Origin of the sequence: Streptomyces toxytricini (assembly GCF_014649915.1) — a bacterium.
In the GTDB taxonomy this organism is placed as follows: Bacteria; Actinomycetota; Actinomycetes; order Streptomycetales; family Streptomycetaceae; genus Streptomyces; species Streptomyces toxytricini.
The window spans coordinates 100,679-157,180 of record NZ_BMTY01000018.1 but is presented as its reverse complement, the minus strand read 5'-3'; the positions used below and the strand labels follow the sequence as shown (position 1 = coordinate 157,180).

Genomic DNA, 56,502 nt, shown 5'->3' with positions numbered 1-56,502 from the left:
ACGCGGTCGCCGCGATCGAGCGGGTCTTCGTCAGCCGGACGGACCAGATCCAGGCGTCCACCCGGGCCGTCCCCGTTTCGGTTGCTCCCTCTGCCATGGCACGACTCTAGCGAGGGAACGGCCCGACGACGGAACGAGTTTCGGCGGATGCCACAACCCCCATCGCATCTGCCATGCACTTCATCTGAAGATGATTGCATGTGCGGTGCCTGGGCGCCTACCGTGTCGCACATGCGGGCTCCCGCATCGGCACGCCGCGCGTCCGCCGGGATCCGGCCCGGGCCGCGACCCGCATCCGAACCGCCCGCACCCGACCCGAGCCAGGAGCACCGCATGTCGTCCCCCGCCCGCCGGCGCCGCACCGCCCCGGCCCTCATGGCCGCCGTCCTCCTGCCAGTCCTGGCCGCCTGCGGCGGCGGGAGCGCCGGCGCCGGGGCCGGCGGCCCGAGCGGCTCCGACCCCGCGGCGGCCGACCTGACCGTCCTGGCCGCCTCCTCCCTCACCGACGTCTTCAAGACCGCCGGCGCCGCCTACGAGAAGGCGCATCCGGGCACCCGGATCACCTTCTCCTTCGCCGGCTCCCAGGAGCTCGCCGCCCAGGTCAGGCAGGGCGCTCCCGGGGACGTGCTCGTCACCGCCGACACCAGGACGATGGACGGCCTGGCCGCCGAGACCGGCAGCCCCTCCGTCATCGCAAGGAACCGCCTGGTCATCGCCACGGGCAAGGGCAACCCGTTCAAGATCGGAGGGCTGGAGGACCTCGCCGACAGCAAGGTGAAGGTGGTGCTCGCGTCGCCGGAGGTCCCCGTCGGCCGCTACAGCCGGCAGATCCTCGACGCGCAGAGCGTCCGGGTCGTGCCCGTCTCCGAGGAGCCCAACGTCCGCGCGGTGCTCGGCAAGGTGGAACTCGGCGAGGCCGACGCCGGCATCGTGTACGCGACGGACGCCGCCAAGTCCGCCGGCAAGGTCGCGGCGGTGGAGATCCCGGACGGGCAGAACGCCGTCGCCTCCTACCCGGCCGCCGCGCTCAAGCAGTCGAAGAACGCCGGGGCCGCCGCCGCGTTCACCGCCTGGCTGAGCAGCCCGGAGGCTCAGAAGATCCTCCGGGACGCCGGCTTCCAGAAGCCGTAGCCGCGCCGTGGACAGACGCCGCACCTCCCGCACCCGGACGCCCGTGACGCTGGCGCTGCCGGCGCTGCTCGCCGTCGCGTTCCTGCTGCTGCCCCTCGTCGGGGTCCTCGCCCGCACGCCCTGGTCCGAGCTCGGAAGCCACCTCGGCAGCCCCGGCGTCCTCGAAGCGCTGCGGCTCTCGCTCGTCGTGTCGTTCTGGGCGCTGGGCCTGTCGCTGCTGCTGGGGGTGCCGCTGGCGTGGCTGCTGGCGCGGGTCGACTTCCGGGGCAAGGCGTTCGTGCGGTCGCTGGTGCTGCTGCCGATGGTGCTGCCGCCGACCGTGGGCGGTGTGGCGCTGCTGCTCGGCTTCGGGCGGCGCGGGCTGCTCGGGCCGTGGCTGGAGGAGTCCTTCGGCATCGTCCTGCCGTTCCACACGTCCGGGGCGGTCCTGGCGGCCGCGTTCGTGGCGATGCCTTTCCTGGTGATCAGCCTCGAAGGCGCGCTCGGCGGGCTGCGGCCGGGCTACGAGGAGACCGCCGCCTCGCTGGGAGCTTCACCGGTTCGCGTGTTCTTCACGGTCACCCTGCCCATGGTCGCTCCGGGCCTCGTCGCCGGCGCGGCGCTGACGTGGGCCCGTGCACTGGGCGAGTTCGGCGCGACCATCACCTTCGCGGGCAACCTGCCCGGCACCACCCAGACCCTTCCCCTCCAGGTCTACCTGCTGCTCCAGGACCGGCCGGAGGCGGCGACGTCCGTATCGCTGCTGCTGCTGGCGATCGCCATGGCCGTGCTGGTCGCGCTGCGCGGGCGCTGGTCCGGCGCCCCGCTCCCCCGCCGCCGGCCCGCGCCGGAGCAGCCTCCGGAGGACGCCGCACCGCAGGCGCCGTACGAGGCCGGAGAGGCGCCCGCGGTCCCGTCCGGCGGCGGACGCTGGCCCCTGCACGCCGCGGTCAGCGGGTACACCGAGCTCACCCTGGACGCCGAGCCCGGCACCACCATCGCCGTGGTCGGCGAGAACGGCGCCGGCAAGACCACCCTGCTGCGCGCCCTCCTCGGGCTGACCCCGCGCGCCGAGGCCGAACTGCGGCTCGGCGACACCGACGTCACCGCCCTGCCCCCGCACCGGCGGCGGGTCGCCTGGGTCCCGCAGGACGGGGCGCTGTTCCCGCACCTGAGCGCCCTGGCCAACACCGCGTACGGGCTGCGGGCGCGCGGTGTGCCGCGGGCGGAGGCGCGCCGGGAGGCCCGGCAGTGGCTGGAACGGCTCGGCGTCGCCGGCCTCGCCGACCGCAGGCCCGCCCAGCTGTCCGGCGGGCAGGCCCAGCGGGTGGCGCTCGCACGGGCGCTCGCCGCCCGGCCGCGGCTGCTCCTGCTCGACGAGCCGCTGGCCGCGCTGGACCAGGCGACCCGGGCCCGCGTACGGCACACGCTGCGGGCGCACCTGGCCGGGTTCGGCGGGGTGTGCCTGCTGGTGACGCACGATCCCGTCGAGGCGGTGTCGCTGGCGGACCGGGTGCTCGTCCTGGCCGGCGGGCGGACCCTGCAGGACGCGCCGCCCGCCGAGGTGGCCCGGCATCCGCGGTCGCCGTGGGTGGCGCGGATGCTGGGCCGGAACGCCTGGCCGGGGACCGCGTCCGCCGAGGGGCTCGCGCTGCCCGGCGGGGGCCGGCTGGTGGTGGCCGAGACGCTGCCCGCGGGGGCTCCGGCGCTCGCGGTCATCGGGCCGGAGGCGGTGTCGGTGCACCGCGAGCGGCCGGCCGGCAGCCCGCGCAACGTGTGGCCGGGCACGGTACGGGAGATCACCTCGGTCGGCAGCCGGCTCCGCGTGCTCGTCGCCTCGCCCGGAGTGCCCGACCTGGTCGCGGAGATCACCCCGGACGCGGCCGCCGATCTGGGGCTGGCCGACGGGGCGCGGGTGTGGACGAGCGTCAAGGCCACGGAGGTGGTGCTCGTCGGCCTGTGACGCCGTCGGCGGCCGTCAGGCGGTGATGCGGGCGGTGAGGGAGTCCAGGTTGGCCATGGCGCGCTCGACGCGCTCCTCCAGGGTGAGCGTCTCCTCGTAGGTGCGGGTCCGCAGCTTGGGCAGCCGCTTGCCGCGCAGGTACAGGGAGCAGGCGAGGTCGGCGCAGAAGTACGAGCCGACGGTGTTGCCCTCGCGGCCGCGGGCGCCCGCGAGCGGGGCGACGAGCAGGGACACGCCGGAGGAGGCGTGCGCGGTCAGGCAGATCTGGCAGACGCTCGACTTGACGGCGCTGGTGCGGTTGGCGACCGGGACGCGCAGGCCTATGCCGAGGGCGGTTCCGTCGGCTCCGGGGCGCACCAGGTAGGCGCGCAGCGGGGCCGCGGGGTCGACCCAGCCGAGGAAGTCGAGGTCCTCCCAGGGGAGTTCGCCGAAGTTCGGCGGGAGCTTCAGCCGCGAGGCCTCGCCCTTGGTGCAGTTGACGAAGGACGCGCGGATCTGCTTCTCGGTCAGTGGTTCCATGGGAGGCCACGGTACGTGGCCATGGCAATGATCTTCATCCGGATTTTCCGGACCGCGCCCGCGGGGCCTGCGGGGGCGCGGCTCACGGGCCGGCCGGGTGCTCCGGTACGGCGAACTCGCACCACACGCACTTGCCGCCGCCCCGGGGTTCCACGCCCCAGTCCTGCGCCAGCTCCTCCACCAGCAGCAGCCCGCGTCCGGAGACGGACCAGTCGCCTGCCTGGCGGCGGTGCGGCAGGGCGCTGCTGGAGTCCTCGACCTCGATCCGGATGCGGCCCTCCGCGGTCATGCGGAGGCCGACGTGCCCGCCGCCGTCGGTGTGGACGAGGGCGTTGGTCATCAGCTCGTCCGCCGCCAGCTCGATCTCGTCCGTGAGCTCGCGGGCTCCCCAGGCCGCCGCGGCCGCCCGGATCAGGTGGCGGGCCGTCGAGGGGCCGTGCGGGTCGCCGGGGGCGAGGCGCAGCCGCAGGGGGCCGCCGCCGCGCGGCGCGGGGGTGCCGCGGCGGCGCAGCAGGAGCAGGGCCATGTCGTCACGCCCGCCCGCGTCGCCGATCAGGTCGCACAGGACGTCGGCCAGCTCCTCCACGTCGGTGGGGCCCGTGCTGACGGCCCGTACGAGGTCGCGCATGCCGGCGGCCCGGTCGGCGCCGTTCCGCTCCAGGAGGCCGTCGGTGCACAGCACCAGGGTGTCGCCGGGATGCAGTTCGACGCTGGTGACGGGGTAGCCGGTGCCGGCCCCGGGCTGCTCGTGCGGCGGCGTGCCGAGCGGCGGGCCCCCGGCCACGGGGACGGTGTGGCAGCTGCCGTCGCCGCGCCGGACCAGCGGGTCGTGGTGCGCGGCCCGGACCATGCGCAGCATGCCGGTCGCGAGGTCCATCTCCGCGTAGGTGCAGGCGGCGACGCGGTCGGTGGCCAGGTCGTGCAGGAAGGCGGAGGCCCGCGCCATGGCCGTGTCGGGGGTGTGGCCCTCGGCGGCGTACGCGCGCAGGACGATCCGCAGCTGGCCCATGACGGCGGCCGCGTCGGTGTCGTGCCCCTCGACGTCGCCGATCATCACGCCGACGCGGCCCTCGCCGAGCGGGACCACGTCGTACCAGTCGCCGCCGATCTTCCGCCCCATCCGCGCGGCCCGGTAGCGGACGGCGATCCGGGTGCCGGGGACATCGGGGATCCGCCGGGGCAGCATGGCCCGCTGCAGGCCCTCCGCGAGGTCGTGCTCCTGCTCGAACAGGATGGCGCGCTGGAGGCTCTGGGCGATGCCGCTGCCGAGGGCGACGAGCAGGTTGCGCTCCTCGGCGGTGAAGTCGCCCTCCCGCCGGTAGAGCAGGCCGAGCGCGCCGATGGCCCGGCCCTGCGCGATCAGCGGCAGGTAGACGCCGCTGTGGACGGCCAGCGGCTCGATGTACGGCCACAGGTCGGGGAAGCGGAGCCGGAACTCGTCGCGGGAGGCGATGAAGACCGGCTGCAGGCTGCGGACGGCCTCGCTCATCGGGAAGCGGGCATCGACGCGTGTGTACTCGATCTCCGGGACGTAGGTGCCGAGCTGGCCCTCGGCGACGAGGTGGATGCGGCCCCCGTCGACGATGCCGAGCATCACACTGACGGCGCCGAGGTGGCCGAGGGCCTCCGGGTCCTTCAGCACGTCCGTGACGTCGTTGACGGTGCGGGCGTGGGCGAGGATCGCCGTGGTCCGCTCGACGACGCCGGTCATCCGGCGGCGGCCCTCGTCGCGGTCACCGCCGGCCCCGGACTCGCGGGGGTCGTGGGCGGCGTCGCGGATGATCCCGATGATCCGGTAGGGGCGGCCGCCGGGCTCGCGCAGGATGTGCCCCTGGATGTGGGTCCATGCGGCGGTGCCGTTGCGGCGGCGGCGCCGCACGTACGCCCCGTAATGGCTGCGCCCGTCCTTGAGCGCCTGCGCCACGCGGGCGTCGAGGCGGGCCTCCTCGGGGGGCGCGAGGCGGACGCGCAACCCGGCCGGGGTCCCGTTGAACTCGTCCGCACGCAGGCCCAGGACCTCGAGGGCGGTTTCGTCCAGGTGCATCCGCCCGCTGTCGAGGTCCCAGTCGAAGGTGCCCATGTGGTTGAGCGCGAGGCTGGTGTCCGGCCGCGCCGGCCACTGGACCTCGGGGCTCGGTCGCCTTTCGGCCATGCTGCCAGGGTCTCACCGATCGGCGCCGCGCGCGGGGATCCGCGCGGCGCGACAATCCGGGTATGGAAGAACCCCGGGTGGTCGTGGAGCGTGAGGTGGCCGCTCCGGCGGAGCGCGTGTGGCGGGCGCTGACGGACCTGGAGGCGATGCCGCGGGTGCTGTCGGGCGTGGAGGCGGTGGAGGTGCTCACCCCCGGTCCGTTCGGGGTGGACACCCGGTGGCGGGAGACACGGCGCATGTTCGGCTCGCGGGCCACGGAGGAGATGAGGGTCAGCGTGTGCGAGGCGCCGCGGCGCTACGTCGCCGAGGCCTACAACTCGGGGATGCGCTACGCGTCGGAGTTCCGGGTGGACGAGCGGGCGCCGGGGCGGTGCGTCGTCCGGATGGCGTTCTCGGCGTCGCCCGCGCCGGGCGGGAAGCCGCCCGGCGTGTTCATGCGGCTGTTGAACCGGCTGGGGACGCGGGCGGTCGCCGAGGACCTGGCGGATGTTGCCGCGTCCGTCGAGGCACCACGGGACGGGGGCCTGTCCTAGGGAGCCGGGGAGGGTGACGTCGGCGGGGAGACCGGGGCAGGACCTGTCGGGGTGAGCGTCGGCTCGTACGGCTTGGTCGGCCCCTCGGAGGGGACGGGGGTCAGGCGGACCGGGGCCGTCGGGGTGGCCCGGCCTGTCGCGGTGGCGTCGCGGGTCGGGGTGGCAGGGCCGGGCTCCGTCCCCGAGGGGGTGACGGCGCGGGACGGGGTCCCGGTCTCGGTGGCGTTGCCGTACCGCTCGCGGTCGGCGCCCGTCTCTCCGGCCGTCGGGGCGGGGGTGGCCGTCCCGGTCGGGGCGGCGGTCGGCGTCGCCGTGGCCGTGGCTGTGGCCGTGGCCGTCGGAGTGGTCGGGGCCGTCCGGGTCGCCGTGGCGGTCGGGGTGGCCGATGCCGGCGGGGTCGTCGGCGGGGTCCGCCCGCCCGTCGGGGTCGCCGTGGCCGCCGGGCTGCGGGTCGGGTCCAGTCCGGGCGGCACGGGCGGCGGGCTGACGGGCCGGTCCGCGTCCTTGGCGCCGCCGGCCGGCCGCTGGTACCAGCGGCCGTCCCGGGCGTCGTAGAACGTGATCTTGTTGATGACGACGACCGTCGGCCTGATCACGACCGTGTCCTGCGGCCGGTACGCCGCCCAGGGCTGCCCGAAGCGCCGCGAGTCCGGCTTCAGCGCGACCGGCTGGTCCAGCGGGTTGCCGCACGCGCAGCGCACTCGCGGCACGCCGTGGTCGTCGACCAGGACCGCCGTACCGGCCTGGAGCACCGCCTGGTACGGCGTGGGGCGGCCGTCCTGGTAGCCGTGGTTGGTGACCCGGGTGTCGGCGCGCAGGGTGACGGCGGTCAGCGAGCGCAGGAAGCCGGGGACCTCCGCGGGCCGGATGCCGAGGGCCTCGGCGAACGCGGCGTTCCTGGCCTGGTCCGCGGACAGGAGGCGCACCTGCTCCTCGACGTCGCAGCTGGCCGTGTCGCGACTGCCGCCGTACAGGCCCGGGGAGGCACCCGTCAGGGAGCGGGTGGTGACGGTGCCGGTGGCGGTGGCAGGCGGCCGGTCCGGGACGTCCCCGGACGGCACGGGGCTTTCGGCGGCGCCCGCCGGGACCGTCGCCGTGGACTCGGTGAAGGGCGCCCGGCCCTGCGCCGAGGCCGGTTCGAGGAACAGCTCGCCGCCCGTCGCGGACGGTCCGCCGCCGGGCCGGGTCAGCACCACCGCGAGCACCACGGCCGCGGCGAGCGCCGCGACGGCCGCGACCACCGCCGGCAGGCGCTTGCGGCGCCGCCCGGGTCCGCCGGGCGGGCCCGGGGTGCTCGGCGGCTCGCCTCCGCCCGGACCGCCCGCTCCCCCGCCCCCGCCGCCCGGCGGGGGTCCACCGGCGGCCGGGCCTGCGGGGACGGGCCCGCCGGGCACCGTCGGGGGGCCGGAGGACGGGCCGCCGGAGAGTGGTCCGGCCGGCGGGCCGGCGGGCTGCCCGGACGGAGGGCCGCCGGGGCGGTCCGAGGGCGGTATGCCAGGAGGCTGCGTGGTCACGGGCGCTCCAGTGCCGGGCGCCCCCGACCCGGCCCCCGGGACGGCCGGCCGTCGGGGCCGGCGGGGCGGGGGCGAGTCGGGGGGCGGGTCGGGTCCGAGGCGGATGGGGATCGGTACGGGCCGCCGGTGTCGGGGCGCGGTCGCCGGGACGGGCCGATCGCGGGGTGCGGCCACTCCTGCGGACCATTGTGTGCGGCCTTCCGGTGGTGGCCGCAAGCCGGGGCTGCCTACGGTGGCGCTGTGAGCCGTACGTCCGCGGACTCCCGGGGAGCCCTGCCCGCCTGGCGTGACGCCCTCGTCGCCGTCGTGGCGGGCTTCGCGGTGATGACCGCGGTCGCCGCCGCGGGGCTGGCCTGCGCGGGCGCCGCGCGCTTGCCGGGCGCCGCCTTTCCGCGCGTCGTGGCCGCCGTGGTCGTGCTCGCCGCAGGAGGCTCCGTCGAGGTGGCGGGCGGCGAGGGACTCCTCCGGGCGGAGGGGAGCCTTGCGGTGCTCCCGCTCTCCGTGAGCCTCGTCGGCGCCCTCACCGCCGCCATGCTGTTCCTGCGCCCCCTGCGCCACAGGGCCGTCGCCGGCGGACGCGAACTCCTCACCCGCGCGGGCCCGCTCGTGCTGCTGTGGCTGGCCGCCCTCACCGCCACCGCGCTGCCCGCCCGCCAGGACTTCGCCGTCAGCCCCGGCGACCCGGCGCTGGAGGACGCCTCCGAGCTCCTCGGGCCGGCGCCGACGGTCGGCTTCCGCGCGGACCTGCCGGCCACCCTCCTGTTCGGACTGCTGTGGATAGCGGGCCTGCTGCTGGTGGCGCTGCTCGTCTCGCGCCGGGCGCCGCTGCCGGCGCGGCTGGTCCGCTTCCACGCGGCGGTCCGGCCCGCCGCGTCCGCGACCGTCGTGCTGCTCCTCGCGTACGTGGCCCTCGGGTTCGGCATCGGCCTGTTCGCAGCGGCCACGCGGGGACAGCCGGACCGGGTGTTCGCCGTGGTCCTGCTCGCCCTGCCCAACCTGGCCTGGCTCGCACTCACCCTCGGCTTCGGCGGGGCGTGGGACGGCCGGGCGGAGGGGCCGTTCGGGCTGCCGATGCCGCAGGTGCTGGACCGGGTCGTGCGCGACGCCGACCGGTCCGCGGTGGACGTCGCCGACCTCGCCCGCCAGGACGGGCGCATGTGGTGGCTGGTGGCCGTCACGGCGCTCGCCCTGCTCGGCACGGGCCTGCTGGCCGCCCTCCGCTCCCCCGCACGCGTACGGGCCCGGCAGCATGCCCTGCACCTGGCGGTGGCCCTCGGGGCGGCCGCCCTGGCGGTGTCCCTGCTGGCCTCCGTCGAAGCGCACTTCGGGCTGGCACTGATGGGCATCGGCGACACCGGCGGGCTCGGCACCACGGTCGAGCTGCTGCCCGTCCTGTGGCGGAACGTGGGGCTCGCCGTGGTGTGGGGTGCGGCCGCCGGCTTCCTCGGCGCCCTGCTGGCCCGGCCGGTGCACCGGCGTTCCGCCGCCCGCGAGCGGTCAGCGGCGCCCGGGCGGTGACCCCGGGCGGGCTCAGCGGCCGCCCGTCTCCGGCGGGGTGACGACCCGGGTCGGCTCGTGGCCGTCGCTCCGGGCCGCCGGAGCCGGACGCTCCACCGCGGGGCCGCCCTCTCCCACGGCGGTCGGCGTCGGCTCCGCCCGCGGGGCCGGCTCGGCGCCGGGCGCGGGGGCGGCGTAGGTGGCGAGGCGGGTCCCATCGCCGTACATCCACTGGCCGGAGGCCTCGTCGTACAGCCATACGGATTCGCCGTCGACGACGGCCCCGGACCGCAGACCGCGCGTACGGCTGCGGAACCCCTCCTGGTCCAGCCGGCCCGCGGCGTGCTCCTCCGCGGCCTGCCGGTAGCGGTCGAGGGCGTCGGCGGCGCGGGCGAGCAGCGGGAGGGGGTCCTCGGCCCGGCCGACGGGCCGGCCGCCGGTCGGCGGCGGCTGCGGTACGGCGACGAGGAGGCGGCCGTCCACCCACGCGGACCATCCGTTGGCGCAGACGATCTGCCCCCACTCCCCGCGCCGGTCGAGCAGCTGGACGGGCAGGAAGGGGTCGAGGGGGACGGTCGGCCGGGAGACGTCGGGCTCCTCCCAGGCCGGCATCCCGCTCTGGGGGACGACGTGCGTGGGGCGGAACTCGGTGCCGCCGTGCGCCGCGGGTACGCCCATGGCGCTACTTCCGCATGATGGCCGGCTCGTGGCGGCGCAGCAGCCGCGCGACCAGCACGCCGAAGAGCACGGACAGGGCGGCGAGCATCCCCAGGTCGAGCAGCCAGACCCGGGGGTCGTGCGCGAACAGCGGGTCGGCGGTGAGGGCGCCGGGGACGATCGCGCCGAGGTCGACGGTGCCGGCCATGGCTCCGAGGGCCCAGCGGGAGGGCACGAGCCAGGCGAGCTGGCCGATGACCGGTGCGCCGTCGAGCCGGAGCAGCGCCCCGCAGAAGACGACCTGCACGATGGCGAGCAGCACCAGCAGCGGCATGGTGACCTCCTCCTTGCGGACGAGGGCGGAGACCAGCAGGCCGAGCATCATCGCGGTGAAGGACAGCAGGGCGGTGGCGAGGATGATCTCGGCGAGCGGCGGCAGCAGCACGCCTCGGCCGCCGGGGGCGTTGGTGTCGACGCCGTACAGGCCGACCAGGGTGAGGACGGCCGCCTGGGCGGTGGTGACGGCGCCGAGGACAGCCACCTTGGACATCAGGTAGGCGGATCTGGACAGGCCGACGGCCCGTTCCCGCTGGTAGATGGTGCGTTCCTTGACGAGTTCGCGGACGGCGTTGGCGGCGCCGGTCAGGACCGCGCCGACGCACAGGATGAGCAGGACGTTCACGGCGGACTCGCGGGTGAGCGCGCCGCCGGCGAGGGCGCGCGCCATGGCGCCCATGACGAACGGCAGGGCGACCATGATGGCGAGGAAGGTGCGGTCGGCGCCGAGCGCGGCGGCGTAGCGGCGCACCAGTGTGGACAGTTGCGCTCCCCAGCTCTGGGCCTTGGGCGGCGGGGCGGCGAAGGCGCCGGAGTGCCGTTCCCCGGGGTGCCGGGGCTGGCGGGCGGCTCCCCGGACGTACCGGGCGTACTGGGGGGAGGAGCGGTACCGGCCGGCCCAGTCGCGGTCGCGATCGGCCTCGAACGCCTCGAAGGCCTCCGGCCACTGGTCGAAGCCGAAGAAGGGCAGGGTCTCCTGCGGGGGCCCGTACCAGGCGGTGCGGCCGCCCGGGGCGAGGACGAGGATCCGGTCGCAGACGTCGAGGCTGAGGACGCTGTGGGTGACGACGATGACGGTGCGGCCGTCGTCGGCGAGGCCGCGCAGCATGTGCATGACGGAGCGGTCCATGCCGGGGTCGAGGCCGGAGGTGGGCTCGTCGAGGAAGAGCAGCGAGGGCTTGGTGAGGAGTTCGAGGGCGACGGAGACCCGCTTGCGCTGTCCGCCGGAGAGGCTGTGGATGGGCTGGTCGGCGCGCTGGTCGAGGCCGAGTTCGGTGATGACCTCGTCGACGCGGGCCTGCCGCTCGGCCTTCGCGGTGTCCTGCGGGAAGCGGAGTTCGGCGGCGTAGGTGAGGGCGCGGCGGACGGTGAGCTGTGCGTGCAGGATGTCGTCCTGGGGGACGAGCCCGATGCGGCTGCGGAGTTCGGCGTAGTCGCGGTAGAGGTCGCGGCCGTCGTAGAGGACGGTGCCGTGGTCGGCGGGGCGCAGTCCGGTGAGGGCGCCCAGCAGGGTGGACTTGCCGGCTCCGCTGGGTCCGACGACGGCGAGGAGGCATTTGGCGCCGACGGGGAAGGAGACGTGGTCGAGGAGGGTCTTGCGGCCGCGGTCGACGGCGACGGTGAGGTCCTGGACGTCGAGGGAGACCTCGCCGGTGTCGGTGTACTCCTGGAGGCGGCCGCCGACGAGGCAGAGGGCGGTGTGGCCGATGCCGATGATGTCGCCCTCGGAGACGGTGGCGCGGTCGGTGCGCACGCCGTTGAGGTAGGTGCCGTTGTGGCTGCCGAGGTCGTGGATCTCGTGCGTGCCGTCGGGGAGGGCGCGGAGTTCGGCATGCCGGCGGGAGACGACGAGGTCGTCGATGACGAGGTCGTTGTCGTCGGCGCGGCCGATGCGGACGGCGGTGCTGGCCGGGACCTGCCGGACGGAGGTGGGGCGGCGGAAGGTACCGGTCAGCGACGGGCTGGAGACGCGGGCGGGGGCGCCTGGCGCGGGAGCGCGCGGGGGCGCGTCGGCGAGCGGGCCGACGGGCGGCGCCGGCGGCGGCGCGGCGGCGCGGCCGCGGTCGAGGAGGAGGGCGCGCGGGCCGTCGGTGGCGCTGCCGAAGCGGAGCTCGCTGCCGGGTCCGACGTTCCACTCGCGGACGCGGTGGCCGTCGGCCCAGGTTCCGTTGGTGCTGTCCTCGTCCTGGACGGTCCAGTGGTCGCCTTCGGGGCGCAGCACGGCGTGGTGCCAGGAGACGCGGGCGTCGTCGAGGCAGATTTCGCAGAGGGGGTCGCGGCCGACGTGGTAGGTCCGGCTCGGGCTCATCGGGGTGGAGCCCGCGTCGGTTTCCAGGACTAGCTCGGGCGCGGCTGACGGCACACCTGAGGGCTGGGCCATGAGCAGATTTTCCCACGATCCTTTCGGCGGGGCATAACCGCAGGTCAGAGGGGTGTTAACCGTAATGACAACGGTCCCCGTTGCAGCCTTTGCCCATTGCTTCACAGTGCGCTTCACTTCACGCGTCGGAACCGACCGGACGGGGGACGCCATGAGCGTGCACGACCACATGCACGACGCCGGACACACGCACGACCAGGGCCGCGGACACGGCCACGACGGCCACGGGCACGGCCCCGGCGGGCACTCCCACGGGGTCTCCGCCGACGCGGACCGGCGGTGGCTGGCCGCCGCACTGGCCCTGATCGGCACCTTCATGGCGGTCGAGGTGGTCATCGGCGTCATCGCCCGCTCGCTCGCACTGATCTCCGACGCGGCGCACATGCTGACCGACGCCGTCTCGATCGTCCTCGCCCTCATCGCGATGCGGCTCGCCGCCCGCCCGGCGCGCGGCGGGTTCACGTACGGGCTCAAGCGCGCGGAGATACTGTCCGCCCAGGCCAACGGCCTCACCCTGCTGCTGCTGGCCGTCTGGCTGGCGTACGAGGCGGTCGAGCGGCTGATCGACCCGCCGCCGGTCGCGGGCGGCCTGGTGCTCGTCACCGCGCTCGCCGGCATCCTCGTCAACATCGCCGCGGCCTGGTGCATCTCCCGTGCGAACCGCTCCTCGCTCGCCGTCGAGGGGGCCTACCAGCACGTCCTGAACGACCTGTTCGCGTTCATCGGCACGGCCGTCGCCGGCCTCGTCGTCCTGACCACCGGCTTCCGGCAGGCCGACGCGATCGCCACGCTCGTCGTGGTGGCGCTGATGGTCAAGGCGGGCTACGGGCTGGTCCGCGAGTCCGGCCGGATCTTCCTGGAGGCGGCCCCCGCCCACCTGGACCCGGACGCCGTGGGCGACCGGCTTGCCGGACATCCGCCGGTGACGGAAGTCCACGACCTGCACATCTGGACGATCACCTCGGGCCAGGCCGCCCTGTCGGCGCACGTGCTGGTCGAGCCGGCGGGCGACTGCCACGCGGTACGTCGGGACCTGGAGCGGCTGCTGGCCAAGGAGTACGGCATCACCCACACCACGCTCCAGGTGGACCACGCCCAGGAGGCGCTGCTCACCGTCGGCCGGACGGCGGACGACGCGGGCGACCCGCACTGCGCCGAGGCCCACGGCCCGGTCCACCGGCAGGGCCCGCACGACCACTGAGCCGGCGCGGCGCGCCGGCGGACTGGCGGCGCGCCCGCCGGGCATACATGCGGCCATGACGACGAAGCGCAGTGCGGGGCTCCTCCTCTTCCGAGAGGCGGGGGCGGCGGCCGCACCCGGGTCCGCCCCCGCGGTCGAGGTGCTGCTCGGCCACATGGGCGGCCCGCTGTGGGAGCGCCGCGACGCCGGCGGCTGGGCCATCCCGAAGGGGGAGTACGAGCCGGACGAGGCGCCGCTGGACGCGGCCCGGCGGGAGTTCACCGAGGAGATCGGCCTGCCCCCGCCGGAAGGACCGTACCTCCCGCTGGGCGGGGCCCGGATGCCGAGCGGCAAGCAGGTGGTGATCTGGGCGGTCCGCGCGGACCTCGACCCGGCCCTCATGGTGCCCGGCACCTTCCTGATGGAGTGGCCGCCCCGCTCGGGGCGGACGCGGGAGTTCCCGGAGCTGGACCGGGTGGCCTGGTTCACCCCGGAGGAGGCCAGGACGAAGCTGATCGCCTCACAGGTCACGTTCGTCGAGCGGCTGTTGGAGCTGTTGGCGGGCTGAGCGGAACCCGGGCGGCCCGGAGGGGGCCGCGGGCTGAGCCGCCCCGTGCCGGGTTGGGAACCGGCCCGGCCGGAAACCGTGTCACTGGGGGTGGCCGGCCGGCTACGCGGCCGGACCGGGTCACGGTGACGCCACGGACGGGGGCAGGCGATGACGACGTACGGCTGGACGGTGCCCGGCTACGCGCACGTCCGGGAGCTCGGCGCCGGCGGCGGGGGCCGCGTGGTCCTCGCCGTGCACGGGGCGACCGGCACACCCGTCGCGGTGAAGTACTTGAGCGAGCGGCTCCGCGAGGACCCGGCGTTCCTCGCGGAGTTCCGGGCCGAGGCACGGCTCCTGGGCCGCCTCGACTCCCCGTACGTGGTGCGGCTGTACGAATACGTGGAGGCACCGGGCGGCGCCGCGATCGCGATGGAGCTCGTCGACGGGATCTCGCTGCGGGCCGTGCTGCGGGAGTCGGGGCAGACCGGGCCGGAGGCGGCGCTGGTCGTGCTGAAGGGCTCGCTGCTCGGCCTGGCGGCGGCGCACCGGACGGGCGTCGTCCACCGCGACTACAAACCGGAGAACGTCCTCGTCGCGGCCGACGGCTCCTCCAAGCTCGTCGACTTCGGGATCGCGGCGCGCCGCGGCACCACCCCCGGCGTCGCGGGGACGCCCGCCTACATGGCGCCCGAGCAGTGGCAGGGGCGGCCGGCCTCGCCCGCGGCCGACGTGTACGCGGCGACGGCCACCTTCTTCGAGTGCCTGACGGGCCACAAGCCGTTCCCCGGGCAGAACTTCGCGGAGCTCGCCGTCCAGCACGTGGAGGCGCCCGTCCCGGAGGACGAGGCTCCGGAGACGGTCCGGCCGCTGATCCGCCGCGGCATGGCGAAGTCACCGGAGCAGCGCCCGGGCGACGCCGAGGAGTTCGTCGCGGAGCTGGAGCACCTGGCGCTCGCCGCGTACGGGCCCGACTGGGAGGAGCGCGGGCAGCGCAGGCTCGCGGCGGCGGCCGCGCTGCTGCCGCTGCTGTTCCCGTCCTCGGGGGGCACGGCCTCGGGGACGACGGCGGTCGCGACGACCTCGCTGGGGCGGGGGTCGGGTTGGGCGCCGGGGCGGCGCGGGTCGATCGCGGCGGGCGCGGCCCTCGTGCTGGGGGTCGTCATCGGTGCGGCGTACAGCGCGGTGGGCGGCGAGCCGGGCGCTGCGCGGGCGGCGGACTCGTTTGCGACCTCGCGGCCGGTGACACCCGGGCCGGGGCCGTCCGTGTCGCCGTCCGGTTCGCCTCCGGCGTCCCCGTCGCCGTCGCCGTCGGCGTCGGCGTCGGCGTCAGCGTCGGCGAGCGGTTCACCGTCGCCCTCGCCCTGGCCGTCGCTGTCGGCCCGCCCGTCGCCGAGCCGTTCGGCGGTGGTGCGGCCGTCGGCGTCCGCCTCGCCTGCCCGGCCGCCGTCCCCGCGGCCCTCGCCGACCGCCACGCCGACGCCGAAGCCGACGCCGGTCGTGCACGCCGTCGGGGTGCAGCTGGCGCAGACCGGCCCGGACACGGCGGCGGCGGACATCTCGTTCAAGACGACCGGCACCGGCCCGGTCCGGGTCACCGTGCAGTGGTTCACGGGCGACGACGGCGACGCCTTCGCCGAGCCCGACGGCACCACCGTGTACGAGCACACGGCCGGAGGCGGTACGGCGGCCCTGGCCGCGGCAGGACCGGTCACGCACACGTTCAAGGGCGGCGGCTGCCATTGGGGCGTCCGAGTGACGACCTCCCCGGCGGCGGGCCAGGGCCCGGCCACCGACAGCCTCGTCGTGAGGAGGTGCTCCCCCGCATGAACAACGACGACGAATACAGCGCCACCGTGCTCGGCAGCCACTGGATCGACGGGCCGCCCGAGCTCCGGGACGCCGTCCCCGACCGGGTCGAGGGCTCGGTCCTGCGGTTCGGCCCGGGCGTGACGGCGGCCGCGCCGGCCCCCTTCCCCGTCGTGCTCCCGCCCCGTCCGCGGCGCCGCCCGGAGTGGCGCCGCTACACCCTGGCCGGCGCGGTCCTGCTCGGCGTGCTCGGCTACCTGTTGTGGCAGGAGTTCGGGCCGGGACTGGCCGTGCGGGAGGTGTCGGCGGCCACCGCGGACGGCCGGGACCCCGGCTGCGACTCGACCGCCGACGTGGTGGCCCTCGTCCGCACCAACGGGCGCCCGGGGACCATCACGTACCGCTGGCTCCGCAGCGACGGCACACGTACGGAAGCCCTCACCGAGCGCGTCCCGCGCGGCCGCGACGAGGCCCGCCTCCACCTGCTGTGGACGTTCCGCGGCGAGGGCGTCCTCGAGGCGTCGGCCACCGTCGAGATCCTCTCCCCCGACACCCGCACGGCCCGCACCGCCTTCACGTACCGCTGCGAGCGGTAGGCCGCCCCCGGCGCGGAAGGGGACGGGTCAGCAGCGGGCGTGGGCGGTGATGTCGGCCTCGAACTCGCCCGTCATGGCCGGGGTGACCGTCGGCCTGCACTGCGCGACCGCCGCCAGGTAGTCCTCCGTCGTGGCACCGGGCGGCGCCGCCGCCGCCCCGTGCGCCCCGACCGCCTCCAGGTCCCGTTCGAAGGACACCTGCGCCGCGATCCGCGCCGCGTGCTCGATGTCCGCGGGGGTGAACAGCTCGGTGGCCGCGACCAGCGCCGGCACGTCGACGCCGCCCCGCCCGGCGGTGTACCGGGCCCAGATCGCGGCGCGGGCCGCGGCGTCCGGGGTGCCGATGGGGATCAGGTAGTCGAAGCGCCCCGGCCGCAGGAACGCGGGGTCGAGGGAGCGTATGGAGTTCGTGGCGCAGACCAGCAGCCGCTCGTCGCCCTCGCGGAAGCCGGGGATGAGCTTGAGCAGTTCGTTGGTCACGCCGTGGACGCCGCCGGGCGCGGCCGGTTCGGACCGTACGGGCGCGATCTCCTCCACCTCGTCGATGAAGACGAGGACCCGCTCCAGTTCGGCGATCCGGGCGAAGGCCTGCCGGAGCGCCGCGGCCAGGTTGCCGCCGTCGGCGAGGCGGGAGGGCAGCAGTTCGACGAAGGGCCAGCCGAGCCGGGAGGCGATGGCACGGGCGAAGGTCGTCTTGCCGGTGCCGGGCGGCCCGAAGAGGGCGATCGCGCGGGGCGGTCGGACGCCGTGCGCGGCGGCCCGCTCCGGTTCGGCGAGCGGGAGCACCACGCGCCGCTCGATGAGGTCCTTCTCCTTCTCCATTCCGGCGACCTTCGCCCAGAGGCCGCCGGCGAGGAAGCGTCCGCCGAGGTCGTCGAGGAGGCCGGCGGCGGGGCCGTGCAGCGGTTCGGTCTTCTCGAAGTAGGCGACGGCGGGCTGCCGGGTGTAGCCGGCGTTGAGCAGGCCCTCCCCCAGCAGCTCCTCCTCCGGAAGGACGTACGCGATGCGGCCGACGCGGGCCGCGACCAGGCGCCGCTCAAGCTCCACGAGGAGGGCGCTGGCCAGGCCGCGCCCCCGCCACCCGGCGGCGATCGCGATCCGCATCACCCAGGCGCGCTCGCCGGTGACGCAGGCGAGGGCGGCGCCGATGGGGACGCCCTGGTGGACGGCGACCACGCAGGGCTGCCGGCCGGTGAGCGCGCTGATGCACTCGGCCAGCGAGAAGACCGACTCCTGGCCCAGCCCGGCCGTCGTGTCGATCAGATGGACGACCGCGGCGAGATCGCTCTCGCGGTAGTCGTGGATGAGCCAGTTCACCCGGGTACCGCCCCTCGTTCGTGCTCCTGTGCGGTGAGGCTAGGGGCGGCCGGGGCGTGCGTTCCCGTGCCGCGGTGCACAACAGCGGGGCGGTGAACCGTCCGGCGCGTCCATAGACTGGCACCTTCCGCTCGCACACTCCTTCGAGGATTCGAACCGCCCCATGGCCTTTCACACGAGAACCGCCCTCCGCCGCCTCCCCGTGTGGCTGCCACCGGTGCTGTGGACGACGGGGCTCGGACTGTGGGGGCTGTCCCGGCAGGACAGCGTGTGGCGGGACGAGGCGGCCACCTGGCAGGTGGCCGGGCGCTCGGCCGGGGACATCTGGGCGATGCTCGGGAACGTCGACGCCGTGCACGGGCTGTACTACCTGCTGATGCACGGCCTCTTCGAGGTGTTCGGGCCGGGCACGGCGACGCTGCGGCTGCCGTCGGTGCTGGCGGTCGCCGCCGCCGCGGCGTGCACGGCGCTGCTCGGGGAGCGCCTGGCGGGCCGCCTGGCCGGCCTGGCGGGCGGGTTCGCGCTGCCGCTGCTGCCGGCCGTGCAGTTCCACCTCCAGGAGGGCCGCCCGTACGCCCTGGTCGCGGCCGGCGCCGGGCTGTCGACGCTGCTGCTGGTGTCGCTGCTCGCGGACGCGGCGGGGGCGGAGGGCGGGCGGCCGGGCCGGCGGGAGTGGCCGCGCTGGACGGCCTACGCGGTGGCGGTGCTGTTGTGCGCGCTGCTGAACTGGCTGTCGCTGCTCGTCCTCCCCGCGCACGCCGCGACCCTGTGGTGGACGGGCGCGCCGCGGGCGGTGGTGGCGCGCTGGGCGGCAGCGGCGGCCGGGGCGGTCGCCGGGGCGCTGCCGCTGGTGCTGTTCAGCCGGAGCCAGTCCGACCAGGTGTCCTGGATACCGCCGCTGACCTGGCACATGATGATCGGTCCGGCCGTCCTGCTTGCGGTGGGCGGGCTGTGCGCCGCGGCGGACCGGCCGCGCGCGGGCCGGCTGTCGGCCGCGGCCGTGGGCCTGCCGCTGCTGGCGGTGCCGCAGCTGGGCCTGATCGGGCTTTCGCTGGTGCAGCCGCTGTTCCTCGAGCGGTACGTGCTGTTCGGCATGCTGGGGCTGGCGCTGCTGGTCGGCGCGGCGCTGGGGGCGGGCGTACGGGCCCTGGCGCCCCGGTTCCCGCGCGCGTCGGCGCTGCTGGTGCCGGCCGTGGTGGCGGCGGCAGTGCTCGCGCTGCTGCCGCAGTCGCTGGCCAAGCGGTCGCCGGCGAGCCGGGTCGACGACGTGCTGGCGGTGGCCGGGGAGGTGGCCCGGCTGGGCCGGCCGGGCGATGCGGTGGTGTTCGTACCGGCGGCCCGCAGGGACACGGCGCTGGTGTCGCCCGGGGCGTTCGCGGGGCTGGCGGACGTGGCGCTGGAGCGCGGCCCGGTCGAGTCGGCGACGCTCAAGGGCGAGGAGGCGGATCCGGCGCGGATCCGGGCCGCCCTGCTGGAGCAGCGCCGGGTGCTGCTGGTGACGGATGCCGCCCGGGTCGCGAAGCCGTCGGGCGCGGCGCGGGACGCGGCGAAGGCGAAGGTGCTCGCGGAGCACTTCGCGGTGGTGGCGGACCGGGAGGTGCGGGGGCGGCGGGTGACGGTGTACGAGCGCCGCTAGGTCGTCTCTACCGGGCGCCGTTGCCGGACGCGGCCGGGCCGCCCGGGGTGGCCTCCGGGCCGGGATTCACAGCGGATTCATATGGAATAGCGGGCTCCGTTCATGGTTTCGACGGGGAGGCTCGGACCATGATCCCGCGCATGCCGAGCCGAACGCCGCGCCGCAATCGCGTCCGCCGGGCCGCCCGGACGCTCGCGGCCCTCGCCGCTATGGCCGCCCTGCTGGGCGCCCACGTGCCGGACGCCTCCGCCCTGCCGCCCCCGGGCACCACCGTGATCGCGCCGCCCGGCGCGGCGGCGGACCGGGTCGGGCCGCTGTTCGCCGGAGGGCTGGACGGCGGCCACTTCTGCACCGCCTCCGTGGTCCGCAGCGCCGGCCGGGACGTGATCGCCACCGCCGCGCACTGCCTGGCCGACCCGCTGAACACGGTCTTCGCACCCGGTTACCGCGACGGCAGGGCCCCGTACGGGCTGTGGCGGCTGACCGGCGTCCACACGGCGCGGTCCTGGACCGAGCGCGAGGACCCGGACGCCGACCTGGCCTTCGCCACGGTCGTCCCTGCGGGCGGCGGGGCCGCCCTGCCCGTGGAGGAGGCCGTCGGAGGCTTCCCGGTGGCGGGCGGGCAGCCGGCCGGCGCGGCGGCGACGGTCGTCGGCTACCCGCGCACCGCGGAGGCGCCGCTGCGCTGCACGAACACGACGGTCCTGCACGCGCCGACGCAGCGGCGGATCGCCTGCCCCGGCCTCAGCGGCGGCACCAGCGGCAGCCCGTGGCTGGTGGGCGGCGCCGTGGCCGGCGTGCTCGGCGGGCACGAGGGCGGCGGCACGGACCCGGACGTCTCGTACAGCGCGGTGATGGGCGACCGGGCGGTGCGGCTGTACCGGGAGGCCTCGGCGCGGGCCTGACCCGCGGCGGGCCGGCCTACTCGGGGATCCCCTCGGGGACCCAGGCGGGGGCCGCCTCCTGCGCGGCCGGGAAGCCCGCCGCGGCGGGCACGGCGGCGGGCTCGTCGGGGAGCTCCGCCGCGGGGGCGAACCAGGTCGGCCCGCCGGCGAGGGTGCGGCGGATCCGGTGGAGGGCGAAGGGGTGGAGCGGCGGCAGGGCGTCCGGCTCGAACCAGCCGACCTCCAGCGACTCGTGGTCGTTGACGCGGGCCTCGCCGCCCGTGGCGCGGCAGCGGAAGGTGATGTCCTGGAACTGGCAGACGTCCCCGTTGGGGTAGGTGAACGGTTCGAGCATCTCGACCAGGACGACCTGCTCGGGGACGCAGCGGACGGCCGTCTCCTCGTACACCTCGCGCGCGGCGGTGTCGGCGGGCTGCTCCCCCGGCTCGGGGATGCCTCCGATCACGGACCAGCCGCCGGTGTCGGCACGGCGGCCGAGCAGCACGCGCCCGAGGTCGTCGACGACGACGGCGGTGACGCCGGGCAGCAGGAGGAGCCGGTTCCCGGCGTGCTCGCGGATCTCGCGGATGAACTCAGGTGTCATCCCCCGACCATACGAGGCCGCGGGCGCGGCCCCCGTCAGGCGGCGCCTCCGCGGGCGCGGATGCGCCGCGCCAGGACCAGGCCGAGCCCGCCTGCGGCGAGCGCGAGGAGCGCGTACTCCGGCAGGGGGCCGAGGCGGGTGGCGGGGGTCTCGGTGGAACGCAGCGGGATCTCGGCGACGAGCGCGTCGGCCGTGAACATCTCGGTCTGCTGTACGACCTTGCCGTCGGGGCGGATGACGGCGCTGACGCCGCTGGTGACGGGGACGAGGACGGTCCGGCTGTGCTCGACGGCCCGGACGCGGTCCATGGCGAGCTGCTGGTAGGTCATCTGGGTCCGGCCGAAGGTGGCGTTGTTGCTCGGTACGGCGATCACCTGGGCGCCGGCCCGGACGGTGGAGCGGACGGCGTCGTCGAAGGCGGCCTCGTAGCAGGTGACCATGCCGACGCGGCTTCCGCCCATGTCGAAGACGCCGGGCTCCTTGCCCGGGCCGAAGTCCCGGCTCACCCGGTCCACGTCCTTGCTGAACAGGCGCACCACGGACCGCATGGGGATGCGCTCGCCGAAGGGCTGGATCTTGCGCTTGTCGTAGGTGTCGGTGGGGCCCTTGGCAGGATCCCAGCGGATCACCGTGTTGCGGAGCGGGCCGGTCTCGGGGGCCAGGACGGAGCCGATCGAGACGGGCACGCCGACGGCCTTCACGGCGCCGTCGATGACGCGGTAGGCGTCCGGCTGGGTGAAGGGGTCGATGTCGGAGGAGTTCTCCGGCCACACCACGAAGTCCGGCCGGGGGGTCTTGCCCGCACGGACCTCCTCGGCGAGCTGGAGGGTCCGGTTGGCGTGGTTGTCGAGGACGGCGCGGCGCTGGGCGTTGAAGTCGAATCCGGCACGCGGCACGTTGCCCTGGATGACGGCGGCCACCGCTGTGCCGTCCTCGGCGGCGGCGGAGACGAGGGGGCGGGCCGCGAGGGCCGCTGCCGCGGGTGCGGCGACGGCGAGCGCGGCGAGGGCGGCGGTGGCCGGGCGCGGCCGCTCGCGGGCGGCGAGCAGGGCGGCGTACAGGCCGAACCCGCACAGGGCGGTGCCGAAGGAGAGCAGCGGGGTGCCGCCGAGGGCGGCGAGCGGGAGGAGGATGCCGTCCGCCTGCCCGAAGGCGAGCTTGCCCCAGGGGAAGCCGCCGAAGGGGGCACGGGCCCGCAGCGCCTCGCCGGCGGTCCACACGGCGGCCGCCCACAGCGGCCAGGCGGGCAGCCGGGTGACGAGGGCGAGGCCGGCGGTGGTGACGGCGATCATGAGGGCTTCGAGGGTGGCCAGGGCGAGCCACGGGACCGGGCCGACGCCCTGGCTGGTCCACACGAGCAGCGGCAGCAGGAAGCCCAGGCCGTGGAGGAGGCCCAGCCCGAATCCGGCGCGGGCGCGGCGGCCGCGGAGGCAGCCGGCGAGCACGGCGAGGGCGACGGGGGCCAGCCACCACAGGGGCCGCGGCGGGAAGCTCAAGTAGAGCAGCGCACCGGAGCCGGCGGCGAGGAGGCCGCGGACGGCGGCGGCCCTGCGCCCGGACCGCTCGGCGTCTGCGGGCCGCGCCGCAGGGGAACCGGCACCGGCGCCGGCTTCCGCTCCGGCGGTTCGGGGCTCTCGGGTGACACTGCTGCTCATCTGGCGGAGTGTACGCGGCCGGTCCGCCTTGGCGGAGGCCGGCGGGTCGGGTGGCCTGCTCAGCGGGTGTGCGTCCGCAGGTGGGTGTCGATCACGCGGACCGCGTTCTCGGCGTCGTCGACGGTGACGGTGAACAGCCTGCCGTCGCCCAGGTGGAGCGCGAGGCCCTCGCCGCGGCGGACGATGACGGCGGTGCCCTTCTCGGGCCGCCAGCGGTGGCCCCAGCCGCCCCACTGCTGCGGGGTGATGTGCGGCAGGTACTCGGCGCGGGTGACGTCGGCGAGGCGGACGGTGCGGCGCGGCAGGCCGATGTGGCCGCAGCGCACCTCCAGGGCCTCGGCGTCGATGGTGACGGCCACGTACACGAAGGCGAGGGTGCCGTACAGGATCAGCAGGCCGACGGCGATGCAGCCGACTACGGCCATGAGCAGCGCCACGGTGCCCGTGCCCCAGGAGGAGGCGACGGCCAGCTGGATGCCGAGCGCGAGGGCTGCGGCGCCGGCCAGGGCCAGCAGCCATTGGCCGCGGTTCGAGGCCCGGCCCGCCCAGAGCGGACCAGGGGGGTGACCCGTCATGGGTAGCAGCGTACTCACGTTCCGCATGTGCGGCACCGCCTCGCGTCCGGCCTGTCAGGGGGGACAGCCGCGGTTGCAGCCGCCGGGTCCGGTGCGGCGTGGGTCCGGCGGGCGGTCAGCCGGGCAGGAGGCCGACCAGCGCGTCCCGGAGGGCGGGGCGTCGGGCGGTCGCGAACCGGTGCAGGGTGCGGGAGCCGAACGCCACGCGCTGTGCACTGCGGCGGCGCTCGCGGTCGTACGCGCGCAGCGCCGCGGGCAGCCCGGCCCGCCCGTGGGCGGCGACGGCCCGGCCGAGCGCCTCCGCGTCGAGGAGGGCGGTGCAGGCGCCCTGGCCGAGGTTGGGCGTCATGGCGTGGGCGGCGTCGCCGACGAGGACGGTGCCCCGGCCGTCCGTGAACGAGGGCAGGGCCGGGTACAGGTGGCGCATCTCGTAGCGGATCCAGCCGGCCTGGTCGGTTTCGGCGAGGATCCGCGGGATCGGGTCGTGCCAGCCGTCGAACGCGGCGCGCAGTCCGTCTGCGGTGGTGCCGGCGGGGACGGTGGCGTACCAGTTCGTCCGGCCCGGCTCGACGGGTGTGATGCCGAAGAAGCGGCCGTCTCCCCAGGTCTCGCCGTGGACGCCCGTCTCGAAGTCGGCGATGCCGATCCAGGCCGTGGTGCCGAGGGTGCGGACGCGGCTGCGGGAGCCGAAGCGGGCGGTGCGGACGGCGCTGTGGATGCCGTCGGCGCCGACGACGAGGTCGGCGCCGCCGGTCCGGTCCGCGTCGGCGGCCCACCGGCGGCCGTGGCGGACGGGGACGCCGCCGAGCCGGTCCAGTTCGGCGGCGAGGGCGTCGATCAGGCGGGGGCGGGAGACGAGGAGCTCGGGGCGTCCCGCCTTGCGCTCGATGCGGGCGAGGGGCAGGGCGGCCAGGGCGGTGCCGTCGGGGCGGCGGATGTGCGCGCGGCGGTACGGGACGGCGCTTGCGCGCAGGGCGTCGCCGAGGCCGAGCCGGTCGAGGGCGGACTGCGCGGTCGGGTGGAGGCCGAAGGCGGTTCCGTAGCGCTCCAGGGTGTCTCGGCGCTCGACGACCTCCACGGACCAGCCGGCCCGCCGCAGCGCCACGGCTGCGGACAGCCCTCCGACGCCCGCTCCGACCACGAGGGCCCGGCCGGCGTCGCCTGGAGCACCGGGGAAGGCCGTTGACCGATCCATGACCGCTCCTCCCGCTCGGGCCACCACATCCGTGGTACCCCATCCGTGGTACCACGGCCGTGGTTAAGCTGGCAAGGTGAACCAGGATCGAAGGAGTCGGCTGCGGGAGGCCGCTGCGGTCGTACTGGCGGAGGCCGGCGGGCGGGGGCTGACGCACCGCGCCGTCGACGCCGCGGCCGGGGTACCCGTGGGCACCGCCAAGAACTACTTCCCCACGCGCGACGCGCTGCTGCGCGCGGTGGCCGAACACTGCGTGGAGCAGTACCGGGCGGTGGCAGCGGCCCTCCGGGGGGCCGGACCCGGCCCGTCCGACCGGGCGGGCCTGGCGGCGCTGCTCGCCGCCCTCCTGCGGGACGCGTCCGGACCCGGCCGGACCCGCATGCTGGCCTACCTGGAACTGCAGACCGAGGCGGCTCGGCGGCCGTGGCTGGCCGCGATCCTCGACCCGATCGGCGCCGCCGACTTCGCCGCGCACGGGCGCCTGCTGCGCGCGGCCGGGCTCCCGTCGGGGCCCGCGCACGCCCGCGCCCTCACCCTCGCGCTGCACGGCGCGCTCTGGCACCTCCTCTCCGGGGCCCCGGCCACACTGGCCGCCGCAGGGCTGGACGACCTGGACGCGTTCGCCCGGGACGTGCTGGACTGTGCCTGCCCCGACCTGCACGAGGAGGCCTCTTGACGACCCGTCTCGACCGCGCCGTGGGCGCGGTGCTGGGCTCCGCCGTCGGCGACGCGCTCGGTGCGCCCTACGAGTTCGGGCCCGCCGGCGAACTCGACGCCCGCGGCTCGGAGATGCGCGGGGGCGGCGGCTGGGAGCCGGGCGAGGCCACCGACGACACGCAGATGGCCGTCCTCGTCGGCGAATCCCTCTTCGAGCACGGCGGGCTCGAACTCCCCGATGTCTTCGACCGGTTCCGGCGCTGGGCGGCCGCCGGGCCGAAGGACATCGGCCTGCAGACGGAGCAGGTGCTCACCAGCGGCGACCCGTGGGACCTCGCCGCGGCACTGCACTTCCAGGTGAACGCGCGAGCGGCGGGCAACGGTTCCCTCATGCGGGCGTCGACCTCGGCGGTGTTCTTCGCGGCGGCCGGGCAGCAGGCAACCATGGACGCGGCCCGGCGCCTGGCCGCCCTGACCCACGGCGATCCGGCGGCCTGGGAGGGCACGGCCCTCCTCCACGAGCTCGTCCGCACGGCGCTCGACGGCGCCGACCCCCTGGAGCGGCTGCCGCAGGCGCTGGCGGCGGTGGCCCCGGAGCAGCGCGAACGCTACGCCCGCGTCCTCGCCCCGGACTGGCACCCCGGGCTCGCCACCGAGTTCAACGGCGCGGTGTGGCCCTGCCTGGGCTCGGCGGTGTGGGCCCTGCGGACGACCGCCGGTTTCCCGGAGGCCGTACGGGCCGCGGTGAACCTCGGCGGAGACACGGACACGGTGGCCGCGGTCACGGGCGCCCTGGCCGGCGCCGTCTACGGCCGGGAGGCGATCCCCCCGGAGTGGACCGCGCCCCTCCACGTGCCCCTGCCGGGCTTCGGCGACCGCGTCCTGGACGCCCGGTCCCTGCTCGACCTCGCGACCCGTCTGGCCGGGACGGCGTAGGGCGGCGGACCGCTCCGCGGCCCGCGGAGTCAGTGGCTGCCGGCCGCGGCGCCCTCGCCGGCCAGGAGCCGGCCCTCGGCGTAGCCGAGCGCGGCGGCGGGCAGGCCGCCCTCGCTGCCGCTGAGCAGCACCGTCAGGGTGCCGGTGGCGGCGGCGCCCGGGTCGGGGGCGGCGCCGATCCGGCGCAGCGCCTGGACGGCGACCGGCTCGGCGGAGCCGTGGTAGACGAGTTCGGCGCCGGCGGTCCGCTCGGCCAGCGCCGCCCGGACCGCGGGCTCGACGAGCTCGTAGTGCGTGCAGCCGAGGACGACGTCGGTGACGTCGGCCGGGGTGAGGGCGGCGGCAGCCGCGACCGCGGCCGCGACGGCATCGGCGTCGCCCGCCTCGACGGCGTCGGCGAGCCCCGGGCAGGGCACCTCGGTGACGTGCGCGCCGGCTGCGAAGTCGCGGATCAGGCCGCGCTGGTAGGGGCTGCCGGTCGTGGCGGGGGTGGCCCAGATGGCGACGCGGCCGCCCGCCGCGGCGGCGGGCTTGATCGCCGGTACGGTCCCGATGACGGGGATCCCCGGCTCCAGGTCGGCCCGGATGGCGGGGAGGGCGTGCACGGTGGCGGTGTTGCAGGCGATGATCAGCGCGTCCGGCCGCAGCGCGACGGCGGCGCGCGCGACGCCGAGCGCCCGCCCGGCCAGGTCGGCGGGGGTCCGCGGCCCCCAGGGCATGCCGTCGGGGTCGGAGGACAGGACCAGATCGACGTCCGGCCGCAGCCGCCGCATCGCGGCGGCTGCCGCGAGGAGGCCGATTCCGGAGTCCATGAGGGCGATCTTCACCTGGTCACCTTAATCGACGCACCCCTCGGGCCCGCCCCGACGGGCCCCCGCTGTGGGCCGCGGCACACCCGTCGGGCTACGCCGCCGCGGAGAGGCGGCGACGGTCCGGACACCACCCCGCAGCGCCGGGCGTATCCGCCTGCCCCCGAGGCCCGCAACGCCGCTCACCCCTGCCGTCCGCAGGGGCGGGCAGGGTTGCGAGGATGGTGGTACGGGGAGACGAACCCCTCGGTGCGGGTTCCGCGCCGGGCGACCCTGCTGCCAGGCGGTGCCACACTGGCCGGCCGGGGGCTGTCGGACCCGGTCGTGCGCCCGCCCGGCCGCTACCTGTACGGGGTCGACGAGGCGGTCGTCAGGGCCGGCCTCGTGGCCGAGGTGGCGGAGGATGTCGCGGAGGATGTCGGCGGCGGCCTCCCGGACGCCTCCGTACCCGCCTGGGTCACCTCGGACGAGGCGGGCGCCACGCCGTTCGCGACGGCCTACGAGATCATCGAGGTGCTGCCGCACGACGCCCCACGGCCCGGCCCGCAGCCGCGCGGGGGCGGGCCGGACGAGCCGACCGAACGCCGGCACCGCCGCTCCGCCGGGGCCGCGGAACCCGGACCGGCCCCCGCCGCCGGGGGCACGGGCGCGGCGACGCCGTTCCCGACCCGGGTGGCCGGGGCGCCCGCCCTGCTGCTCGTCCGGCCCGCGGGCGGACCACGGGACGCTTCCTGAACGGGGCGTGCGGGCCTGCACGGCACGTCGGCGCCGCATGGCAGCAGGACGAACGACCGGTGGGCAGCAGCCGCCGCACCGGCTGAAAGCGAGATCGCCCCGCCGGCGGGCCGCCGCGGCGGCCGGGGGACGCGGCGCGGCTGTGCTCAAGGCGGCGCGCCTCCGGGCCGGCCGCCGGATGGCGCGCCGGCGGGGTGCGGGACATGCCCCGCAGGGTTCGGCACACTGCCGCCCATGGGCCTTTTCGGTGCTGCCTGCGTCTCCCTCGCCGCCTGGTTGTGGCTGACGTTCGCCCAGGGCATGTTCTGGCGGACCGACGTCCGCCTGCCCCCGCGTTCCGCCCCGGCGCGCTGGCCCTCAGTGGCCGTCGTCGTCCCCGCGCGGGACGAGGCCGGGGTGCTGCCGCTCAGCCTGCCCTCGCTGCTCGCGCAGGACTACCCGGGCGAAGCGCGCATCGTCCTCGTCGACGACGGCAGCACCGACGGCACCGCCGACGTCGCGCGCCGCCTCGCGCGCGGGCACCCCGGGCTGCCGCTCACCGTCGTCTCGCCGGGCGAGCCCGGCCCCGGCTGGACGGGCAAGCTGTGGGCCCTGCGCCACGGCATCGCGGTCGCCCGCGCGACCACGCCCGCCGGGCCGGACTACCTCCTCCTCACCGACGCCGACATCGCCCACGAACCCGACAGCCTCCGCGAGCTCGTCGCCGCCGCGACGAGCGCCGGCCTCGACCTGGTCTCGCAGATGGCCCGGCTCAGGACCGCCGGGCCGTGGGAGCGGCTGGTCGTCCCCGCGTTCGTGTACTTCTTCGCGCAGCTCTACCCCTTCCGCCGGATCAACCGCCCGGGCGGCCGGACCGCCGCCGCGGCCGGGGGATGCGTACTGCTGCGCACGGAGGCGGCCGTACGGGCCGGGGTGCCGGACGCGATCCGGCACGCCGTCATCGACGACGTCTCCCTCGCCCGGGCCGTCCGGGACTGCGGCGGCCGGATCTGGCTGGGGCTCGCGGAGCGCGTGGACAGCGTGCGCCCCTACCCGGCGCTGGCCGACCTGTGGCGGATGGTGTCGCGCAGCGCGTACGCCCAACTCCGCCACCAACCGCTGCTGCTGGCCGGGACGGTGGCCGCGCTGGTGCTCGTCTACCTCGTCCCGCCGGCCGCGCTCCTGGCGGGCCTGGCCGGCGGCCGCCCGGCCACGGCGTGGGCCGGGGGCCTGGCCTGGCTGCTGATGGCCGGCACGTACCTGCCGATGCTGCGGTACTACCGGCAGCCGGCCGCATTGGCGCCGCTGCTGCCGTTCACCGCGCTGCTGTACCTGCTGATGACGGTCGATTCGGCGGTGCAGCACCACCGGGGGCGCGGCGCCGCGTGGAAGGGGCGGACGTACGCCCGTCCCAGCGATGCATGAAACGGAAATTCCGCCCCGCGGGCGATGTCATTCGGGGCCACCGTGTGGTGACGCTGCGTCAGCGGCAAGTCGGTGCAACACCCAACCGGGGAGTACGAGTCGGAGCAAGCCGGGGCGGAAGTGGCGAATCGTGCACGTGAAGGCCAAGTGAAAGCTGGGGCACTGACCTGGGAATATGCAGGTCAGCGCGGGGTTCGTCACACCTCGCTATGGACCCCGTGAAGCCGTGGGCTTAACTTATGACCCATGACCTCCCCCCGCTCCACTTATGGCGGCGGCTACTACTCCGCGCCCTCCTTCCCGGACACCCCCATCTACGACTCGCTCGTGGCGGAACGCGGGACTCCGCAGATCGCCCCGATCCGGGTTCCGGCCGCCTACGACACGCCGGGCGCCGGCTATGCGAGCGGTGGAAACCTCCCGGCCCTCTCCTCCTCGCTGCCGGCCCTGCCGGCCGCCCTCCCGCCCGCCGCACCACAGCAGCAGACGGGCGGTTACGGGTACCCGTACCAGGGGCAGGCGGCGCCCGCGCCCATGCCCCTGCAGAGCGCGCCCGCGCCGTACATCCCGCAGCAACAGCAACCCGCCCCGGCCCGCCCCGGCTACATGCAGCAGGCCCAGCCGCAGCCGCCGCGGCCGGCCGCCGCGGGCACCGGGTACGAGGCGATGCGCCCTGCCGCACCGCGTCCGATGCAGGTTCCGGTTCCGACCCCGGCGCCCGCCGCGGGCGCCCCGTACCAGGACCCGTACGGCCGTCCCTACCAGGGGCGGGGCTACTGACCGCCCGAGCGGGCCGAAACCTCCCGGCGCGGGCGTCCTGACAGGCCCGCCGGCGCACGCTGGGGCGCCGGCGGGGCACCTGGCAGGATGCACGCATGGCGAACCCGTACGTGCACGCGCTCCACGTCCATCCCGTCAAGTCGGTGGCGGGGATCGCCCCCGACGAGGCGGCCGTGGAGCCCTGGGGGCTGTCCGGCGACCGGCGCTGGGCGCTGGTCGACACGTCGGGCACGGTCATCACGCAGCGCCAGTGGCCCCGCCTGGCGTTGGCCGCCGCGCGCCCGCTGCCCGGGGGCGCGGTCGCACTGTCGGCGCCGGGCATGGCGGAGCTGGTCGTGGAGGTGCCCGAGCCCGGGCCGCTGGAGCCGGTGGTGCTCTTCGGCAAGAAGGTCGAGACCGTCGTCGCGGCGGGTGACGCCGCGGACTGGTTCGGCACCTGGCTGGGCGCTCCGGTGCGGCTCGTGCACCTGGACGACCCTGCCGTACGCCGGCCCGTGGACCCCGAGTACGCCCTGCCCGGGGAGACCGTCAGCCTCGCCGACGGCTATCCCGTGCTGCTCGCCTCGCTGGCGTCACTGGGCGCGCTCAACGCGCTGATCGGGCAGGGCGAGCACCCCGAGGAGGGGCCGCTGCCGATGAACCGGTTCCGGCCCAACGTCGTCGTCGGGGGCGCCGAGCCGTGGGCCGAGGACGGCTGGCAGCGGATCGCGATCGGCGAGGCGGTCTTCCGCGTGGCCCGCGAGTGCGGCAGGTGCATCGTCACGACGACCGACCAGGCGACGGGGGAGCGCGGCAGGGAGCCGCTCAAGACGCTCGGCAGGCACCGGAGGATCGGCAGGTCCCTCGCGTTCGGGCGGCAGCTGGTGCCGGTCCGGACGGGCACCGTGCGGGTCGGGGACGAGGTGCGCGTCCTGGGCTGAGGCCGGCGTCTCCCCCCGTCCGCCTGCGCTGCCATGGGTGCGGCCGCACGGCGGGCGGAACTCCTTCGGAATGACACCTTCGAGGGGCTCTGCCGCCGGTTCGGAACCGACCGCCACCGGCCGTCCGTTGGATCAGTCGGAACGTGTCGCACGACCGCGGGGGACCGTGCAGCGGATCGCGCGGCACACCTCCCAGCGCCCGGGATGCGCGTCTCCGGGGCGTGCGGGAGGTTTGGACGGCAGACAGGCGGCAAGGGGGTGCCGGACCGTGTGGACAGCGACAGGTGTGTGGCGTTGGCGGCACAATCCGCTGCGCCGGCCCACCGATCTCTTCGAGGCATGGGTGGCGTTCGCCGCGGTGGTGTGCGTCCTGCTGGTCGCACCGGCCGTGGGCTGCGCGGCCGGCCTCCGGGTGGACGACCGGCTCCAACGGGCAGCGCGGGAGCAGCAACAGGAGAGGTTCCTCGTGCCGGCGGTGGTGGTGCGGCCCGCCGAGGAGGGCCCCGGGGGCGCGGAGGCGAACCCGCAGCGCCAGAGCCCCCGGCGCACCCTGGTGGTGGCCGAGTGGACCGCGCCGGACGGCAGCGGCCACCGGGGCACCGTCCCCGCGGCGGAGGAACCGCCGCAGGCCGGCGACCGGTTCCGGATATGGACGGATACCCGGGGCCGGCTCGTGGGGCGGCCGCTCGACGCGGCCTCCGCCGGGGCGCACGCCGCGGTCGTCGGCCTCGCGGCGGCCGCCGGGGTGGCCCTGCTGGCCGAGACGGGCCGGCGGCTCGTCGTCCGCCGGCTGGTGCACCGGCGCCACGCGCTGCTGGACCGGGCCTGGGCCGAGGCGTGGCGGGACTGGGGCCGGGCGGGTGCGGGAAGTTGACCTGGCCTCCCGGCGGCTCCCCGCGCGCTACGGTGGACCGGCCGGACCCCGGTTGCCGTCAGCCGCTCGCACCTCTGAAGGCGGTCGCGGAGGCGGTTCCGGTCGGTTCGACAGCGCGAGAACGAGGGCGGGGGCACGACAGCACCATGGCACAGGGCACGGTCCAGCTGACGCACGGCGGTTCCTCGCGGTGGCGGCGCCGCTCCGGCGAGTACCCGACGCTGTCCGCGGCGCTCGCCGCCGCGGGCGACGGGGACGTGCTGACGGTCGCGCCCGGCACCTACCGGGAGAACCTGGTGCTGCACCACGCCGTGACGCTGCGCGGGGTGGAGGGCGCCGCGGGGTCGGTGCGCATCGCCCCGCCGGACGGGATCGCGCTGACCGTGCGGGCCTCGGCCGTGGTCCGGGACCTGACCGTGGAGGGGCAGGACAGGGCCGCGCCCGCGCTCCTGGTGGAGGACGGCACGCCGGAGCTCACCGACCTGCGGGTGACGACGGAGTCGGCGGCCGGCATCGAGGTCCGCGGCCGGGGCCGTCCGGTGGTGCGCCGGTGCACCGTGGAGAACCCGTCCGGGGTCGGCGTCGCCGTACTGGACGGCGGCGGAGGGGTGTTCGAGGAGTGCGAGGTCGCCGCCTCCGGACAGGCCGGGGTCTCCGTCCGCTCCGGCGGGCACCCGCGGCTGGAGCGGTGCCGGGTGCACCACGCCGGGGGCGCAGGCATCGCGGTCACCGGGGAGGGGTCGGGGCTGGAGGCGCTGGGCTGCGAGGTGTACGAGACCAACGGGACGGGGGTGCAGGTCGCCGCGCGTGCGGCGGCCCGGTTCACCGACTGCACGGTGCACCGCACCTCGGCCGACGGGGTCACCCTCGACACCGACGCCGTGCTCGCCCTCTCCGGGTGCGACATCCACGACGTCCCGGAGAACGCGGTGGACCTGCGCTCCCGCTCGGTCCTCACCCTCACCCGCACCAGCGTGCGCCGCTTCGGCCGCAACGGCCTCTCCGTATGGGATCCCGGCACCCGCGCCGAGGCGGACTCCTGCGAGATCCACGACAGCACGGGCGACTACCCGGCCGTGTGGATCAGCGACGGGGCGGGCGTCTCGCTGACGGACTGCCGGGTGCACGACGTGCCGGACGCGGTGTTCGTCCTGGACCGCGGCTCGCGCGCGGACGTCGTCGACAGCGACCTGTCGCAGGTCCGGAACACCGCCGTCTCCGTGAGCGACGGGGCGACCGCCCGGGTCGAGGACTGCCGTATCCGCGAGGCCGGCACCGGCGCCTGGTTCCGCGACCACGGCAGCGGCGGCACCCTCGCCGACTGCACGATCGACGCCGTGCAGACCGGGGTCATCGTCACCAAGGGCGCCGATCCCTCGGTCGAGCGGTGCACGGTCTCCTCCCCCGCCGAGGCCGGGTTCTACGTCTCCGCCGGCGGGCGGGGCAGCTTCCGGTCCTGCCGGGTGACCGGCAGCGCCGGCTTCGGGTTCCACGTCCTCGACGGCTGCCGCGCCCACCTGGCCGGCTGCCGCACCGAGCGGTGCGCCCGCGGCGGCTACGAATTCGCCGAGGACGGGCCCGTCGCCGAGGACTGCACCGCCGACGACACCCCCTCAGGGCTCCCCGGGCACACCGGGGCCGGCGGCGCAGCCGGCGCCGGGGAGCGGGCCGCGGTCCGGGCCGCGCCCCGCGAGGTCCCCGCCCCGGCCGGCGCGGCGGACTCGCCGCTCCCCGCCGCCCGGCCCGCGCCCGCCGCGGTGCCGGGGCGCGGACGCGGCGAGGCCGCCGCGGCGGAACGGCCCGCGGAGGGCGGGTCCGCCGCCGTGCTGGAGCGGCTCGAAGGGCTGGTCGGCCTGGAGAGCGTCAAGCGGGAGGTCCGCGCGCTCACCGACATGATCGAGGTCGGGCGGCGCCGGCAGCAGGCCGGCCTGAAGGCCGCCTCCGTCCGCCGCCACCTCGTCTTCACCGGCTCCCCCGGCACCGGCAAGACCACCGTGGCCCGGTTGTACGGGGAGATCCTCGCCTCCCTCGGCGTCCTGGAGCGCGGGCACCTCGTCGAGGTTTCGCGCGTGGACCTCGTCGGCGAGCACATCGGGTCCACCGCCATCCGCACCCAGGAGGTGTTCGAGCGGGCGCGCGGCGGCGTCCTGTTCATCGACGAGGCGTACGCGCTGGCACCGGAGGACTCCGGCCGGGACTTCGGGCGGGAGGCGATCGATACGCTCGTGAAGCTGATGGAGGACCACCGCGACGCGGTCGTGGTGATCGTCGCCGGGTACACGGCCGAGATGGAGCGGTTCCTGACCGTCAACCCGGGCGTCGCCTCCCGCTTCTCCCGGACGATCAGCTTCGCGGACTACGGGCCGGAGGACCTGCTGCGGATCGTGGAGCAGCAGGCCGACGAGCACGAGTACCGGCTCGGGGAGGGCACCGCCGAGGCGCTGCTGGCGTACTTCGCGGAGCTGCCGAAGGGGCCGGCGTTCGGCAACGGGCGCACGGCCCGGCAGACGTTCGAGTCGATGGTCGAGCGGCACGCCGGCCGGGTGGCACAGCTCGCGGACCCGGGGACGGACGAGCTCACCCTGCTGTTCCCGGCGGATCTCCCGGCTCTGCCCGCTCCCTGCTGAGCCGCGGGCCGGGCAAACCCGTACCGGCAGCGGTCCCGGGGGCGGCGGGTGCGGCTCCGGGCCGGGTGTCGTCGGCGCCGCAGTGGTCGTCGGCCGGGGGCCGGGGGCCGGAGAGCCGGGCGAGCAGGGCGTCGCGTTCGGCGGCGAACGCCGGATCGTCCTGGTAGTCGAAGTGGCCGAGGACGGGTGCGGGCAGCGGATGCTCAGCGGTCCGCCCGTACGCGACGGGGTCGGGGAGCGGCCCCCGGTCCACGGCCCGGCCCGCCTCGGGGACGACCGGGCCGCCGATCGGGTCGGTGGCCCGCCACAGGTTGCGCCAGCAGTCGACGTCGCGGTGCAGCGACAGCAGCGGTCCGCTCCCGAAGTACGCGGGGAACCATCGGCCGTACAGCCGGCGCAGCGGCGAGCCGTACGTGAGGAGGGCGACGCGGTGGCGCACGAGCGGCGGGAGCTGCCAGACCGCGGCGGCTGCCAGGACGCTGCCCTGGGAGTGGCCGGAGATGACGAGGCGTCCGCCGGTGCGGCCGGTCCAGGCCGTCATCCGCCACGTCAGGTCGGGGACGGCGCGCTCGGCGTAGCAGGGCGGCGCGAAGGGGTGGGCGGCACGCGGCCAGAACGTGCCGACGTCCCACAGCACGCCGACGGTGCGGCGGGCGGCGGGGTCGCGGTAGGCGCGCCGGCCCCACGTGACGAAGAGGAGGAAGCCGAGGCCGACGAGCCACGACCCGGCGTCCTGGGCGGCGCGCGCGGCGGCCTCCAGCAGCGGATGTGCCCCGCGGGCGGCCTCGCCGGGAACCTTGCCGGTCAGCCAGGCCCCGGCGAGGGCTCCGGCGCCGAGCAGCAGGGTGATCCCGGAGAGGGCGGCGGCGAACCGCGGCGCGGCGTCGGTCAGGGCGGCTGCCGTACGGGCGCCGGCGATGCGGCGGCTTCGGTCGCCGTCCGGGACGGACCCTGCGTACTCGGCAGCTACCCCGGCGGCGATCCGGCGGCGGGTGCGGGCCGCCCCCGCGGCGTGGAACACGGCCAGGCAGGCCAGGGCGAGGAGGACCGGCGGGAGGACGGCGGCCTGCCATGACAGCAGGACGGGCGGCTCGGCCGGCGCCCCCTCCCCGAGCCAGTCGGCGAAGCGCCCGGCGACCCCGCCGGACATGACGCCGCCGAGGGCGCAGGCGAGCACGGCGACGGCCGGCCCGCCGAGCCCGCGCAGCGCGGTCGCCGGGTCGGGGGCCCGCCGGTACAGGCTGCGGGCGACGGCGGCGAGCGCGACGATGCAGCAGCCCTGGCCCAGCATCAGCAGGCCGAAGGCGAAGTCGCCGGGCAGGCGGCCCGAGGAGGTCCATCCGGGGCGCGACCAGCAGGCGTACACCAGGACGGCGGTGAGGAGGGCGAGCGCGGCGCCGGGCAGCAGGGTGGTCGCGGCCCGGTCGAGCCGGTGGTCGGGGCGGGTTTCGGTGCGGCCGCGCCGGCAGACGACCCAGGCGACCGCGGCGGTCCCGGCGACGAGCAGCGCCTCCAGGGCCCAGCCGACGGATTCCAGGACGGCGGCGCCCGCGGCGGCGTCGCGGCGGGCGACCGGGAGGGCGACTGCGGCGGCGACGGTGAGCAGCCCGGCCGCGGTGTGGGCCGCGCGCAGCCGGGCCACGATGCGGCGCCCGTACCAGAACCCGGGCCGGCCGAGGGCGGGGGTGCCGGCGGTGCCGCCCCCGGGGGCTCCGGTGCCGTGGCCGGCGGGCGGCGTCTGGGATTCGTACGCGCTCCACGTCCGGTTCGACAGGAACCACAGGAGCCCGGTCAGGGCCGCCGGGACGAGGGCGGCGAGCGCGAGGCGCCGGCCCGGCTGGCCCCACCAGCGGCCGGGTTCGGCGAAGCGCAGCCACCAGCGGGAGCGGGTGCAGGGCTGCGAGCCGGCGCACTGCCAGGCGAGCAGGTCCAGGGCGACCTCGCAGGCGGCTGCGATCAGCAGCAGCGTCAGGCTGAGGGCGAGGATGCGGACGAGCAGCCCGTACGTGCGCACCGCGCGCGGCTGCGGGGCGCCGTCGGGCACGGCGGGGCGGGCCCAGTGCGCGAGGTTGACCACCATGAAGGGCAGGAGCAGCAGCCACAGGGCGCGCGAGCCGTTGCCCGAGGTGAGGCGGGACCAGCAGTACGCCTCCACGACGGGCCGGCCGGCGTACCGCTCGGGGTGCGCTTCGGCCTCGGCGTCGGCGGTGCGGCGGAAGACGGCGGCGGTGGCGTCGCCGGTGACGCGGACGGTGCGCGGGTCGTCGAGGAGTTTCTCCGGGGCGGCGCCGTGGACGCCGTGGACGCGGAGTTCGAGGGCCAAGGGCCGCGACACGGCCTGGTGTTCGGGGGCTGGGGGGTGCGGGGGGCGGGGGATGTCCGGCACGGGCGGCCTCCGCTCGAGGGGCGGGAGTCAGCGCGACCTCCAGCATCCCGCGCGCCGGGCCCGCCGCCTAGCCCCTGTACGGGCGACACGGCGGGTCTTGAAAACCTTCTCCCCCACCACTGTTGAATGGCCGTCAGGCGGGCTTCCGGCCCGCCCCGCCCTGCCCCGGCGGGCTGCGGCGGGGCCAGGCGCCCGGTTCGCGCCAGGTGCCGGTCACCAGGAGCGTCTCGATGGTCTCGGCGTACGGTGCCAGGTCGAGGCCCTGCGCGGCGACCCAGTCGTCGGAGTAGTACTTGTCCAGGTAGCGGTCGCCGGGGTCGCACAGCAGGGTGACGACGCTGCCCGTCCGCCCCTCGGCCACCATCTCCGCGACGATCTTCAGGGCGCTCCACAGGCCCGTGCCGGTCGATCCGCCGGCCTTGCGGCCGATGGCCCGCTCCAGGGCGCGGCAGGCGGCGACGCTGGCCGCGTCGGGCACCTTCATCATCCGGTCGATGGCGCCGGGCACGAAGCTGGGCTCCATCCGCGGCCTGCCGATGCCCTCGATGCGGGAGCCGCAGTCGCTGGTCGCGCCGGGGTCGTCCGCCGTCCAGCCGTCGAAGAAGCAGGAGTTCTCCGGATCGGGCACGCAGACGCGCGTGTCGTGCTGCATGTAGTGCACGTAGCGGGCGATGGTCGCCGAGGTGCCGCCGGTGCCGGCGGTCGCGACGATCCACGTGGGCTCCGGGTAGCGCTCCAGGCGCAGTTGCTGGTAGATCGACTCGGCGATGTTGTTGTTGCCGCGCCAGTCGGTGGCCCGCTCCGCGTAGGTGAACTGGTCCATGTAGTGGCCGCCGGTGCGGGCCGCGAGGTCCGCCGATTCCTCGTACATCTTCATCGGGTCGTCGACGAAGTGGCAGGCGCCGCCGTGGAATTCGATCAGGCGGCACTTCTCGGGGCTGGTCGTGCGCGGCATGACGGCGATGAACGGGACGCCGATCAGCTTCGCGAAGTACGCCTCGGAGACGGCGGTCGAGCCGGAGGAGGCCTCGATGACGGGCCGCCCGGGGCGGATCCAGCCGTTGCACAGGGCGTAGAGGAACAGCGAGCGCGCGAGGCGGTGCTTGAGGGAGCCGGTCGGGTGCGTCGACTCGTCCTTGAGGTAGAGGTCGATGCCCCATTCCTCGGGGAGCGGGAAGCGCAGCAGGTGGGTGTCGGCGGAGCGGTTGGCATCCGCCTGCACCTTGCGGACGGCGTCTTTCAGCCAGGCACGGTACTCCGCGTCACTGCGGTCGACGTCCGCCGTCGTGGCCGCGGTCGCCGCCGCGGCCGGCGCGGCGGAGGTACGGGTGGTGCTCATGCGCCTTGCTCCTTCGTGCGTTGCTTCGCCCCCTGCTTTCGCAATGTACCTCTCCCACCTGCGCAAACAGTCACTTTGGGTATCTATCCGGATCGCTTTCGGTCGCGTTCGGTTGCACTCCCGCGCACCGTGGGTGACTCTGGTGGAGCATTACTGAGGGTGCAGCACCCGTAACACTCATGTCGGGGAGTCGCAGCCGTGATCAGTCACTCACGCAGGCACTGCGTCGTCGAACTGCAGGCCCTGCCCGCCCGGATCGGACAGATCCGCAGGATCGTCTCGGCGCAACTGCGCCACTGGCAGCTGGATCCACTCATAGACCGGGCTGCGCTCGGCGTGACGGAGCTCCTGAGCAACGTCCACCGCCACGCGCAGCCCGACAAGACCTGTACGGTGGAGATCGAGCTGCGGCTCGGACGGCTCACGGTCTCCGTGTACGACAGCGATCCCCGGCTCCCGGTCCTGCGGACGGCCGCCGCGAGACCCCCCGGCCCGGCAGGCCCGGGCCGCACCGCCCGCCCGGCCGCGACGGAGACGGCGCCGGCCGCCCCGGGCGCACCGCCCGTCCTGGACGTCCCCGGTCCGCTGGACCCGCTGGACGCCCTGGAGACCTGCGGGCGCGGCCTCGCCCTCGTCGACGCGCTCAGCGAGGCGTGGGGCGCCCGGCCGCAGGAGGGCGGCACCGGCAAGGTCGTCTGGTTCTCGCTCCGCGCAGCCCCGGCGGCGCCGGCCCGCCCGCGCCCCTCCCGGGTCCGCGCCAAGCCCGTACGGGAACCCGCCCCGGCCGTCGTCCTCGCCGCGGACACGCGGCACGTGCCGAGCGGCCTGTCGGTGGCCGCCTCGACGCTGATCGGCCCCGGGTAGCGGTCCCGCGCCGCGGCGCCGCGCGAGCGGCGCCGCCGGGCCGGCCCCCGCGGCGCACGGCATCACGGCCTGCGGCGGACAGTGTCAGGCGGCGGTGCCCAGCGTGCCCAGGGGGTCGTCCAGGACCGGCTGCCAGGCAAGTTCGGCCGCGCCGACCAGGCTGTTGTGGTCCAGCGTGCACGGCAGGATCGGCACTCCCCCGCTGCGCCCCCACAGGCTGCGGTCGGCCACGACCGCGCGCAGCCGCTCGGGGTCCGCGTACAGCAGCTCGCGGTGCAGGCCGCCCAGGATGATCCGGTCCGGGTTGAGGATGTTCACCAGGCCCGCGAGACCCAGGCCGAGCCGGTCGATGAGCTCCTCGGCGGCCGTACGCACCGCGGGCTCCCCGTACCCGTCGCGCAGCAGGTCGCGGGCCTGCTGGAGCAGCGACACCTCCGGGCCCGGGGTGCGGCCGGCCGCCGTGAGGAAGGCGAGCGGGTCAGCCTCCACGTCCAGGCAGCCGCGGCCGCCGCAGTGGCAGGCCCGGCCCTCCGGGTTCACGGTGAGGTGGCCGACCTCCAGCGCCAGGCCGGAACTCCCGCTGTGGAGGCGGCCGTCCAGCACCAGTGCCCCGCCCACGCCGCGGTGGCCGGTCGCCACGCACAGCAGGTGCTGGGCGCCGCGGCCCGCGCCGTGCCGGTGCTCGGCGAGCGCGGCGAGGTTGACGTCGTTCCCGGCGAGGGCCGGGCCGTCGATGCCGGCGTCCTTCACGCACTGCTCGAAGATCGCCCGCACCGGGGAGCCCGCCGGCCAGGCCAGGTGGAGCGGGTTCAGCGCCGTCCCGTCCGGCTCGGCGACCGCCGAAGGGACCGCGAGGCCCGCCCCGACGCAGCGCCGGCCGGTCTCCGCCAGCAGCCCGGCGCCCGCCCCGACGACCGCGCCCAGGACCTGCGCGGGGTCCTCCGACACCGTGAGCTTGCCGGGGGCGGTGGCGACGATCCGCCCTCCCAGGCCGACGAGCGCGGCCCGGAAGCCGTCCGGGTGCACCTGCGCGGCCAGCGCGACCGGCCCGTTCTCGTCGATGGCGAGGCGGTGCGAGGGGCGGCCCTGCGCGCCGCCCGCGCCCGGCCGGGAGTCGACCCGGATCAGGCCGAGGGCCTCCAGCTCGGCCGCGACCGCGCCCGCGGTGGCCCGGGTGACGCCGAGTTCGGCGGTCAGGACGGCTCGGGTCGGGGCCCGGCCGGTGTGGACGAGCTCCAGCGCCGGGCCGAGGGCTCCCCGCCCCCGCTCCAGCCTGGTCCGCGCGGATGCCGCGGACCCGCTGCTCGCATCCCCCACCCGCGGCGGGGCGCCGTTGCCGTTCATGACCTCGATCCTCGCATGATCGGCGGAGTGTGCGGACCGCCGCTCATCCGGGCGGCAGGTCGAGCCCGCCCACCCGGAGCGTGATGTTCAGCCGTCCGGTCAGCCCGAGCTCCGGCGGGGCGGTGCCCGGATGGACCTTCGGCACGCCGTGGTAGGCAAGCCGCGCCGGGCCGCCGAAGACGAACAGGTCGCCGCTGCGGAGCAGCACGTCCCGGTACGGCCTCCCCCTGGAGGCGGCGTTGCCGAAGCGGAAGACGCAGGTGTCGCCGAGGCTGAGGGAGACCACGGGCGCCGCGGACCGCTCGTCGGCGTCGCGGTGCATGCCCATGTGGGCGTCCCCGTCGTAGAAGTTGACGAGGGCGATGTCGTACGGGGCCTCGCCGGCCGCCGGGGGCGCGGTGCCGTACGCGGCGCCGACGGCCTCGCGCCCCAGCTCTGCGAGCCAGGCGGGCATCGGCTTGACCGGCGCCCCGTCGCCGTCGACCACGGTACGGGCGTACCCGTAGGGGTACCAGTGCAGGCCGAGGCACACCTGTCGGGCGGTCATCGTCCCGCCGCCCGGGGTGCGGACGGTGCGCAGTCCGGCGGGCGGCCGCGCCCACACCCGGCAGGCGGCGAGCAGGGTGCGCTGGCGCTCGGGGGCGAGCCAGTCCGGCACGTGGACGGCGCCGGGGGCGATCTCGGTCCGCTCGCGCGGGAAGAGTTCCCCGTTCATGCCCCCATTGTCGCGGGGCGGCTGGAAGACTGCCCGTATGAAGATCACCGCATTCGTGGAGACCCTCGACCGCGAGGGCGCCCTGCTCGCCGACCTGGCGGAGCGGGCGGGGACGGACGCCCTCGTTCCGACCTGCCCGGCGTGGCGGATCGGCGACCTGCTGCGGCACACGGGGGCCGTGCACCGCTGGGCCGCCTCGTACGTCGCCGAGGGGGCGGTGGAGCCGGCACCGTTCCCCGCCGCACCGGAGCTGACCGGAGCCGAGCTGCTGGGCTGGTTCCGCGGCGGGCACGCGGCCCTGGTGCGGACGCTGGCGGAGGCGCCGGCCGACGTCGAGTGCTGGACGTTCCTGCCGACGGCGCCGTCCTCGCCGCTGGAGTTCTGGGCGCGCCGGCAGGCCCACGAGACGGCCGTGCACCGGCTGGACGCCGAATCGGCCCTGGGCACGGCCTTCTCCCCGGTGGCGGCGGAGTTCGCCGAGGACGGTGTGGACGAACTGCTGACCGGCTTCCACGCCAGGCCGCGCAGCCGCGTCCGCACCGCGGATCCTCGCGTCCTGCGGGTCCGCGCCGCCGACACCGGCATGGTGTGGACGGTCCACCTCTCGCAGGAGCCGCCGCGCACGGTCCGCGGGGACGAGGGCACCGCCGACTGCGACGTGGTGGGCGAGGCGTCGTGGCTGTACGCGGCCCTGTGGAACCGCCTGCCGCTGACCGGGCCGGGCGTCACGGGCGACGAGTCCCTGGCCCGCCTGTGGACCGAGACGGCCGGCATCTAAGAGGGCCTCCTCCGCGAGGCGCATGGTTGTCGCCGTGCGGAGGGTGCGGGGAGACTGTGCGGATGACCCAACGAACCATGCGGCGCAGCCAGGCCGAACGCGACGCCGTGACCGTCGAGATCGGGTACGCGTTCGTCAGCGCGTGCTTCGCGGCGGCCCTGGTGTTCGGGGCGGTCTTCGGACCCGCCCTGGCCTTCGACCTGTCCGGCGCGGTCGAGCGCGGCCTCGCCGCGGCCGGCGGCACCCTGGCCGCGGCGGTGTTCCTGCTGCGCGTGGCGCACGTACTGTGGCGCTTCGGCCGCCGCCCCGGCAGCGGCCGCACTCCGCACGGCGGGACGTGAATGGAGCGCTCCGGCCCGCGCGGAACACGGCGCCCGGCCCGGTGGTACGGCACCGGGCCCGAGCTGCCGGCCCGCCGCCGGAGGGCGGCGGGCCGACAGCCAGGCGCTGCCAGGTCGTCTCTTTCGGAGCTTGCCGGTCAAGCCCGCGTCGTGCGGTGCCGTGCATCGCAAGGCGGAGGGCCCCGGCGCGGGCCCGGGGGCACCTCCCAGTGGAGCTGGGGGAGCAACATCCGGAAGAGACGACCTACGCGCCCGGCCGGTTCTGGCGGGCGTCCACGAGGGTGAGGGCCCGGCGGGCCAGCGGGTGGCTGCGGACCAGCTCGGCCAGCGTCGTCGAGCCCCGGGTGATCCGGGCGAACGCCCTCCAGGCCGGGGCGAAGCCGGTCATCACCGCGTGCAGCAGCCCCGGCCTGGCCTCGAACGCCGTCAGCATCCGGCGGCCGACGCCCATCTCCACGCCCAGCCCGGACTTGACGGCGAAGGCGTAGTTCAGGGCCTGCCTCCGCGCGTCCACGGCGTCCTGCGCCTCGGCGATCTTCGCCGCCCACTCCCCCGCCAGGCGGCCGGAGCGGAGCGCGAAGGAGATGCCCTCGCGGGTCCACGGCTCCAGCAGCCCCGCCGCGTCGCCCGCGACGAGGACCCTGCCGCGCGACAGCGGCGAATCCGGCTTGCGGCAGCGCGTCAGGTGCCCGGAGGAGACGGCCGGTTCGAAGCCGGACAGACCCAGGCGGGCGACGAAGTCCTCCAGGTACCGCTTGGTGGCGGCCCCGTCGCCCTTCGCCGAGATGACTCCGACCGTCAGGGTGTCGCCCTTGGGGAAGACCCAGCCGTAACTGCCGGGCAGCGGACCCCAGTCGATGAGCACCCGCCCCTTCCAGTCCTCGGCGACCGTGGGCGGGACCGGGATCTCCGCCTCCAGGCCGAGGTCCACCTGCTCCAGCTCGACGCCCACGTGCGCGCCGATCCGGCTGGCGCTGCCGTCCGCACCGACGACCGCCCGCGCGAGGAGGGTCTCGCCGTCCGCGAGGACGACGGCGACCGTGCGCCGGTCCGGGACGGCCGCGCCGTGCTGCTCGACCCGGGCGACCGCCGTGCCCGTGCGCACCGCGGCGCCCGCCTTCTCCGCCTCGGCTACCAGGGCCGCGTCGAACTCGGGCCGGTTGACCATCCCGAACAGTATGCGCTTGGAGCGGCGCGTGCGGGCCAGCCTGCCGTCGAGGGAGAAGGTCACCGCGTGGATCCGGTCCTTCAGCGGCAGCACGAAGCCCGGCGGGAGTGCGTCCCGGGAGGGGCCGATGATGCCGCCGCCGCACGTCTTGTAGCGGGGCAGTTCGGCCTTCTCCAGCAGCAGCACGCGGCACCCCGCGACCGCCGCCGCACGGGCGGCCGAGGCGCCGGCCGGGCCCGCCCCGACCACGACCACGTCCCAGACCTCGCCGGTCCCCCCGGCCACCCCGTCCCCCGCCCCCTCCGCGGCCTGCCCTGCGTTTGCGTCCTGTACGTCGTCGCTGCTCACGATGTGCCGATGCTCCTGATCATGCGTTGCTCCGATGCCGGGGAAATCCTACGGCGCACCTCCCGCCCGTCCTGCTGTGCGAGGATCGGAACGACCTGCGCCTACCCCGGCAGCCGCCCACCAAGCGGGTGCCGGAGGCGTACAAGCAGAACAACGTCGCACCCAAGAGGAGCGTGCCCATGACCCCGAATCCGATCGCAGCGACGGTCGCCTCGCTGATGCCCCGCGCCAAGCGGGAGCTGACCGAGCTGGTGGCCTTCCGGTCGGTGGCGGACTGGGCCCAGTTCCCGCGGAGCGAGAGCGAGGGCGCGGCCAACTGGGTCGCCGAAGCGCTGCGCGCAGAAGGCTTCCGGGACGTGGCCCTGCTCGACACCCCCGACGGGACGCAGTCCGTGTACGGGTACCTGCCCGGCCCGGAGGGCGCCCCGACCGTCCTGTTGTACGCCCACTACGACGTGCAGCCGCCGCTGGACGACGCCGCCTGGGTCTCCCCCGCCTTCGAGCTGACCGAGCGGGACGGCCGCTGGTACGGGCGCGGCGCCGCCGACTGCAAGGGCGGGTTCATCATGCACCTGCTGGCGCTGCGCGCGCTGAAGGCCAACGGCGGCGTCCCCGTGCACGTGAAGGTGATCGTCGAGGGCTCGGAGGAGCAGGGCACCGGCGGCCTCCAGCAGTACGCCGAGGCCCACCCGGAGCTGCTGGCCGCCGACACGATCGTCATAGGCGACGCGGGCAACTTCCGCCTCGGCCTGCCCACGGTGACGGCGACCCTGCGCGGCATGTGCCTGGTGAAGGTGAAGATCGACACACTGGGCGGGAACCTGCACTCCGGCATGTTCGGCGGTGTCGCCCCGGACGCGCTGGCGGCCCTGATCCGGCTGCTGGACTCGCTGCGCGCGGAGGACGGCTCGACCACCGTCGACGGCCTCGCCGCGGACGCGGTGTGGGAGGGCCTGCAGTACCCGGAGGCGGACTTCCGGGCGGATGCGAAGGTCCTGGACGGCGTCGGCCTGATCGGCGAGGGCACGATCGCCGACCGGCTGTGGGCCCGCCCGGCCGTCACCGTCCTCGGCATCGACTGCCCGCCGGTCCTCGGCGCCACGCCGTCGGTGCACGCGAGCGCCGGCGCGCTGATCAGCCTGCGCGTCCCGCCGGGCGTGGACACGGCGGAGGCCATCAAGCTGCTGGAGGCCCACCTCGTGGCGCACACCCCGTGGGGCGCGCGCCTGGAGGTGGAGGTCGTCGGCCAGGGCCAGCCGTTCCAGGCGGACACCTCCAGCCCCGCGTACGCGTCGATGGCGGCGGCCATGGAGATCGCCTACCCCGGCCAGGAGATGCAGGTCAGCGGCATGGGCGGATCGATTCCGCTGTGCAACACGCTGACGTCGCTGTACCCGGACGCGGAGATGCTGCTGATCGGGCTGAGCGAGCCGGAGGCGCAGATCCACGCGGTGAACGAGAGCGTCTCCCCGGAGGAGCTGGAGCGGCTGTCGGTCGCCGAGGCGCACTTCCTCGTCAATTACGCGGCGTCCAAGCGGGCCTGACGCGCGCACGGCCCTTGCGGGCCCGGTGTGCCGGCGCCGGCGCACCGGGCCCGGCTGGGCGGAGGGTCCGGCTCCGCGAGGTGCGCTGCGGGCGGGGTGCGCTGCGGGCGAACTCCGCTGCCGGTGAAAGGCGTTCCGGTCGGCGGGCGGGCCGCCCTACGGTCGGGCCCATGGACCTCGTCGAGATACTTCCCGGGCGGCTGCACATGCTCCGCTTCCCGATCGGGCAGGCGTACCTGTGGCAGGACGCCGACGGCTCGCTGACCCTCGTGGACGCCGGCCACGCCGGCCGCGCCGCGGAGGTGGAAGGGGCCCTGCGCCTCCTCGGGCACGATCCGGAGCGGCTGGAGCGGATCGTACTGACCCACTGCCACCGCGACCACGTCGGCGCGGCGGAGGAGCTCGCCGGGCGCTGGGGCGCCCGGGTGGCGGCACACCGCCTGGACGCGCCGGTGATCCGGGGTGAACGGCCCGTCCCGGAGCCGGTGCTGCTCGACTGGGAGGTGCCGCTGTACCGGCACGGGCTGACGGTGCCCGAAGCGCCGCCGACCCGGATCGACCGGGAGGTGGAGGACGGGGACGTGCTCCCCTTCGGCGGCGGCGCGGTCGTGGTGCACGCCCCCGGCCACACCCCCGGCAGCATCGGCATCCACCTGCCGGAGCACGGCGTGCTGTTCACGGGCGACTGCGTCGCCGCGGTGGGGCAGGTGATGCTCGGCGTGTTCAACACCGACCGCGGGCAGGCGCAGGCCTCCTTCCGGCGCCTGGCCGCGCTGGAACCGGCCGTGGCCTGTTTCGGGCACGGCGACCCCCTGACCGGGAACACCGCGGCCGCCCTCCTGGCCGCGGCGGCCGCGGAACCCGTCCTGCCCTGAGGCCCGCCCCCGGCCGCCGGGGTCTGTCCGGCGGATCACGGCCGGGCGGATCACGGCCGGGCGGGCCGCGGCGTCCGGTGCGGTGCACCGCGAGGCGCCGGATGAGCGGAGCCCGGGTGGGGTGCTTCGGCAAGGCGGCGAGGCGCCGTGCCGGATGCCGCGGACGCGGCCCCGTCACCCGTCCTACGGCGTGGGGCGGCCCGCCTCCAGGTACAGCGGGCGGCCGCGCTCGCGGGCCCGCAGCGCCCAGCGCAGCCGCTCGTAGCGGACCGGCGGCAGGAGTTCCGCCGCCTCCTCCTCCGTCACGAACCTCCAGGCCCGCAGCTCCGGCCCCGGCAGCCGCAGCCGGGCCGCCTCCGCTGCGCCGAGCCGGCCGCCGTCGAACAGCAGCCGCAGGCCGCCGTACGCGGGGGGCGCCGGCGGCTCCCAGTCCACGACGAGCAGCCCCGGCATCCCTGCGAGTTCGACGCCGAGCTCCTCCGCCACCTCGCGGACGCCCGCGCACGCGGGCGCCTCGCCCGGCTCCACCACTCCCCCCGGGAACTCCCAGCCGGCCTTGTACGTCGGATCCACCAGCAGGACCCGGTCCTCGTCGTCGAAGAGGAGCACCCCCGAGGCGACCGTCTCCCGCGTCGGCTCCGGCGTCTGGACGATGTCGCAGACGCCGGCCGCCTCGGTGCGGACGGCCTCGGCTATCAGCTCGGCCGTCTCGCGCACGCTGAGCGCGCCGTTGTCGACGACGTGGGCGTCGTCCTTGAGCCAGGTGAGCGCCTGCTGGTAGGCGGGGATGTGGTCGTACGCCCACTGCCGCACCCGGACGTCGACCACGGCCGGGTCCCCCGGCTCCTCCCGGGTGGCGATCCGCCGGCGCAGGATCGTTTCCTCCGGGGCCAGGAGCACGTGCCGCACCGTGATCCGGCGGGCCGCCAGCCCGCCGAAGATCTCGTCCCGGTACTCCTGGCGCAGCAGCGTCATCGGGACGACGAGCACCCCGCCCGCCTCGGCGAGGAGCGCCGCCGCGGTCTCCACGACCAGGCGCCGCCAGCCGGGCAGGTCCTGGTAGTCCGCCACCTCCGCACGGCGTTCGGGCGGCAGGAGGCCGAGCAGCCCCTCCCCGACGCGCTCCGGGTCGAACAGGGTGCTGCCCGGCAGCATGCCGGCCAGTTCGCGGGCCGTGCTGGTCTTCCCGGCGCCGAATGTGCCGTTGATCCAGACAATCACGTCTACCCCTTTTCCCCTTGGCTCGTCCGGAGCCCCCAGTGGCCTGCCCGCACCACCCTGCCACGGAAACCCGCGGGCACCGGCAGGCTTGTCCCCGGGACCGCGGCGCGCACCGCCCGCGGCCCGCCGAACCGTCAGACGACGGCAGCCCGCGGAGGATTGCGTCCCGTGCCGCGGGCCCGCCGCCCGTCCGCACCCCGCCACGTCCTTCACCCCGCCATGCCGATCTCATCCGTCGCGCTCGCGCGCCGCTGCGTGCCGCCGAGCTGGGCCGCGACCCGTTCAGGCCGTTGCGGCGGGACTGGGAGCGTGTCAAGGACGACGTCATGCGCCGTGCCGTGGCGGCCAAGTTCCGGGCACATGCCGACATCCGAGGCATCCTGCTGTTGACCGTGGACGAGGAGATCGCCGAGGACACCGCCACCGACCACCACTGGGGCCGCGGCAGGACCGGGACCGGTGAGAACATGCTCGGCCGGATCCCGATGCGCACCCGGAACCAGCTCCGCGCCGAAGGTCGCGATCAATCCGGGTAGCGGCCGGCAATCCGGGACGGACGGGGCGGTCATCCTGCAGCGGCGCCGGGCGCCTGCGGATGCGGGCGCGCTCGCGGCGCTGGGCGGCGAGTACGGCGGTATGGCGGGCGTTGGCGTTGCGCTGACGCAGGTGGGCGTGCAGCGACCGGGGCGGGCGCGGCGACGGCGTTCGTGACCGGCCGACGGGCCGGATCGACGCAGACGCCGTCCACTCCGACAACCGCGCCGGCGCGCGGGTGCGTCTCCCACCTGATCGCGGCCGGGTACCGCCGCACCGGGTTCACCGGCGACCGGCCTCGCATCCACACCACCGTGGAGCGGCCGGCCGGCAACCGGGAGGCCATGGCCGCCGCCGGGCTGCCGGTGGACTCCTCGCGGTGCCGCTCGGCCCGACCGCCCGCCGGAGGACGACCGTGGACCGCCTCTTCCTGCGCCTCCCGGGGGCCGCGCTCCCACCCCGCATCGAACTGCCGACCCGGCTCGTCCCGCGGCTCGGGGGAGACCCCCGCGCACGCCTGACCGCCCGCGGGCCCGGCCGGGCGCGCGGGCGCTCGGCGCCGTCAGGCGGTGGCCGTCAGGGTGGCCGAGCGGCGGGGGATCGCGTAGGCGTCGAGCTCGGCGCGGGTCAGGCCGGTGAGAGCGGTGACCTCCTCCGCGCCGACCGCGCCGCAGTCCAGGCCGCGGACCAGGTACCCGGCCAGGGCCTTGGCGGTGGCGGGCTCGTCCATCACGTCGCCCTCGACCCGGGCCACGTACGCCTTCAGGCGGGCGGCTGCCGCTTCCAGGCCCTCGCGGTAGAAGGTGAAGACGGCGGCGTAGCGCGTCGGGAGGTGGCCAGGGTGCATGTCCCAGCCCTGGTAGTAGGCGCGGGCCAGAGCGCGGCGGGTCAGCCCGTAGTGCAGCCTCCACGCCTCGTGGACCTTCTCGGTCGTGCCGACGGGCAGGACGTTCGTCGAGCCGTCGGAGACGCGTACGCCGGTGCCGGCGGCGGCGACCTGCATGACGGCCTTGGCGTGGTCGGCGGCCGGGTGGTCGCTGGCCTGGTAGGCGGCCGAGACGCCGACGCAGGCGCTGTAGTCGAAGGTGCCGTAGTGCAGGCCGGTGGCGCGCCCCTTGGCGGCTTCGATCATGCGGGCGACGGTGGCGGTGCCGTCGGAGGCCAGGATGGACTGGCTGGTCTCGATCTGGATCTCGAAGCCGATGCGGCCCGGGCGCAGGCCGCGGGCGGACTCGAAGGCCTCCAGCAGCTTGACGAAGGCGGAGACCTGCTCGGCGTAGGTGACCTTGGGGAGGGTGAGGACGAGTCCGTCCGGGAGGCCGCCGTGGTCCAGGAGGCCCGACAGGAAGACGTCGGTCGTACGGATGCCGCGGTCGCGGACGTTGGCCTCCATGCACTTCATGCGGATGCCCATGCAGGGGGCGTTGGTGCCGTTGGAGAAGGCCTGGGAGACGAGGCGGGCGGCGCGGGCGGCGGCCTGGTCCTCCTCCTCGTCGGAGCGGACGCCGAAGCCGTCCTCGAAGTCGACGCGCAGGTCCTCGATCGGCTCGCGCTGCAGCTTGGCGCGGACGCGCTCGTGGACGGGACCGGCGAGCTCGTCGGGGATGCCGAGCACCTTGGCGAAGGTGGCGGCGTCCGGCGCGTGCTCGTCGAGGGCGGCGAGCGCCTGGTCGCCCCAGGAGCGGATGGTGTCCGCGCCGAACGCGTCGCCGGGCACGTAGACGGTGTGGACGGGCTGGCGGGTGCCGGGGTCACCCGGGTAGTGGCGGGCGAGCTCCGCGTCCACCGGGGCGAGGGAGGCGCTGATGCCCTCGCTGACCGCGCCGGCGAGGCTCGTCGCCACCTTCTCCTGCTGACCCATCACACACTCTCCTCTTTCCGCTACACGGAAGCTCAGATCCGCATAGCAGAATTTAGTCACGAGGTTCCGCTCCGTCAATGGTCGCTCCGGGCTCCCCCGGACACGACTCGGGGCCGTGCGGTGACGATCACCACACGGCCCCGGACGGAAGACCGGCGCAGGTCAGCCCTTGCGCGCCTTGATCTCCTCGGTGAGCTGCGGGACGACCTCGAAGAGGTCGCCGACGACGCCGTAGTCCACGAGCTCGAAGATCGGAGCCTCGGCGTCCTTGTTGACGGCGACGATCGTCTTCGAGGTCTGCATGCCGGCGCGGTGCTGGATCGCACCGGAGATGCCGGCGGCGACGTACAGCTGCGGGGAGACCGACTTGCCGGTCTGGCCGACCTGGTTGGTGTGCGGGTACCAGCCGGCGTCGACGGCGGCGCGGGAGGCGCCGACGGCGGCACCGAGGGAGTCGGCGAGCGCCTCGATGATCGAGAAGTTCTCGGCGCCGTTGACGCCGCGGCCGCCGGAGACCACGATCGCGGCCTCGGTCAGCTCGGGGCGGCCGGTCGACTCGCGCGGGGTGCGCGAGGTGACCTTGGTGCCGGTGGCCAGGGCGCCGAAGGTGACGGCCAGGGCCTCGACGGCACCGGCGGCCGGGGCGGCCTCGACCGCGGCCGAGTTCGGCTTGACGGTGATGACCGGCGTGCCCTTGGACACCCGGGACTTGGTGGTGAAGGACGCGGCGAACGCGGACTGCGTCGCGACCGGGCCCTCGTCGCCGGCCTCCAGGTCCACGGCGTCCGTGATGATGCCGGAGCCGATGCGGACGGCGAGGCGGGCCGCGATCTCCTTGCCCTCGGCGGAGGACGGGACGAGCACGGCGGCCGGGGAAACGGCCTCGTAGGCGGCCTGGAGCGCGTCCACCTTCGGTACGACGAGGTACTCGGCGAACTCGGGGGCGTCGGCGGTGAGCACCTTGACCGCACCGTGCTCGGCGAGCGCGGCGGCGGTGTTCTCGGCACCGGCACCCAGGGCGACGGCGACGGGCTCGCCGATGCGGCGGGCCAGGGTCAGCAGCTCGAGGGTGGGCTTGCGGACGGCGCCGTCCACGTGGTCGACGTAGACGAGGACTTCAGCCATGGGAATGCTCCTGCGAATGCGAAGTAGTCAGGGGGCGATGTGGAGGGTGCTGGCTGAAGCTCAGATGAACTTCTGGCCGGCCAGGAACTCGGCCAGCTGCTTGCCGCCCTCGCCCTCGTCCTTGACGATCGTGCCGGCCGTGCGGGCCGGACGCTGCGCGGCGGAGTCCACCGCGGTCCAGGCGCCCTCGAGGCCGACCTCGTCCGCCTCGATCTCGAGGTCCGACAGGTCCCAGGACTCGACCGGCTTCTTCTTGGCGGCCATGATGCCCTTGAAGGACGGGTAGCGGGCCTCGCCCGACTGGTCCGTCACGGAGACGACGGCCGGGAGGGAGGCCTCCAGCTGCTCGCTCGCGGAGTCGCCGTCGCGGCGGCCCGTCACGGTGCCGTCCTCGACCTTGACCTCGGAGAGCAGCGTGACCTGCGGAACGCCCAGGCGCTCGGCCAGGATCGCCGGGAGGACGCCCATGGTGCCGTCGGTGGAGGCCATGCCGGTGATGACCAGGTCGTAGCCGGCCTTCTCGACGGCCTTGGCCAGCACCAGCGAGGTGCCCATCACGTCGGTGCCGTGCAGGTCGTCGTCCTCGACGTGGATCGCCTTGTCGGCACCCATGGACAGCGCCTTGCGCAGGGCGTCCTTGGCGTCCTCGGGGCCGACCGTCAGGACGGTGATCTCGGCGTCGTCGGCCTCTTCCGCGATCTGGAGCGCCTGCTCGACCGCGTACTCGTCGAGCTCCGACAGCAGACCGTCGACGTCGTCGCGGTCGACCGTCAGGTCATCGGCGAAGTGCCGGTCGCCGGTGGCGTCGGGCACGTACTTCACACAGACAACGATCCTCAGGCTCACGCCGGCTCTCCTACCGCATCGTCTTGTTTCTGATACCGCCTTGTGCAGGCAGCATAGGCGCCTTTCGAGGGCGGATCCCGGTCGGGGCGGCCCCCGCTCCGAACGGAATGTTACTCGTCAGTACACCGTGGGTCTCCCCATGAGGCAAGGCCGTCGAACTGTGATCTGTCCAACGCCGCCCCAACCATCCCCAGCAGGGACGATTCAGTCACGCAGCGCGTTGAAGCACCCCTGGTGGTACAGCAGGGGCCGGCCCTCGCCCCGCGGGTCCCCGCACACGGCCTCGGCGATGACCACCCGGTGCGCGCCGGCCGGTACGCGGGCCACCACCCGGCACACCAGCCACGCCAGCACCCCGTCGAGCAGGGGTACGCCGTGCGGGCCGGGCGACCAGCCGGTGCCGGGCCCGAAGCGGTCCGCTCCGCTGCGGGCGAACAGGCCTGCCAGCTGCTGCTGGTGCTCGCCGAGTATGTGGACGCCGAGGTGCTCGCTGTCGCGGACGCCGGGCCAGCTGGAGGAGCCGGTGCCGATGGTGAACGACAGCAGCGGGGGGTCGGCGGAGACGGAGTTCAGGGAGGTCGCGGTGAAGCCGACGGGGCGTCCGCCGTCCTGGGCGGTGATCACGGCCACGCCGGCGGCGTGCTGGCGGAAGACCGAGCGCAGCAGCTCGGGCGAGCCGGGCAGGGCGGCGGCGGACGGCGCGGGCTTCGCCGCGGCGCGGGGCGCGGCGGGCCGGTCCGGGGCCGGGGGCGTGGCGGGGTGCGGGAACTGTGCTGCGGTCCGGGTCGTTGGGCCCGTCATGAGGAGGCCTTTCTTCTGCTCTGCCGCAAAGGCGGCCGGCGCGGGCGCGCGGGGTCGTCGTCGGGTGCCGGGGTCGTTCAGTACGCCCGACAGCGCGCGCTCGCGTGGCGGACGAGGTCCACGTGGACCCGCCCGTGGAGCAGGAGTTCGTACCGCATGCGGCCAGCCTGGCGATCTGCCGTGTACACAGTCAAGCCGGGACGGTCAGATGCGAGGCGCGTCACGCTGTGTGCGGGCCCATGCACCGGCGTGGCGCTCACACCGCCTCGCCCAGTGCGGCGATCACGTCGGCCTTGCGCGGCATGCCGGCCGCGCGGCGGACGATCCGCCCGGCGGCGTCCAGGACCAGCACCGTGGGGGTCTTCTCGATGCCCAGGGCCCGGACCAGTCCGAGGTTGCGCTCCGCGTCGACCTCGATGTGGGCGACGCCGTCGACCATCCCGGCGACTTCGGCGAGGATCCGCCGGGTGGCCCGGCAGGGCTGGCAGAAGGCGCTGGAGAACTGCACCAGGCTGGCGCGCTCACCGGGCTCCGCACCGAGTTCGGCCGCGCCGAGCCGGTCCGCGGCCGCCGGCTCCCCGCCGTCCGCGGCGGGTCCGCGCCCTGCCCCGTGCACTTCCGCTCCCGTCACCGTGCCGTCCTCGTCCCCTGCGGGCGCCCGCCGTCGGCGGCGGGCATCCCCTCCCGCATCATTGCAGTACGTCCGTCCGCCCGTACGAGCGCACCCGGGCCCCTGCGCATTCCCCGCGTGACGAGAATCTCGCCGGGGAAGGGCGTCCGGACTGGCCTCGCGCCCGCGGATGCGGCACCATCCCCATGGCCGCGTACCTACGCTGCCGTAACTTCCGGCCGGGAGCATTTCCCCAGGCAGAAAGCGGGGTCTCCCCAGCATGGCTGAGCTCGTCTACCCCCCGGTGATCGGCGCAGCGCACGCGCTGTTCCGCGCCCTCGACATCCGGATCGACATGAAGGGCACCGAGCACATCCCGCGGCAGGGCGGTGCGGTCCTCGTGTCGAACCACATCGGCTACCTGGACTTCGTCTTCGCCGGGCTGACGGCCCGCCCGCAGAAGCGCCTGGTGCGCTTCATGGCGAAGGAGTCGGTGTTCCGGCACAAGGTGTCGGGCCCGCTGATGCGCGCGATGAAGCACATCCCGGTGGACCGCAAGCAGGGCGAGGCGGCCTACCGGCACGCCCTGGACTCGCTGCGCTCCGGCGAGATCATCGGCGTGTTCCCGGAGGCCACGATCTCTCAGTCCTTCACGCTGAAGAGCTTCAAGTCGGGCGCCGCCCGCATGGCACAGGAGGCCGGGGTGCCGCTGATCCCGGTGGCGCTGTGGGGTACCCAGCGGCTGTGGACCAAGGGCCGCCCGCGCGACCTGAAGCGCAGCCACATCCCGGTGACGCTGCGGGTCGGCGAGCCGATCGAGGCCCCGACGGACCACTACGCCGGCGCGATCACCCGGCGGCTGCGGGAGCGTGTGCAGGAGCTGCTGGACTCGGCGCAGCGCGCCTACCCGGCCGCCCCGAAGGACTCCTCGGACTCCTGGTGGCTGCCCGCGCACCTGGGCGGCTCGGCCCCGACCCCGGCCCAGGTCAAGGAGACGGGCTGACCGTCCGCCACCGGGACGGGTGAAACCGGCCCGGGCCCCGGGCCCGGAGCCGGTGCGGCCGGCCCCGGCGGACCAGCGGCGCATGACCGGCTCGGCCACGAGCCCGGCGGTGGGACACAGGGTCCGGCCCGTGGCGCGCGGAGAACTCGGCGCGGGAGGCGGAGCGGCCGAGGTCGGCGAGGACGTGCGCGGTGAGGTCGCAGGCGGCCCCGCCGGCCGGGCATGCGGCGGCTGTCGCGCCGCCCCAGTCGATCGCGGCCCTCGGCGGCGCCTCGAAGAGCGTTTCCGGGCCGGTGTCGGTGAAGCCGCCCCGGCCGACAGCCGCGGCCTCCTCCAGGCCGCCGAAGAGCTCCGACGCCCCGCCACCCTGCGCCCGGTCCGTCGAGGCGGAACTCCGGCCAGTCCGGCAGGACCCGGTGGGGGACGAGGAGGCGCATTCCGGGGAGGCTCGCGTGCCGGAAGGCGCCGTCCACCACCGGCGCGCACCCGGGGGCCGTGCCGGAGGCCCGGGCGACCGCTTCGAGGAGCGCCAGACGCCGGCTGCAGGAGCCGCGGCCCAGGCTCAGCACCTGCGACACGGGCCGCTCGCCCCGGACCGAGTGGACCGGGCGGACGGTGCGGGCGATCCGGTGGTGGGCCGACCCGGGAACGCCACCTGCCCGGCCGGGCCGCCGGGCGCCGCGGCGGCGTCCCTGTAGCGATCCGACGCGCGCCGCCGGACACCGGACGGCCGCCGGCCGCCGCGGCGACGGCGTCGGCCATGGCGGCCGCCCGCGGGTGCTGCCGGTCCGGCACCGGCGCGGGCTCCGTGCCGCCGACGGTCGGGCCCGCCGCCGCGGGCGCCGTGCCGGAGTGCGTGCGCAGCCGGAGGCAGGGCCGCAGGAGGGAACTCGTCACGGTCCGCACCCCGGCAAAGTTTTTGAACGGGCTCAACTCTCCCTGTCCGGGTGGGCGGCGCGCCGCCGGCGGCGGTGGGCGGCGACCCGTTCGCGCGTGGCGCACGCGGCCGAGCAGTGGCGGCGCGCACTGCCGGTACCCGCGCCGAGGAAGAGCCGGCCGCAGCCGGCTGCGGCGCAGGCGCCCCAGGCGATCCGTCCGTGCTCCGTGAGGAGCTGGGCCAGGGCCAGCGCCCCGGAGGCCAGGAACCAGCCGCCCCAGCCCGCGCCCTCTCCCCCGTCGGCGTGCAGGTGCCAGGGGTGTCCGTCGTGCCGGGTGAGCCGCGGCCTCGTGCCGTGCTGTTCGAGCAGCGCGTTGAGGGCCGCGGCCGCCCGGTCCTCGTCCTGCTCCGCGAAGACCTCCGCCATCCGCCCCGCCGCGGCGCGGAGTTCGGCCGCGTCCGCCTCCGTGAACGCCCCCGGCTGCAGGTCGGAGGGGCGCTCACCGTGGCGGGCGAGCAGGGCGGCGAGTGCGGTGCGCGGAAGTCCCGGGTCCGCGCGCACGGCTTCGGTGACGTCGAGCAGCCTGCGGGCCGCCGAGAACCCCTGCGCGGATTCGGCCATGTGCGGATCCTTTCGCCCTACACGCGAATGCCGTAACGTCTTCTTCTGATAACACGTTACATACGGGCGGGGGCTTGGGTGTGCACGGGTTCGGGAGATACCTCGCGGCTGCGGTGGCGGCACGGTTCGCCTCGGAGGGCATGGGCCTGGCCGTGGTGCTGCTGGCCCTGGAGCGCACGGGCAGTACGGCGTACGGGGCGTTCGTACTGACCGCCTGGCTGGCACCGCACGTGCTGGCCGCACCGCTCGCCGGAGCGGCGGCGGAACGGACCCGGCGGCCGAGGCTGCTGCACGCGGGAGCCCTGGCCGGCTTCAGCATCGCCGTGGCGGCCGTCGCCGTCCTGCTGGGGCGGGCGCCCACACCGGCGGTGCTCGCCGTCGCGGCGCTCGGGGGCGCATGCGGGCCGATGGTGACGGGCGGCCTCTCCAGCCTGGTCGCCGGGCTGGTCCCGGCGGGGGCGGCGCGCGATCGCGCATACGCGTGGGACGCCGCCACCTACAACGCGGCGGCCGTCAGCGCCCCGGCGGCCGTCGGCCTGGCCGCGGCGGCGGGTTCGGCGGAGCCGGCCCTGGCCGTTCTCGCCCTGGCGGCGGCAGTGGCCGCGGCGCTCGCGGCGAGCCTCCCCTACGGGGCCGTACCGGTCACGCCGGCCGCTGCGGGGCGCCCGGCCGGCTTGGGGGCGGGGCTGGCCGCGCTGTGGCAGGTGCGGGAGCTGCGGGCGATCACCTCGGCGACGACGCTCGCCTTCGTCGGCCTGGGCTCGCTGACGACCTGCTCGGTGCTGTGGGCGGGCCGACTCGGCAGCCCGGACGCGGGCGGCGTGCTGATGACGGCGTTCGCCGTCGGCGCGCTCGCGGGCTCGCTGACGGCGGGCCGGATCGCGGGGGTGGAGCCGGGACGGCTCGCGCGGTGGGCCATGGCGGGAACGGGAGCGGCGCTGGCGACGGCCGCCTTCGCACCCTCCCTCGCGGTGGGGGCGGTGCTGTTCGCCGTCGCCGGCGTGTGCGACGGGCCCCTGCTGACGGCCACGCTGCGGATCCGTGCGGCGTACGCCCCCGACGGCGTAAGGGCCCAGGTCTTCACCCTGGGTGCGGGCCTGAAGCTGACGGCCGCCTCCCTGGGGGCGGCGCTGGTCGGCTTCGCGGCACAGGCGCCGCCGCAGTGGCTGCTGAGCGGT

Annotated in this window: 49 protein-coding genes and 2 pseudogenes (1 of these 51 running past the window's edge); 26 read left to right on the top strand and 25 right to left on the bottom strand. The window is 76.0% G+C overall.

The features are described from left to right. On the bottom strand, positions 1-97 hold the beginning of the coding sequence (locus IE170_RS22880) for an RNA-binding S4 domain-containing protein (protein ID WP_189811319.1). Its footprint begins 287 nt before the window's first position; the window shows 97 of its 384 coding nt (coding positions 1-97); it begins with the start codon at positions 95-97; its stop codon lies off the left edge, out of view. Between the two features lie 236 nt (positions 98-333). Between IE170_RS22880 and modA the strand changes: the two genes are divergently transcribed. Then, complete coding sequence (gene modA, locus IE170_RS22875) at positions 334-1,131, top strand: molybdate ABC transporter substrate-binding protein (protein ID WP_189811318.1); 798 nt, start codon at positions 334-336, stop codon at positions 1,129-1,131. 7 nt (positions 1,132-1,138) lie between these two features. Further along, positions 1,139-3,073, top strand: a complete 1,935-nt coding sequence (locus tag IE170_RS22870; protein WP_189811317.1) for an ABC transporter permease — start codon at positions 1,139-1,141, stop codon at positions 3,071-3,073. Positions 3,074-3,088: 15 nt separating this feature from the next. Here IE170_RS22870 and IE170_RS22865 read toward each other — a convergent pair whose 3' ends face one another. Together IE170_RS22865 and IE170_RS22860 are read right to left on the bottom strand one after the other, a co-directional pair. After that, positions 3,089-3,592 (bottom strand): FBP domain-containing protein, encoded by a 504-nt coding sequence (locus IE170_RS22865; RefSeq protein WP_189811316.1) that lies wholly within the window; start codon positions 3,590-3,592, stop codon positions 3,089-3,091. An 82-nt stretch (positions 3,593-3,674) separates the two neighbouring features. Continuing rightward, positions 3,675-5,744 carry a SpoIIE family protein phosphatase gene (locus IE170_RS22860; RefSeq protein ID WP_189811315.1) on the bottom strand — a complete coding sequence of 690 codons (2,070 nt, stop codon included), beginning with the start codon at positions 5,742-5,744 and terminating at the stop codon, positions 3,675-3,677. Between the two features lie 62 nt (positions 5,745-5,806). Here IE170_RS22860 and IE170_RS22855 point away from each other — a divergent pair, with 62 nt between their 5' ends. Next, the gene (locus IE170_RS22855) at positions 5,807-6,277 is read left to right on the top strand and encodes an SRPBCC family protein (protein ID WP_189811314.1); all 471 of its coding nucleotides are present in this window, start codon (positions 5,807-5,809) and stop codon (positions 6,275-6,277) included. Here IE170_RS22855 and IE170_RS22850 read toward each other — a convergent pair. Then, positions 6,274-7,518, bottom strand: coding sequence for a DUF6777 domain-containing protein (locus IE170_RS22850; protein ID WP_189811313.1), 1,245 nt, complete (start codon positions 7,516-7,518; stop codon positions 6,274-6,276). The genes IE170_RS22855 and IE170_RS22850 overlap by 4 nt on opposite strands. 513 nt (positions 7,519-8,031) lie before the next feature. Here IE170_RS22850 and IE170_RS22845 point away from each other — a divergent pair. Next, positions 8,032-9,309, top strand: a complete 1,278-nt coding sequence (locus IE170_RS22845) for a streptophobe family protein (protein ID WP_189811312.1) — start codon at positions 8,032-8,034, stop codon at positions 9,307-9,309. 12 nt (positions 9,310-9,321) lie between these two features. Here the strand turns inward: IE170_RS22845 and IE170_RS22840 are convergent, their stop codons facing one another. Next, complete coding sequence (locus IE170_RS22840; RefSeq protein WP_189811311.1) at positions 9,322-9,966, bottom strand: SH3 domain-containing protein; 645 nt, start codon at positions 9,964-9,966, stop codon at positions 9,322-9,324. 4 nt (positions 9,967-9,970) lie between these two features. Then, positions 9,971-12,382: an FHA domain-containing protein gene (locus tag IE170_RS22835; RefSeq protein ID WP_189811310.1), complete on the bottom strand. Its 2,412-nt coding sequence runs from the start codon at positions 12,380-12,382 to the stop codon at positions 9,971-9,973. A gap of 151 nt (positions 12,383-12,533) precedes the next feature. On the opposite strand from IE170_RS22835, the gene IE170_RS22830 reads away from it, so the two are divergent. The 4 genes from IE170_RS22830 (at position 12,534) to IE170_RS22815 (ending at position 16,514) form a co-directional block, all read left to right on the top strand. After that, positions 12,534-13,583: a cation diffusion facilitator family transporter gene (locus IE170_RS22830; RefSeq protein WP_189811309.1), complete on the top strand. Its 1,050-nt coding sequence runs from the start codon at positions 12,534-12,536 to the stop codon at positions 13,581-13,583. Positions 13,584-13,638: 55 nt separating this feature from the next. Next, entirely contained in the window at positions 13,639-14,130 is a 492-nt protein-coding gene (locus IE170_RS22825; RefSeq protein WP_189811308.1) for an NUDIX hydrolase, read from the top strand. A 150-nt stretch (positions 14,131-14,280) separates the two neighbouring features. Next, positions 14,281-15,939: a serine/threonine-protein kinase gene (locus tag IE170_RS22820; protein WP_189811307.1), complete on the top strand. Its 1,659-nt coding sequence runs from the start codon at positions 14,281-14,283 to the stop codon at positions 15,937-15,939. Continuing rightward, the gene (locus IE170_RS22815; RefSeq protein WP_189811306.1) at positions 15,936-16,514 is read left to right on the top strand and encodes a hypothetical protein; all 579 of its coding nucleotides are present in this window, start codon (positions 15,936-15,938) and stop codon (positions 16,512-16,514) included. Before IE170_RS22820 ends, IE170_RS22815 begins: the two co-directional genes overlap by 4 nt. Positions 16,515-16,541: 27 nt before the next feature. Here the strand turns inward: IE170_RS22815 and IE170_RS22810 are convergent, their stop codons facing one another. Beyond that, positions 16,542-17,831, bottom strand: coding sequence for an ATP-binding protein (locus tag IE170_RS22810; protein ID WP_189811305.1), 1,290 nt, complete (start codon positions 17,829-17,831; stop codon positions 16,542-16,544). 163 nt (positions 17,832-17,994) lie between these two features. Here IE170_RS22810 and IE170_RS22805 point away from each other — a divergent pair, with 163 nt between their 5' ends. After that, positions 17,995-19,467, top strand: coding sequence for a glycosyltransferase family protein (locus IE170_RS22805; protein WP_189811304.1), 1,473 nt, complete (start codon positions 17,995-17,997; stop codon positions 19,465-19,467). Between the two features lie 140 nt (positions 19,468-19,607). Next, positions 19,608-20,372: a trypsin-like serine peptidase gene (locus tag IE170_RS22800; RefSeq protein WP_223857154.1), complete on the top strand. Its 765-nt coding sequence runs from the start codon at positions 19,608-19,610 to the stop codon at positions 20,370-20,372. A gap of 121 nt (positions 20,373-20,493) precedes the next feature. On the opposite strand, the pseudogene IE170_RS22795 reads toward IE170_RS22800, so the two are convergent. The 4 genes and pseudogenes from IE170_RS22795 to IE170_RS22780 all read right to left on the bottom strand — a co-directional run. Further along, positions 20,494-20,955, bottom strand: a pseudogene (locus tag IE170_RS22795) (NUDIX hydrolase); the annotation flags it as partial. Between the two features lie 35 nt (positions 20,956-20,990). Then, on the bottom strand, positions 20,991-22,610 hold the full coding sequence (gene lnt, locus IE170_RS22790; protein ID WP_189811301.1) for an apolipoprotein N-acyltransferase: 1,620 nt from the start codon (positions 22,608-22,610) through the stop codon (positions 20,991-20,993). A gap of 59 nt (positions 22,611-22,669) precedes the next feature. Next, positions 22,670-23,185 (bottom strand): hypothetical protein, encoded by a 516-nt coding sequence (locus IE170_RS22785; protein ID WP_223857155.1) that lies wholly within the window; start codon positions 23,183-23,185, stop codon positions 22,670-22,672. 115 nt (positions 23,186-23,300) lie between these two features. Continuing rightward, positions 23,301-24,380, bottom strand: a complete 1,080-nt coding sequence (locus IE170_RS22780) for an FAD-dependent monooxygenase (protein ID WP_189811299.1) — start codon at positions 24,378-24,380, stop codon at positions 23,301-23,303. 76 nt (positions 24,381-24,456) lie between these two features. On the opposite strand from IE170_RS22780, the gene IE170_RS22775 reads away from it, so the two are divergent. Both IE170_RS22775 and IE170_RS22770 read left to right on the top strand, forming a co-directional pair. Then, complete coding sequence (locus IE170_RS22775; RefSeq protein ID WP_189811298.1) at positions 24,457-25,056, top strand: TetR/AcrR family transcriptional regulator; 600 nt, start codon at positions 24,457-24,459, stop codon at positions 25,054-25,056. Next, entirely contained in the window at positions 25,053-25,973 is a 921-nt protein-coding gene (locus IE170_RS22770; RefSeq protein ID WP_189811297.1) for an ADP-ribosylglycohydrolase family protein, read from the top strand. Before IE170_RS22775 ends, IE170_RS22770 begins: the two co-directional genes overlap by 4 nt. Before the next feature lie 29 nt (positions 25,974-26,002). Here the strand turns inward: IE170_RS22770 and IE170_RS22765 are convergent, their stop codons facing one another. Next, positions 26,003-26,800 (bottom strand): glutamate racemase, encoded by a 798-nt coding sequence (locus tag IE170_RS22765; protein WP_229885087.1) that lies wholly within the window; start codon positions 26,798-26,800, stop codon positions 26,003-26,005. 195 nt (positions 26,801-26,995) lie between these two features. Here IE170_RS22765 and IE170_RS22760 point away from each other — a divergent pair, with 195 nt between their 5' ends. From IE170_RS22760 to IE170_RS22735, 6 genes are all read left to right on the top strand, one after another. Further along, on the top strand, positions 26,996-27,517 hold the full coding sequence (locus tag IE170_RS22760; protein WP_189811296.1) for a hypothetical protein: 522 nt from the start codon (positions 26,996-26,998) through the stop codon (positions 27,515-27,517). A gap of 234 nt (positions 27,518-27,751) precedes the next feature. After that, positions 27,752-28,921 (top strand): glycosyltransferase, encoded by a 1,170-nt coding sequence (locus IE170_RS22755; RefSeq protein WP_189811295.1) that lies wholly within the window; start codon positions 27,752-27,754, stop codon positions 28,919-28,921. A gap of 246 nt (positions 28,922-29,167) precedes the next feature. After that, positions 29,168-29,701 carry a DUF6643 family protein gene (locus IE170_RS22750; protein WP_189811294.1) on the top strand — a complete coding sequence of 178 codons (534 nt, stop codon included), beginning with the start codon at positions 29,168-29,170 and terminating at the stop codon, positions 29,699-29,701. 95 nt (positions 29,702-29,796) lie between these two features. Continuing rightward, complete coding sequence (locus IE170_RS22745) at positions 29,797-30,621, top strand: MOSC domain-containing protein (RefSeq protein WP_189811293.1); 825 nt, start codon at positions 29,797-29,799, stop codon at positions 30,619-30,621. Positions 30,622-30,889: 268 nt separating this feature from the next. After that, on the top strand, positions 30,890-31,495 hold the full coding sequence (locus IE170_RS22740) for an Rv1733c family protein (RefSeq protein WP_189811292.1): 606 nt from the start codon (positions 30,890-30,892) through the stop codon (positions 31,493-31,495). 146 nt (positions 31,496-31,641) lie between these two features. After that, positions 31,642-34,122, top strand: coding sequence for a right-handed parallel beta-helix repeat-containing protein (locus IE170_RS22735; RefSeq protein WP_189811291.1), 2,481 nt, complete (start codon positions 31,642-31,644; stop codon positions 34,120-34,122). Here the strand turns inward: IE170_RS22735 and IE170_RS22730 are convergent. Further along, positions 34,073-36,457 (bottom strand): hypothetical protein, encoded by a 2,385-nt coding sequence (locus IE170_RS22730; RefSeq protein ID WP_229885080.1) that lies wholly within the window; start codon positions 36,455-36,457, stop codon positions 34,073-34,075. The genes IE170_RS22735 and IE170_RS22730 overlap by 50 nt on opposite strands. Before the next feature lie 184 nt (positions 36,458-36,641). Beyond that, on the bottom strand, positions 36,642-37,847 hold the full coding sequence (gene cds1 / locus IE170_RS22725; RefSeq protein WP_189811290.1) for an L-cysteine desulfhydrase Cds1: 1,206 nt from the start codon (positions 37,845-37,847) through the stop codon (positions 36,642-36,644). Positions 37,848-38,045: 198 nt separating this feature from the next. Here cds1 and IE170_RS22720 point away from each other — a divergent pair, with 198 nt between their 5' ends. Beyond that, complete coding sequence (locus IE170_RS22720) at positions 38,046-38,711, top strand: ATP-binding protein (RefSeq protein ID WP_189811289.1); 666 nt, start codon at positions 38,046-38,048, stop codon at positions 38,709-38,711. 84 nt (positions 38,712-38,795) lie between these two features. Here the strand turns inward: IE170_RS22720 and IE170_RS22715 are convergent, their stop codons facing one another. Both IE170_RS22715 and IE170_RS22710 read right to left on the bottom strand, forming a co-directional pair. Then, a complete protein-coding gene (locus IE170_RS22715) occupies positions 38,796-40,055 on the bottom strand; it encodes an ROK family protein (RefSeq protein WP_189811288.1) in 1,260 nt (419 codons plus the stop codon). Between the two features lie 43 nt (positions 40,056-40,098). Continuing rightward, positions 40,099-40,770: an alpha-ketoglutarate-dependent dioxygenase AlkB family protein gene (locus tag IE170_RS22710; RefSeq protein WP_189811287.1), complete on the bottom strand. Its 672-nt coding sequence runs from the start codon at positions 40,768-40,770 to the stop codon at positions 40,099-40,101. A 37-nt stretch (positions 40,771-40,807) separates the two neighbouring features. Here IE170_RS22710 and IE170_RS22705 point away from each other — a divergent pair, with 37 nt between their 5' ends. Together IE170_RS22705 and IE170_RS22700 are read left to right on the top strand one after the other, a co-directional pair. Next, a complete protein-coding gene (locus IE170_RS22705) occupies positions 40,808-41,548 on the top strand; it encodes a maleylpyruvate isomerase family mycothiol-dependent enzyme (protein ID WP_189811286.1) in 741 nt (246 codons plus the stop codon). A gap of 62 nt (positions 41,549-41,610) precedes the next feature. Beyond that, positions 41,611-41,889, top strand: coding sequence for a DUF6332 family protein (locus IE170_RS22700; RefSeq protein ID WP_189811285.1), 279 nt, complete (start codon positions 41,611-41,613; stop codon positions 41,887-41,889). 244 nt (positions 41,890-42,133) lie between these two features. On the opposite strand, the gene IE170_RS22695 is transcribed toward IE170_RS22700, so the two are convergent. Further along, a complete protein-coding gene (locus tag IE170_RS22695) occupies positions 42,134-43,342 on the bottom strand; it encodes a geranylgeranyl reductase family protein (protein WP_317986291.1) in 1,209 nt (402 codons plus the stop codon). 242 nt (positions 43,343-43,584) lie between these two features. On the opposite strand from IE170_RS22695, the gene IE170_RS22690 reads away from it, so the two are divergent. Beyond that, positions 43,585-44,949 (top strand): dipeptidase, encoded by a 1,365-nt coding sequence (locus IE170_RS22690; protein WP_189811284.1) that lies wholly within the window; start codon positions 43,585-43,587, stop codon positions 44,947-44,949. 170 nt (positions 44,950-45,119) lie between these two features. Next, a complete protein-coding gene (locus IE170_RS22685) occupies positions 45,120-45,824 on the top strand; it encodes an MBL fold metallo-hydrolase (RefSeq protein WP_189811283.1) in 705 nt (234 codons plus the stop codon). A 183-nt stretch (positions 45,825-46,007) separates the two neighbouring features. On the opposite strand, the gene IE170_RS22680 is transcribed toward IE170_RS22685, so the two are convergent. Further along, positions 46,008-47,045 carry an NUDIX hydrolase gene (locus IE170_RS22680; protein ID WP_189811282.1) on the bottom strand — a complete coding sequence of 346 codons (1,038 nt, stop codon included), beginning with the start codon at positions 47,043-47,045 and terminating at the stop codon, positions 46,008-46,010. A gap of 38 nt (positions 47,046-47,083) precedes the next feature. On the opposite strand from IE170_RS22680, the gene ybiA reads away from it, so the two are divergent. Further along, positions 47,084-47,581: a riboflavin biosynthesis intermediates N-glycosidase gene (ybiA, locus tag IE170_RS22675; RefSeq protein ID WP_229885078.1), complete on the top strand. Its 498-nt coding sequence runs from the start codon at positions 47,084-47,086 to the stop codon at positions 47,579-47,581. 55 nt (positions 47,582-47,636) lie between these two features. On the opposite strand, the pseudogene IE170_RS32835 reads toward ybiA, so the two are convergent. From IE170_RS32835 to IE170_RS22650, 6 genes and pseudogenes are all read right to left on the bottom strand, one after another. Beyond that, positions 47,637-47,729, bottom strand: a pseudogene (locus tag IE170_RS32835) (integrase); the annotation flags it as partial. 412 nt (positions 47,730-48,141) lie between these two features. Further along, entirely contained in the window at positions 48,142-49,440 is a 1,299-nt protein-coding gene (locus tag IE170_RS22670; protein ID WP_189811281.1) for a DUF6986 family protein, read from the bottom strand. A gap of 162 nt (positions 49,441-49,602) precedes the next feature. Continuing rightward, the gene (locus IE170_RS22665) at positions 49,603-50,565 is read right to left on the bottom strand and encodes an electron transfer flavoprotein subunit alpha/FixB family protein (RefSeq protein ID WP_189811280.1); all 963 of its coding nucleotides are present in this window, start codon (positions 50,563-50,565) and stop codon (positions 49,603-49,605) included. Positions 50,566-50,625: 60 nt separating this feature from the next. After that, positions 50,626-51,411: an electron transfer flavoprotein subunit beta/FixA family protein gene (locus IE170_RS22660; RefSeq protein WP_189811279.1), complete on the bottom strand. Its 786-nt coding sequence runs from the start codon at positions 51,409-51,411 to the stop codon at positions 50,626-50,628. Positions 51,412-51,615: 204 nt separating this feature from the next. Continuing rightward, entirely contained in the window at positions 51,616-52,212 is a 597-nt protein-coding gene (locus IE170_RS22655; RefSeq protein WP_189811278.1) for a flavin reductase family protein, read from the bottom strand. A 256-nt stretch (positions 52,213-52,468) separates the two neighbouring features. Then, entirely contained in the window at positions 52,469-52,828 is a 360-nt protein-coding gene (locus tag IE170_RS22650) for a thioredoxin family protein (RefSeq protein WP_189811340.1), read from the bottom strand. Positions 52,829-53,102: 274 nt separating this feature from the next. Here IE170_RS22650 and IE170_RS22645 point away from each other — a divergent pair, with 274 nt between their 5' ends. Continuing rightward, complete coding sequence (locus IE170_RS22645; protein ID WP_189811277.1) at positions 53,103-53,825, top strand: lysophospholipid acyltransferase family protein; 723 nt, start codon at positions 53,103-53,105, stop codon at positions 53,823-53,825. A 929-nt stretch (positions 53,826-54,754) separates the two neighbouring features. Here IE170_RS22645 and IE170_RS22640 read toward each other — a convergent pair. Further along, on the bottom strand, positions 54,755-55,324 hold the full coding sequence (locus tag IE170_RS22640; protein ID WP_189811276.1) for a CGNR zinc finger domain-containing protein: 570 nt from the start codon (positions 55,322-55,324) through the stop codon (positions 54,755-54,757). Between the two features lie 80 nt (positions 55,325-55,404). Here IE170_RS22640 and IE170_RS22635 point away from each other — a divergent pair. After that, positions 55,405-56,502: MFS transporter (locus IE170_RS22635; protein ID WP_229885090.1), on the top strand; the 1,098-nt coding region annotated here is incomplete at its 3' end.

Coding starts and splice junctions, on each gene's coding strand:
- cds1 (WP_189811290.1), bottom strand. CDS start 37,847: ATGAGCACCACCCGTACCTCCGCCGCGCCGGCCGCGGCGGCGACCGCG.
- IE170_RS22670 (WP_189811281.1), bottom strand. CDS start 49,440: ATGGGTCAGCAGGAGAAGGTGGCGACGAGCCTCGCCGGCGCGGTCAGC.
- IE170_RS22755 (WP_189811295.1), top strand. CDS start 27,752: ATGGGCCTTTTCGGTGCTGCCTGCGTCTCCCTCGCCGCCTGGTTGTGG.
- IE170_RS22710 (WP_189811287.1), bottom strand. CDS start 40,770: ATGAACGGGGAACTCTTCCCGCGCGAGCGGACCGAGATCGCCCCCGGC.
- IE170_RS22860 (WP_189811315.1), bottom strand. CDS start 5,744: ATGGCCGAAAGGCGACCGAGCCCCGAGGTCCAGTGGCCGGCGCGGCCG.
- IE170_RS22640 (WP_189811276.1), bottom strand. CDS start 55,324: ATGGCCGAATCCGCGCAGGGGTTCTCGGCGGCCCGCAGGCTGCTCGAC.
- IE170_RS22655 (WP_189811278.1), bottom strand. CDS start 52,212: ATGACGGGCCCAACGACCCGGACCGCAGCACAGTTCCCGCACCCCGCC.
- IE170_RS22785 (WP_223857155.1), bottom strand. CDS start 23,185: ATGACGGGTCACCCCCCTGGTCCGCTCTGGGCGGGCCGGGCCTCGAAC.
- IE170_RS22700 (WP_189811285.1), top strand. CDS start 41,611: ATGACCCAACGAACCATGCGGCGCAGCCAGGCCGAACGCGACGCCGTG.
- IE170_RS22690 (WP_189811284.1), top strand. CDS start 43,585: ATGACCCCGAATCCGATCGCAGCGACGGTCGCCTCGCTGATGCCCCGC.
- IE170_RS22735 (WP_189811291.1), top strand. CDS start 31,642: ATGGCACAGGGCACGGTCCAGCTGACGCACGGCGGTTCCTCGCGGTGG.
- IE170_RS22855 (WP_189811314.1), top strand. CDS start 5,807: ATGGAAGAACCCCGGGTGGTCGTGGAGCGTGAGGTGGCCGCTCCGGCG.
- lnt (WP_189811301.1), bottom strand. CDS start 22,610: ATGAGCAGCAGTGTCACCCGAGAGCCCCGAACCGCCGGAGCGGAAGCC.
- IE170_RS22705 (WP_189811286.1), top strand. CDS start 40,808: ATGAAGATCACCGCATTCGTGGAGACCCTCGACCGCGAGGGCGCCCTG.
- IE170_RS22645 (WP_189811277.1), top strand. CDS start 53,103: ATGGCTGAGCTCGTCTACCCCCCGGTGATCGGCGCAGCGCACGCGCTG.
- IE170_RS22800 (WP_223857154.1), top strand. CDS start 19,608: ATGCCGAGCCGAACGCCGCGCCGCAATCGCGTCCGCCGGGCCGCCCGG.
- IE170_RS22865 (WP_189811316.1), bottom strand. CDS start 3,592: ATGGAACCACTGACCGAGAAGCAGATCCGCGCGTCCTTCGTCAACTGC.
- modA (WP_189811318.1), top strand. CDS start 334: ATGTCGTCCCCCGCCCGCCGGCGCCGCACCGCCCCGGCCCTCATGGCC.
- IE170_RS22835 (WP_189811310.1), bottom strand. CDS start 12,382: ATGGCCCAGCCCTCAGGTGTGCCGTCAGCCGCGCCCGAGCTAGTCCTG.
- IE170_RS22750 (WP_189811294.1), top strand. CDS start 29,168: ATGACCTCCCCCCGCTCCACTTATGGCGGCGGCTACTACTCCGCGCCC.
- IE170_RS22665 (WP_189811280.1), bottom strand. CDS start 50,565: ATGGCTGAAGTCCTCGTCTACGTCGACCACGTGGACGGCGCCGTCCGC.
- IE170_RS22745 (WP_189811293.1), top strand. CDS start 29,797: ATGGCGAACCCGTACGTGCACGCGCTCCACGTCCATCCCGTCAAGTCG.
- IE170_RS22820 (WP_189811307.1), top strand. CDS start 14,281: ATGACGACGTACGGCTGGACGGTGCCCGGCTACGCGCACGTCCGGGAG.
- IE170_RS22825 (WP_189811308.1), top strand. CDS start 13,639: ATGACGACGAAGCGCAGTGCGGGGCTCCTCCTCTTCCGAGAGGCGGGG.
- IE170_RS22780 (WP_189811299.1), bottom strand. CDS start 24,380: ATGGATCGGTCAACGGCCTTCCCCGGTGCTCCAGGCGACGCCGGCCGG.
- IE170_RS22715 (WP_189811288.1), bottom strand. CDS start 40,055: ATGAACGGCAACGGCGCCCCGCCGCGGGTGGGGGATGCGAGCAGCGGG.
- IE170_RS22805 (WP_189811304.1), top strand. CDS start 17,995: ATGGCCTTTCACACGAGAACCGCCCTCCGCCGCCTCCCCGTGTGGCTG.
- IE170_RS22685 (WP_189811283.1), top strand. CDS start 45,120: ATGGACCTCGTCGAGATACTTCCCGGGCGGCTGCACATGCTCCGCTTC.
- IE170_RS22840 (WP_189811311.1), bottom strand. CDS start 9,966: ATGGGCGTACCCGCGGCGCACGGCGGCACCGAGTTCCGCCCCACGCAC.
- IE170_RS22830 (WP_189811309.1), top strand. CDS start 12,534: ATGAGCGTGCACGACCACATGCACGACGCCGGACACACGCACGACCAG.
- IE170_RS22815 (WP_189811306.1), top strand. CDS start 15,936: ATGAACAACGACGACGAATACAGCGCCACCGTGCTCGGCAGCCACTGG.